At 68.7% G+C, this 57,671-nt stretch carries 49 protein-coding genes (1 of these 49 running past the window's edge); 29 read left to right on the forward strand and 20 right to left on the reverse strand.

The window, feature by feature from the left end; all coding sequences use genetic code 11:
* Together FFS72_RS20530 and FFS72_RS20535 are read left to right on the forward strand one after the other, a co-directional pair.
* Positions 1 to 783 (forward strand): Ig-like domain-containing protein (locus FFS72_RS20530; protein ID WP_171018765.1); only part of this gene is annotated, 783 nt, incomplete at its 5' end.
* A 35-nt stretch (positions 784 to 818) separates the two neighbouring features.
* Entirely contained in the window at positions 819 to 2,237 is a 1,419-nt protein-coding gene (locus FFS72_RS20535; RefSeq protein WP_137875670.1) for an Ig-like domain-containing protein, read from the forward strand.
* 68 nt (positions 2,238 to 2,305) lie between these two features.
* Here the strand turns inward: FFS72_RS20535 and FFS72_RS20540 are convergent, their stop codons facing one another.
* Positions 2,306 to 4,057 (reverse strand): AMP-dependent synthetase/ligase, encoded by a 1,752-nt coding sequence (locus FFS72_RS20540; RefSeq protein ID WP_137875671.1) that lies wholly within the window; start codon positions 4,055 to 4,057, stop codon positions 2,306 to 2,308.
* Positions 4,058 to 4,205: 148 nt separating this feature from the next.
* Between FFS72_RS20540 and FFS72_RS26555 the strand changes: the two genes are divergently transcribed.
* The 3 genes from FFS72_RS26555 to FFS72_RS20550 all read left to right on the forward strand — a co-directional run bounded on the left by FFS72_RS26555 (position 4,206) and on the right by FFS72_RS20550 (position 6,918).
* A complete protein-coding gene (locus tag FFS72_RS26555) occupies positions 4,206 to 4,349 on the forward strand; it encodes a hypothetical protein (RefSeq protein WP_171018763.1) in 144 nt (47 codons plus the stop codon).
* 99 nt (positions 4,350 to 4,448) lie between these two features.
* Positions 4,449 to 5,318: an SDR family oxidoreductase gene (locus tag FFS72_RS20545; protein ID WP_249353430.1), complete on the forward strand. Its 870-nt coding sequence runs from the start codon at positions 4,449 to 4,451 to the stop codon at positions 5,316 to 5,318.
* A 193-nt stretch (positions 5,319 to 5,511) separates the two neighbouring features.
* The gene (locus FFS72_RS20550; protein WP_171018766.1) at positions 5,512 to 6,918 is read left to right on the forward strand and encodes an Ig-like domain-containing protein; all 1,407 of its coding nucleotides are present in this window, start codon (positions 5,512 to 5,514) and stop codon (positions 6,916 to 6,918) included.
* A 60-nt stretch (positions 6,919 to 6,978) separates the two neighbouring features.
* Here FFS72_RS20550 and FFS72_RS20555 read toward each other — a convergent pair whose 3' ends face one another.
* Positions 6,979 to 7,671 carry an ABC transporter ATP-binding protein gene (locus FFS72_RS20555; RefSeq protein ID WP_137875673.1) on the reverse strand — a complete coding sequence of 231 codons (693 nt, stop codon included), beginning with the start codon at positions 7,669 to 7,671 and terminating at the stop codon, positions 6,979 to 6,981.
* Positions 7,672 to 7,707: 36 nt separating this feature from the next.
* A complete protein-coding gene (locus FFS72_RS20560; protein WP_137875674.1) occupies positions 7,708 to 8,775 on the reverse strand; it encodes an ABC transporter permease in 1,068 nt (355 codons plus the stop codon).
* Between the two features lie 126 nt (positions 8,776 to 8,901).
* Here FFS72_RS20560 and FFS72_RS20565 point away from each other — a divergent pair, with 126 nt between their 5' ends.
* The 3 genes from FFS72_RS20565 to FFS72_RS20575 all read left to right on the forward strand — a co-directional run bounded on the left by FFS72_RS20565 (position 8,902) and on the right by FFS72_RS20575 (position 11,993).
* Positions 8,902 to 10,077, forward strand: a complete 1,176-nt coding sequence (locus FFS72_RS20565; protein WP_137875675.1) for a sensor histidine kinase — start codon at positions 8,902 to 8,904, stop codon at positions 10,075 to 10,077.
* A 23-nt stretch (positions 10,078 to 10,100) separates the two neighbouring features.
* The gene (locus FFS72_RS20570) at positions 10,101 to 10,718 is read left to right on the forward strand and encodes a response regulator (RefSeq protein ID WP_137875714.1); all 618 of its coding nucleotides are present in this window, start codon (positions 10,101 to 10,103) and stop codon (positions 10,716 to 10,718) included.
* A 66-nt stretch (positions 10,719 to 10,784) separates the two neighbouring features.
* Positions 10,785 to 11,993, forward strand: coding sequence for an arginine deiminase (locus FFS72_RS20575; RefSeq protein ID WP_137875676.1), 1,209 nt, complete (start codon positions 10,785 to 10,787; stop codon positions 11,991 to 11,993).
* Between the two features lie 67 nt (positions 11,994 to 12,060).
* Here the strand turns inward: FFS72_RS20575 and arsC are convergent, their stop codons facing one another.
* Entirely contained in the window at positions 12,061 to 12,423 is a 363-nt protein-coding gene (arsC, locus tag FFS72_RS20580; protein WP_502704137.1) for an arsenate reductase (glutaredoxin), read from the reverse strand.
* A 67-nt stretch (positions 12,424 to 12,490) separates the two neighbouring features.
* Here arsC and FFS72_RS20585 point away from each other — a divergent pair, with 67 nt between their 5' ends.
* The 5 genes from FFS72_RS20585 (at position 12,491) to FFS72_RS20605 (ending at position 16,061) form a co-directional block, all read left to right on the forward strand.
* Positions 12,491 to 12,931, forward strand: a complete 441-nt coding sequence (locus FFS72_RS20585) for a nuclear transport factor 2 family protein (RefSeq protein ID WP_050062860.1) — start codon at positions 12,491 to 12,493, stop codon at positions 12,929 to 12,931.
* Between the two features lie 50 nt (positions 12,932 to 12,981).
* The gene (locus FFS72_RS20590) at positions 12,982 to 13,341 is read left to right on the forward strand and encodes a GntR family transcriptional regulator (protein ID WP_137875678.1); all 360 of its coding nucleotides are present in this window, start codon (positions 12,982 to 12,984) and stop codon (positions 13,339 to 13,341) included.
* Between the two features lie 63 nt (positions 13,342 to 13,404).
* Complete coding sequence (locus FFS72_RS20595; RefSeq protein ID WP_137875715.1) at positions 13,405 to 13,782, forward strand: DUF2784 domain-containing protein; 378 nt, start codon at positions 13,405 to 13,407, stop codon at positions 13,780 to 13,782.
* A gap of 75 nt (positions 13,783 to 13,857) precedes the next feature.
* A complete protein-coding gene (locus FFS72_RS20600) occupies positions 13,858 to 14,286 on the forward strand; it encodes a DoxX family protein (protein WP_137875679.1) in 429 nt (142 codons plus the stop codon).
* A gap of 107 nt (positions 14,287 to 14,393) precedes the next feature.
* The gene (locus FFS72_RS20605; RefSeq protein ID WP_249353429.1) at positions 14,394 to 16,061 is read left to right on the forward strand and encodes a BCCT family transporter; all 1,668 of its coding nucleotides are present in this window, start codon (positions 14,394 to 14,396) and stop codon (positions 16,059 to 16,061) included.
* Between the two features lie 11 nt (positions 16,062 to 16,072).
* Here the strand turns inward: FFS72_RS20605 and FFS72_RS20610 are convergent, their stop codons facing one another.
* Positions 16,073 to 17,650, reverse strand: a complete 1,578-nt coding sequence (locus FFS72_RS20610; protein ID WP_502704138.1) for a dolichyl-phosphate-mannose--protein mannosyltransferase — start codon at positions 17,648 to 17,650, stop codon at positions 16,073 to 16,075.
* Between the two features lie 23 nt (positions 17,651 to 17,673).
* Here FFS72_RS20610 and rsmI point away from each other — a divergent pair, with 23 nt between their 5' ends.
* Positions 17,674 to 18,504, forward strand: a complete 831-nt coding sequence (gene rsmI / locus FFS72_RS20615) for a 16S rRNA (cytidine(1402)-2'-O)-methyltransferase (RefSeq protein WP_137875680.1) — start codon at positions 17,674 to 17,676, stop codon at positions 18,502 to 18,504.
* A 382-nt stretch (positions 18,505 to 18,886) separates the two neighbouring features.
* Complete coding sequence (locus FFS72_RS20620; RefSeq protein ID WP_137875681.1) at positions 18,887 to 22,951, forward strand: nSTAND1 domain-containing NTPase; 4,065 nt, start codon at positions 18,887 to 18,889, stop codon at positions 22,949 to 22,951.
* Positions 22,952 to 22,979: 28 nt separating this feature from the next.
* On the opposite strand, the gene FFS72_RS20625 is transcribed toward FFS72_RS20620, so the two are convergent.
* The 3 genes from FFS72_RS20625 to metG form a co-directional block, all read right to left on the reverse strand.
* Positions 22,980 to 24,242 (reverse strand): aminodeoxychorismate synthase component I, encoded by a 1,263-nt coding sequence (locus FFS72_RS20625; RefSeq protein WP_137875682.1) that lies wholly within the window; start codon positions 24,240 to 24,242, stop codon positions 22,980 to 22,982.
* A 77-nt stretch (positions 24,243 to 24,319) separates the two neighbouring features.
* Positions 24,320 to 25,393 (reverse strand): DUF2786 domain-containing protein, encoded by a 1,074-nt coding sequence (locus tag FFS72_RS20630; protein ID WP_137875683.1) that lies wholly within the window; start codon positions 25,391 to 25,393, stop codon positions 24,320 to 24,322.
* Positions 25,394 to 25,467: 74 nt separating this feature from the next.
* Positions 25,468 to 27,024, reverse strand: coding sequence for a methionine--tRNA ligase (gene metG / locus FFS72_RS20635; protein ID WP_137875684.1), 1,557 nt, complete (start codon positions 27,022 to 27,024; stop codon positions 25,468 to 25,470).
* Between the two features lie 20 nt (positions 27,025 to 27,044).
* On the opposite strand from metG, the gene FFS72_RS20640 reads away from it, so the two are divergent.
* Positions 27,045 to 27,872, forward strand: coding sequence for a TatD family hydrolase (locus FFS72_RS20640; RefSeq protein WP_137875685.1), 828 nt, complete (start codon positions 27,045 to 27,047; stop codon positions 27,870 to 27,872).
* An 86-nt stretch (positions 27,873 to 27,958) separates the two neighbouring features.
* A complete protein-coding gene (locus tag FFS72_RS20645; protein WP_137875686.1) occupies positions 27,959 to 28,423 on the forward strand; it encodes a DUF6578 domain-containing protein in 465 nt (154 codons plus the stop codon).
* A 3-nt stretch (positions 28,424 to 28,426) separates the two neighbouring features.
* On the opposite strand, the gene FFS72_RS20650 is transcribed toward FFS72_RS20645, so the two are convergent.
* Together FFS72_RS20650 and FFS72_RS20655 are read right to left on the reverse strand one after the other, a co-directional pair.
* A complete protein-coding gene (locus FFS72_RS20650) occupies positions 28,427 to 29,173 on the reverse strand; it encodes an amino acid ABC transporter ATP-binding protein (protein WP_137875687.1) in 747 nt (248 codons plus the stop codon).
* Positions 29,170 to 30,645, reverse strand: coding sequence for an amino acid ABC transporter substrate-binding protein/permease (locus FFS72_RS20655; protein ID WP_502704139.1), 1,476 nt, complete (start codon positions 30,643 to 30,645; stop codon positions 29,170 to 29,172). Before FFS72_RS20655 ends, FFS72_RS20650 begins: the two co-directional genes overlap by 4 nt.
* A 179-nt stretch (positions 30,646 to 30,824) precedes the next feature.
* Here FFS72_RS20655 and FFS72_RS20660 point away from each other — a divergent pair, with 179 nt between their 5' ends.
* The 4 genes from FFS72_RS20660 (at position 30,825) to FFS72_RS20675 (ending at position 34,280) form a co-directional block, all read left to right on the forward strand.
* Positions 30,825 to 31,952, forward strand: a complete 1,128-nt coding sequence (locus FFS72_RS20660) for a resuscitation-promoting factor (protein ID WP_137875688.1) — start codon at positions 30,825 to 30,827, stop codon at positions 31,950 to 31,952.
* Positions 31,953 to 31,975: 23 nt separating this feature from the next.
* Positions 31,976 to 32,884 (forward strand): 16S rRNA (adenine(1518)-N(6)/adenine(1519)-N(6))-dimethyltransferase RsmA, encoded by a 909-nt coding sequence (gene rsmA, locus FFS72_RS20665; protein WP_137875689.1) that lies wholly within the window; start codon positions 31,976 to 31,978, stop codon positions 32,882 to 32,884.
* Between the two features lie 265 nt (positions 32,885 to 33,149).
* Entirely contained in the window at positions 33,150 to 33,839 is a 690-nt protein-coding gene (locus tag FFS72_RS20670; RefSeq protein ID WP_137875690.1) for an NUDIX hydrolase, read from the forward strand.
* Positions 33,840 to 34,013: 174 nt separating this feature from the next.
* The gene (locus FFS72_RS20675) at positions 34,014 to 34,280 is read left to right on the forward strand and encodes a hypothetical protein (RefSeq protein WP_137875691.1); all 267 of its coding nucleotides are present in this window, start codon (positions 34,014 to 34,016) and stop codon (positions 34,278 to 34,280) included.
* A gap of 67 nt (positions 34,281 to 34,347) precedes the next feature.
* Here the strand turns inward: FFS72_RS20675 and FFS72_RS20680 are convergent, their stop codons facing one another.
* Genes FFS72_RS20680 through FFS72_RS20690 form a run of 3 tightly spaced genes read right to left on the reverse strand, consistent with a single transcriptional unit; the run spans position 34,348 to position 37,729 of the window.
* Positions 34,348 to 36,588 (reverse strand): heavy metal translocating P-type ATPase, encoded by a 2,241-nt coding sequence (locus FFS72_RS20680; RefSeq protein WP_137875692.1) that lies wholly within the window; start codon positions 36,586 to 36,588, stop codon positions 34,348 to 34,350.
* Positions 36,589 to 36,611: 23 nt separating this feature from the next.
* On the reverse strand, positions 36,612 to 37,520 hold the full coding sequence (locus FFS72_RS20685; protein WP_137875693.1) for a DUF8832 domain-containing protein: 909 nt from the start codon (positions 37,518 to 37,520) through the stop codon (positions 36,612 to 36,614).
* Complete coding sequence (locus tag FFS72_RS20690) at positions 37,517 to 37,729, reverse strand: heavy-metal-associated domain-containing protein (protein WP_137875694.1); 213 nt, start codon at positions 37,727 to 37,729, stop codon at positions 37,517 to 37,519. Before FFS72_RS20690 ends, FFS72_RS20685 begins: the two co-directional genes overlap by 4 nt.
* A 295-nt stretch (positions 37,730 to 38,024) precedes the next feature.
* On the opposite strand from FFS72_RS20690, the gene FFS72_RS20695 reads away from it, so the two are divergent.
* Entirely contained in the window at positions 38,025 to 38,333 is a 309-nt protein-coding gene (locus tag FFS72_RS20695; protein WP_137875695.1) for a hypothetical protein, read from the forward strand.
* Between the two features lie 77 nt (positions 38,334 to 38,410).
* Here the strand turns inward: FFS72_RS20695 and FFS72_RS20700 are convergent, their stop codons facing one another.
* Positions 38,411 to 43,912: an ATP-binding protein gene (locus FFS72_RS20700; RefSeq protein ID WP_137875696.1), complete on the reverse strand. Its 5,502-nt coding sequence runs from the start codon at positions 43,910 to 43,912 to the stop codon at positions 38,411 to 38,413.
* A gap of 704 nt (positions 43,913 to 44,616) precedes the next feature.
* Here FFS72_RS20700 and FFS72_RS20705 point away from each other — a divergent pair.
* The 6 genes from FFS72_RS20705 (at position 44,617) to FFS72_RS20730 (ending at position 50,554) form a co-directional block, all read left to right on the forward strand.
* The gene (locus tag FFS72_RS20705) at positions 44,617 to 45,993 is read left to right on the forward strand and encodes a WS/DGAT/MGAT family O-acyltransferase (protein WP_137875719.1); all 1,377 of its coding nucleotides are present in this window, start codon (positions 44,617 to 44,619) and stop codon (positions 45,991 to 45,993) included.
* A complete protein-coding gene (locus tag FFS72_RS20710) occupies positions 45,990 to 46,187 on the forward strand; it encodes a hypothetical protein (RefSeq protein ID WP_137875697.1) in 198 nt (65 codons plus the stop codon). The genes FFS72_RS20705 and FFS72_RS20710 overlap by 4 nt, the downstream gene beginning before the upstream one ends.
* 101 nt (positions 46,188 to 46,288) lie before the next feature.
* Positions 46,289 to 47,233, forward strand: coding sequence for a 4-(cytidine 5'-diphospho)-2-C-methyl-D-erythritol kinase (locus tag FFS72_RS20715; RefSeq protein ID WP_137875698.1), 945 nt, complete (start codon positions 46,289 to 46,291; stop codon positions 47,231 to 47,233).
* Positions 47,233 to 49,026, forward strand: coding sequence for an ABC-F family ATP-binding cassette domain-containing protein (locus tag FFS72_RS20720; RefSeq protein ID WP_137875699.1), 1,794 nt, complete (start codon positions 47,233 to 47,235; stop codon positions 49,024 to 49,026). Before FFS72_RS20715 ends, FFS72_RS20720 begins: the two co-directional genes overlap by 1 nt.
* A 126-nt stretch (positions 49,027 to 49,152) precedes the next feature.
* Complete coding sequence (locus tag FFS72_RS20725; protein ID WP_137875700.1) at positions 49,153 to 49,647, forward strand: nuclear transport factor 2 family protein; 495 nt, start codon at positions 49,153 to 49,155, stop codon at positions 49,645 to 49,647.
* A gap of 70 nt (positions 49,648 to 49,717) precedes the next feature.
* Positions 49,718 to 50,554, forward strand: a complete 837-nt coding sequence (locus tag FFS72_RS20730; protein WP_137875701.1) for an SDR family oxidoreductase — start codon at positions 49,718 to 49,720, stop codon at positions 50,552 to 50,554.
* Position 50,555: 1 nt separating this feature from the next.
* Here FFS72_RS20730 and FFS72_RS20735 read toward each other — a convergent pair whose 3' ends face one another.
* From FFS72_RS20735 to FFS72_RS20750, 5 genes are all read right to left on the reverse strand, one after another.
* Complete coding sequence (locus FFS72_RS20735; RefSeq protein ID WP_137875702.1) at positions 50,556 to 51,857, reverse strand: HAMP domain-containing sensor histidine kinase; 1,302 nt, start codon at positions 51,855 to 51,857, stop codon at positions 50,556 to 50,558.
* Complete coding sequence (locus FFS72_RS20740) at positions 51,854 to 52,543, reverse strand: response regulator transcription factor (protein ID WP_137875703.1); 690 nt, start codon at positions 52,541 to 52,543, stop codon at positions 51,854 to 51,856. Before FFS72_RS20740 ends, FFS72_RS20735 begins: the two co-directional genes overlap by 4 nt.
* Before the next feature lie 25 nt (positions 52,544 to 52,568).
* A complete protein-coding gene (locus tag FFS72_RS26560; protein ID WP_171018764.1) occupies positions 52,569 to 53,021 on the reverse strand; it encodes a hypothetical protein in 453 nt (150 codons plus the stop codon).
* 84 nt (positions 53,022 to 53,105) lie between these two features.
* Positions 53,106 to 53,780 carry a nicotinamide riboside transporter PnuC gene (pnuC, locus tag FFS72_RS20745; protein WP_137875704.1) on the reverse strand — a complete coding sequence of 225 codons (675 nt, stop codon included), beginning with the start codon at positions 53,778 to 53,780 and terminating at the stop codon, positions 53,106 to 53,108.
* Between the two features lie 4 nt (positions 53,781 to 53,784).
* Positions 53,785 to 55,500, reverse strand: coding sequence for a peptide chain release factor 3 (locus FFS72_RS20750; protein ID WP_137875705.1), 1,716 nt, complete (start codon positions 55,498 to 55,500; stop codon positions 53,785 to 53,787).
* Between the two features lie 214 nt (positions 55,501 to 55,714).
* Between FFS72_RS20750 and FFS72_RS20755 the strand changes: the two genes are divergently transcribed.
* Positions 55,715 to 57,352 (forward strand): fatty acyl-AMP ligase, encoded by a 1,638-nt coding sequence (locus FFS72_RS20755; RefSeq protein WP_137875706.1) that lies wholly within the window; start codon positions 55,715 to 55,717, stop codon positions 57,350 to 57,352.
* Positions 57,353 to 57,366: 14 nt separating this feature from the next.
* Here FFS72_RS20755 and FFS72_RS20760 read toward each other — a convergent pair whose 3' ends face one another.
* A protein-coding gene (locus FFS72_RS20760) for a hypothetical protein (RefSeq protein ID WP_137875707.1) crosses the window boundary here: on the reverse strand, positions 57,367 to 57,671 show its 3' portion. It continues 130 nt past the right edge of the window; only the last 305 of its 435 coding nucleotides appear in the window; its start codon lies beyond the right edge, outside the window; it ends in the stop codon at positions 57,367 to 57,369.

Here is a 57,671-nt window from a genome sequence, read left to right on the forward strand (position 1 = left end):
GTGACGAACGGTTCGGCGTCGATCAATCGGACGCTGGCGGTGGGTGCGCACGAGCTGACCGCGGTGTACTCGGGTGCTCCCGGGTTCGTGGCGTCGGTGTCGGAGGCTCGGACGCTGACGGTGTCGACCGTTGTTGCCCCTGACAAGGCGACCACCACGACGCTGACCGTCCCGGCGGCCGCACGGACCGGCGAGGCCGTCCACCTGTTCGCGTCCGTCGCCGGACCGGACCTCGCGTCGATCGGTTCCGTCGGAACTGTGGAGTTCACGGTCGACGGTCAGGTGCTCGCGCCCGTCAACGTCGTCGACGGTGTCGCCGACCTCACGCACACGTTCGCATCCGCAGGTACCGCGTCGGTCGAGGCTCGGTTCTCGGGCGGCACCGGGTTCTCGTCCTCGGCCGCGCAGTCCGCGTCGGTGAGCGTCACCGATCCTGATCCGACCGACGTCGCGACCACGACGGCACTCGACGCGCCTGCGGGCGCTGTGCGGGGCGCCTCCGTGACCCTCACCGCGACCGTCTCTCCGACGCCCGCCGGTGGCACGGTGCAGTTCTTCGACGGCGCCAACCGCATCGGTCTTCCCGTCGCGGTGACCGGTGGCACGGCCACCCGGTCGTGGGTCGTGGCCGTGTCCGGCAGTCGGGAGATCACCGCGGTCTACAGCGGTGCCCCCGGCCACCTCGGCTCGACGTCCACGGTGTCGACGGTGCTGGTCACGGATCCCCCCGTCAACCCGGGTGAGGGCAGCACCGGGTCGCTGGACAACATTTTCGGTTCCTGATCACGAACACGCACGTTTCAGTGGAGAGGAAATCAATGGCAGACAACAACATTCGCCGGATGGTCGGCGGAGTGAGCGCCTTCGCGGTGGCGGCGGGTTTCGCCGTCGTGGCCGGCGCAGGAGTTGCGGGTGCGGCGCCCGCGTCGGTCGACTGGTGGGACGGGAGCAGTCACTTCACCCGGACAGTGAGCAACACGACGCCGGCCGAGGGTGACGTGATCACGGTCTCGACGAAGTTCGAGCGCAAGGAATGGACCGTGCTCGAGATTCTCTACGGCGTCAAGGACGTGCATGCGCCCTGCCTGACGTACGTCGAGGGGTCCGCGAAGGTCGACGGCTCGCCGCGTGGTCTGGACAGCCAGGGGGCGGACTTCGCGAAGGTCGCCGGCAGCTGGACGGTGTACCCGAACATCGACCCGAAGTCCCACACGTTCGAGTTCTCCTACAAGGTCGGGCCGGATTGCGCTCGGGACACTGCGCTGCAGTCGGGCATGCACTACAGCGGCTCGCTCGGCTCGGGAACCTACGACAACAAGGGACCCGCGATCACGGTCGGCAAGAACGCCTCGACCACCACCCTCGCCTCGGTGACGGGTGCTCAGGTCGGGCAGGCCGTGACCCTGTCGGCCACCGTCACCGGCGGCGCCAACGGTGACACCGTCGACTTCTACGACGGTGGCACCAAGATCGGTTCGGGCACGCTGAACAACGGTGTCGCGACCTACTCGTGGACCCCGGGCAACCGCGGCTCGCACACTCTCGTCGCGAAGTTCCCCGCCACGCCGAAGGCGAACGCCTCCGAGTCGGGTGTGCAGACCGTGCAGATCACCGACGCGGACGCCAACTCGTCCACCGTGCTCGCACCGGTCGGCAATGCGCAGGTCGGACGGCCCTCGGTGCTGAAGGCGACGGTCTCCCCGGCCGGTGCCGGCGGCACGGTCACGTTCAAGGACGGTGCCGCGGTGCTCGCCGAGGTTCCGGTCCCTGCGAACGGTGAGGCCACCTACACCTGGGTGCCGTCCACGTCGGGCGCCCACGCGATCAGCGCGGCCTTCTCCGGCCGGGCCGGTGTGACCGCTTCGACGGCGAACGCGACCATCACGGTGGCCGAGGCGGCGGCCGGCAACGTCTCGTCGACCACGGCGCTCGCCATCGGTGGCAACCCGACGGTCGGCGCATCGAACATGCTCTCGGCTCAGGTTTCGCCCGGAAACGCGGGTGGCTCGGTCACGTTCAAGGACGGTGACACGGTCATCGGTACCGCCCAGGTGGATGCCAACGGCAATGCCGGCCTCGCGTGGACTCCGGCGACTGCCGGTCAGCGCGTCATCAAGGCCGAGTACTCGGGCGCGGGCAACGTGAACGCGTCCGCCGACTCGGAGTCCGTCCAGGTCATGGCCGCCCCCGGCGGCGGTGACGGCGGCAACGGCAGCTCGCTGTTCGGCTCCAGCTAGACCCTGTCAACGGATCCCCGTCACCGCATGCGGTGACGGGGATCCGTCGTTTCCGGAAGTGGGTGTCGTCAGCCCGCGTACAGGTCCTCGATCTGCCGTGCGTACTTGTCCGCGATCGGCTTGCGGCGCAGTTTCAACGTCGGCGTGAACTCCTCGCCGCCGGGTTCCCAGACGTCGGGGAGCAGCGCGAACTTCTTGACCTGTTCGACGTGTGACAGCTGGCTGTTCGCGGCGGCGACGGCGCGATCGATCTCCGCTCGCACCTCGGGGCTGTCCGCGAGTTCACTCGGGGAGCGGCCGGATCCCGCGAAGGCTGCCGCGACGTCCGGATCGAGGGTGAGGAGCGCCGTCACGTAGGGGCGGGCGTCTCCGATCGCGACGGCACCCGCGATCAGCGGGCTCGCCGCGTGCAGTGCGTCCTCGATGGCCGCCGGCGAGATGTTCTTGCCGCCCGTGGTGACGATCAGTTCCTTCTTGCGGTCGACGATCGTCACGTAGCCGTCGGCGTCGATGGTCGCGACGTCGCCGGTGTGCAGCCAGCCGTCGGCGTCGAGCGCCTCGGCGGTCTTCTCCGGTTCGCCGCGGTATCCCCGCATGACGCCGGGACCGGAGACCAGGAGTTCCCCGTCGTCGGCGAGTTTCAGTGTCACGCCGGTCACCGGCTCACCCACGGTGCCGATTCGGATCGCCCCCGGCCGGTTCATCGTGGTCAGGGCCGTGGTCTCGGAGAGTCCCCACGCTTCGCAACAGGGTATGCCCAGGCCCAGGATGAAGGTCAGTACATCGGGCGACATCGGGGCGGCGGCGGTGGCCGCGAGACGGACCTCGTCCATCCCGAGTTTGCGGCGGATCGAGGAGAGTACGAGCCGATCCGCGGCCGCGTGTTGCAGTTCCAGCCGATGGGGGACGGGGACGCCCGCCGAGCGCATTCGTGCGACGCGCATGCCGACGTCGACGGCCCACTGCGCGAGCTTCTTCTTGGCTCCGGTCTCGGCGTCGATGGCCGCTTCGACTCCGGCCTTGACCTTGTACCAGACCTGCGGGACCGCGAAGAACACCGTTGGACGAACCTGCGGTAGCACGGTCGTGGCTTGCTTCATGTCGGCGAGCGTGGTGAGTTCTGTGGCGAAGAGGATCGAATTGTAATGGCAGACACAGCGGTTCGCGATGTGCGCGTCGGGTAGGTAAGACACGATCCGGTCGTCGGGGCTCGGGTGGGTGATGTCGGCGACCGCATCACGGAACGAAGCGATGTTCGCATGGGTCAGTTCGACACCCTTCGACGGTCCCGTGGTCCCGGATGTGTAGATGATGGTGATCAGGTCGTCGGGACGGACAGCTCTCCAGCTCGCATCGAAGTCGAATTCCGGGTCGGGATTCGATTCGACATCGGCGAGGCCGATGGTTCCGTCGGCTGCGCCGTCGACGCAGACGATGTGCTCGACCGCGGTCCCGGGAACCGCCTGCTCGATCACCGGGAGATATTGGCTTTCGCACACCATGACCCGGTTGCCGGCGTTGTTCAGTACGTGGCGAAGTTGTTCGGCAGCGAGGGTGTTGTACACCGAGAACGGGGTGGCCCCCGCGTGCAGCGTCGCGGTGTCGACGAGGTGGAACTCGGGTCGATTGGTGAGCATCAGCCCGACCGTGTCGCCCTGACGCACACCCAGCCCCACGAGGCCGGCGGCGATGGCACGGACCCGTTGCGAGTACTCCCGCCAGGTGATCTCGACGCTGTCGTCGGGGGTGCGCAGCGCGATCTTGTCGGGATGGCGGGCGACGGTGTCCTGGAATGCGGCGCAGAGGGTGTCGAGGCTCATCGTGGATCCTCCTTGACTGGCGGGCCGGGGCCACCCAGGGCAGCGATGTGACCCACGTCACCTACCAGGATAGCCCCGCGGCGTCCGGCATTCTGGGCGGTTGGCCGTGCGCCAGAAACGGAGCACACTGAGTGATATGGATCACAGAATGTCGGATGACGAGTTGCGCAGGGCGATCCGGAAGTTGCGGGAGCGCGCCGACTACGCCCGTGGCCACGAGGATGCGGCCGCGGCCGAGGAGATCGAGCGAACCATCCGCGGCTACCAGGACGAGATGGCCACGCGACTGTAGGTCGCGCGCGACCGAGGCGACGGCGATCTGGATCGGCTCGCCGTGCGCTGGTGGGCGGTCGCGTCACCGCCGCCGCCGTAGACTCCCGCCGTGAATCGAGTGCGCACCCGCGTACGGACGGCAGGGGGTCTCGTGAGGAATCTCGGCGGCAAGAAGTGTCTGATCACCGGTGCCGGAAGTGGAATCGGCCGCGCGACCGCGCTGGCGTGCGCGGCCGAGGGCGCGCAACTGTTTCTCACCGACATCAACGAAGTGGGCCTTGCCGAGACCGTCGCGACGATCACCGCGCGCGGCGGTGACATTGCGGAATCTCGTGCCCTCGACATCGCCGACTACGACGCCGTCACCGAGTGGGCGGTGCAGGTCCACGGCGAGCACGGTTCACTCGACGTCGTGATGAACGTCGCCGGGATCTCCGCGTGGGGGACTGTCGAGAATCTCGAGCACCGGCACTGGAAGTCGATGGTCGACGTCAACCTGATGGGTCCGATCCACGTCATCGAGAACTTCGTACCGCCCATGGTTCGCGCGGGCCGGGGTGGGCACCTGGTGAATGTGTCCTCGGCCGCCGGATTGTTGGCACTGCCGTGGCACGCGGCGTACAGCGCGAGCAAGTTCGGGCTGCGCGGTGTGTCGGAGGTGCTGCGGTTCGACCTGGAGCAGCACGGGATCGGCGTCTCCCTCGTGGTTCCCGGTGCGGTCCAGACTCCGTTGGTCGGGACGGTCGAGATCGCCGGTGTCGACCGGAACGATCCGAAGGTCCAGAAGGCCGTTCACCTGTTCGAGCGGCGTGCCGTGACCCCGGAGAAGGTCGCGCAGTGCATCGTGCGGGGAATCGAGAAGAAGCGGTTCCTCGTCTACACCTCGCCGGACATCCGGTTCGGATACTGGTGGGCGCGGAAGTTCGCGTGGCCCTACGAGTTCGTGATGCGTCAGGCCAACCGCCAGTTCTCGAAATTTCTGCGCTGACACGGTCCCGCGCCGACCGTTCCCGGCCGTCTGGACGAACGTTCGACCAGTTCGCCGAAACCGCCTCTACAAGTGATCGAACCGTGATCTACTGCACCCCGATCTCAATCCGATCCGCCTCTATCGGCGGTTCGAGACCACACCACTGGGGCCTGTCGTGGGGGCCGCATTCGGAAGGAATTGCATGTCGGGGATGTCTGGACGCAGGGCGGTCGCCCTTGCGAGCGCGGTCGGGGTTGCCGCGGGGTTCGTGGCGGTGGTGTCCACCGGCGTCGCGTCGGCCGCACCGGGAACCATCTCGTGGGCCAACGGTGGCGACGCGCTCACCCGCACGGTGAGCAACGTGACGCCCAACGAGGGCGAGGTCCTCACCGCCACCACCACGATCACCGGTGCAGGCAGCACCGTCAGCTGGGTCGAGGACGTCCGACCCACCTGCCTGACGTACCTGCAGAACACCGCAAAGGTGAACGGCCTGCCCGTCCCGGTGTCCAGCATCGGCGCGGGTCTCGTCCGTGTGGCGGGTTCCTGGGACGCCACTGCCACCCAGACCTTCGAGTTCCAGTACTCCGTCGGAGCCAACTGCGTCCGTGAGGCCGCCCAGAACACCGGTGTTGCCTACGGCGGCACCACCTCTGGCGAATTCCGCGGACAGGGCCCCGCCCTCAATATCGCGAAGAACGTCACCACCACCGAACTCAAGCCCGTCGGCGCACTCAAGGGCGGCATCAAGTCCACGCTGACCGCGAACGTTCTCGGCGGTCGCGCCGGTGACCTGGTCAAGTTCTACCGCGGCGTGGACGAGGTCGGCACCGGAACGCTGAACGCCACCGGCGCGGCGACCTTCGACTGGACCCCGTCGAACGTCGACGCAGGCACGTTCGACATCACCGCGAAGTTCCTCGGCACCGGGTATGCGCTGGAGTCCGTCTCGGCTGCGCAGACCGTGACCATCGAAGCGGGCAACCAGAGCACGCAGACGACGCTCATTGTTCCGGCGACCTCGCTGATCAACACGGACGTCGTTCTCGAAGCCCAGGTCGAGCCCTCTCCGGGCGCCGGAACCGTCACCTTCAAGAACGGTGCGACGGTCCTCGGCACCGCCGATGTCGACCCCGCCACGGGCAAGGCCAGCGTGGTGCAGAACTTCAACGTCATCGGTGACAAGGTGGTCACCGCCGTGTTCAACGGCGCGCCCGGGTTCAACGCATCGACGTCCGCGGCGCAGACGATCAAGGTCAGCGAGCCGGGCGCGACCGACGTGGCGACCGCGCTGACGCTGAACATCCCGACCCTGGCGCAGAAGGGTGTCTACGTGTTCCTGCGCGCGACGGTGGCGCCCGCGGCCACTGCCGGAACGGTGCAGTTCTTCAGCGGCGCCGAGCCCCTCGGTAACCCCGTGAACGTCAAGAACGGTTTGGCGCAGCAGAGCTACGTCTTCAACGCCAGCGGAATCTTCGACGTCCGCGCCGTCTACAGCGGTGGACCCGGCTTCCTCGGTTCCGAGTCCACGACGACGGTCACCGTCACCGACGAGCCGGTGCCCAACCCCGGTGGTGGCGGCGGAAGCGTCGACCTGGGCAGCCTGTTCGGCCAGTAGTCGCGAACGTTTCGCGTCACGGCGCCCCGTCCCGGTTTCGGGACGGGGCGCCGTTTTCGTTCACTCGGATGCGTTGACGCGGGATCCGGAAGTGACTCGGCCGCTGTGCATCTCGCGGACCTCGTCGACGAGGTCGAGCTGGCCGAGGTCGTGGGTGACCATCACGACCGCGACGTCGCGGTCGTGGGCCAGGTCGGCGAGCAGTGCCACGACCTGCCTGCTCCTGTCCTCGTCGAGCGCGGACGTCGGTTCGTCGACCAGCAATACCGACGGTTCGTTCATCAGGCCGCGGGCGATCGCGACCCGCTGCCGCTGCCCGCCGGAGAGTTGGTGCGGACGCCGGTCGAGGTGTGTGCCGAGACCGAGTTCGGTCAGCAGACCGCGCGCCCGGTCCCGGTCGGTGCGGATTCGACCTCCGCGCAGATGGGTGATGGCGAGCAGTTGTTCCGTCGCGGTCAGTGACGGCAGCAGGTTCGACTGCTGGAACACGAATCCGATTCGTTCCCGGCGCAGCGCCGTCCGCTGGGCGCGGGTCGAGCCGGTGAGGTCGGTGCCGTCCAGCACGACACGGCCGGAGTCGGGTGTGGTGAGCAGTCCCGCGACGGCGAGCAGGCTGGACTTTCCCGAACCGGACGGCCCGGTCACTGCGGTCAGGCGTCCGCGTTCGGCGGCGAAGTCGACGTCGTCGAGTGCTCGGATCCGGTCGTCGCCGTCGGGATACGTCAATACGACGTCACGAAGGGTGATTCCCATGGTTGTTCTCCTGGTTCTCCGAGTGAGGCGCGGGTGTCAGCGGGCCGCGCTGAGCGCGGTGAGTGGATCGACGGTGACGATCCGGGTGAGGGCGGCAGCGGCGCCGACCATGCCGAGTGCGATCAGGGCGACGAAGGGGAGCGCGACGCCGGCCACCGTCAGGCTGAATGGAACGGACTGGGCGGCAAGGGATCCCAAACCGACGGCGGCGGCCGTGCCGAGGGCGGTGCCCAGAGTGAGGACCGCGAGTGCCTGCCCGAGCGCGTCCCGGATCAGGTAGCCGGTGGACGCGCCGATCGCCTTGAGGACCGCGAGGTCCTGCCCGCGTTGAATCGTCCACACGGTGAAGAACATGCCCACCACCAGAGAGCCGACCGCCACCAGCATGGCCTGGATCAGCAGCAGTGATCCGCGTTCGGAGCTGTAGCCACCGATCGCGCCGAATGCGCCGGACTCGTCGGTGATCGAGGTGCCGGACGCGGTCGCTGCCGTGCCCGCGTCGAAGCCCGTCGACGTCTTCAGCGCCAGGACGGTGCCGTCGCTGCCCGCCGCGGTCGGGAGTGCCTGCCAGTCACCGAGATCGAGCCAGACCACGGGCTGATGACTGTGTGACGAGTCGTCGACGAGGGCGGTCACCGTGACGGTGTGACCCCCGATGTCGACCTGCTCGCCCGAGGTCACCCCGTTGTCCTCGGCGAAGGTGCGGTTCATCGCGACCTGGCCGGGCGACAACGGGACCGGTGCCGCGAAGGACGTACCGTCGACGCCGAACGCGCTGACAGCGGCTTCGTAGCCGCCGACCGCGACCCGGGCCGGGGCGACCCCGACGACGGCGACCTCGTCGACACCGGGCTGCGCGGCGAGTTCGTCGTGCTGCGTTTCGGTGACCCGGGAGTCGGAGAACGACAGCGGCCGATCCTGCCCGGAGTCCTCGAACGCATAGTGGTCGGCGCCGATGCTCTGGACCGCGGAGATCGACTCGTGGCCGAGTCCGGCGGTCAGGCCCGACAGCAGGACCACCATCAACGAGACGAGAAATCCGGCGGCGACGGTCAGTGCGAAGCGGCCTTTGGCGAATCGGAGGTCACGCAGTGCGAGGAACATGACTCCAGCCTCTTCTGTGGCGAGGAGGTTGGCATCGCGCAACGGGTGGGTTCGGCGATCAATCGAAAGTTGGAATCCGCAGGTCGGAGGCGGATCGGGGTGCACCCGAGTGTTAGCGTGGACGAAATGCAGCCCACGTCCGCTCCCATGCTGCGCGTCATGACGGTAGGCGCGCATGCACTGTTCGTCCTGCTGCTCGGTCTCGGCGTCGCCCGGGTCGTGGCGGACGGTTCGTCACCGGTCGTGACGACTGCGGTGGCCGTCGCGCTGCTCGGGTGGTACGGCTCGGGAATGTGGTTCGCCAGGAAGGCGGACCCTACCCGAGATTCGTCGTGGGGTCGGTTCTGGCTCGCGGTCCTCGTGGCCGGCTGGCTGCTCCTGGTCGTGCTCGACCCGTCGTTCGTGTGGGTGGCGTTCCCCCTCTACTTCCTGTGTTTCCACCTGCTGTCCACCCGGGCCGCTCTGGCCGCGACGGTGGGGATCACGGCGGCCGCGATCGGCGGCTCCCTGTGGCACGGCGCGTCGAATCCGGTCGCCTCGGTTCTCGGCCCGATCTTCGGTGCGGCGGCGTCGGCGGGGATGGCGCTGGTCTACCAGCAGTTGCTCGAGAACGCGCGGCAGCGCGGCAAGCTCTACGAGGAACTGTCGATCGCGCACAACGAACTGCTCAGTGCCCAGGACGAACTCGCGGCGCTTCAGCGTGAGGCCGGCGCCGCCGAGGAGCGGGCGCGGCTGGCCAGGGACATCCACGACACCCTCGCGCAGGGGTTCTCGTCGATCGTGCTGCTCGCTCGCGCCGGGCAGCGCGGTGACCCGGTTGCGGTCCTCGGCCAGATCGAGGAGACGGCCAGTGGTGGCCTCGACGAGGCCAGAAGGGTCGTCGGGGCGTTGACGCCCGCCGTCATGGACGGCGCGTCTCTGGTGTCCGCACTCGACCGGGTGACCGCGCAACTGCGCGACCACACCGGCATCGACGCCACCGTCGTCGTCGACGGAGCACCTGTTGCGGTGCCGATGGAGTACGACGTCGCGCTGCTGCGGGTGGCGCAGGGCGCACTGGCGAACGTCCGACTGCACTCCGCGGCGGAACGCGTCCGGGTCACGTTGAGCTACGCCGAGGACGAGGTGCGCCTCGATGTCGTCGACGACGGTGTCGGCTTCGACCCCGACGCGCCGCGAGGGCGGTCGTTCGGGATCCGGTCGATGCGCGAGCGCCTCGACTCGTTGGGCGGGTCGCTGGTGGTCGAATCCGCGCCGGGCGACGGGACCGCTCTGGCCGCGACCCTGCCGGTGCCGTCGTGACGGCACCCGGCGCGGGCGGGGCTCTGCGGATCGTCCTGGTGGACGACCATCCCGTCGTGCGTGCCGGGATGCGGGCCCTGCTGTCGTCGGTCGACGGTCTGGAGGTCGTCGGTGAGGCGTCGTCGGGGGAGGAGGCGCTGGACGTGGTCCGCACCCAGCACCCCGACGTCGTCCTGATGGACCTGCGCCTGGGTTCGGGAATGGACGGTGCGGAGGCGACGGGCGCGATCATCGCGGGGGAGCGGCCACCGAAAGTCGTCGTTCTCACCACCTACGACACCGACGCCGACATTCTCCGTGCCGTCGAGGCGGGGGCGTCGGGGTACCTGCTCAAGGACAGCGATCCGGAAAAGCTGATCGACGCGATCCGGGCCGCGGCCCGGGGTGAGACCGTGCTCGATCCCGGTGTGGCGCAGCGGCTCTATCGCCGCATCCGGGCACCGCACGAGGACCTCAGCGCCCGCGAGATCGAGATCGTCACACTCGTCGCCCGTGGAATGTCGAACCGGGCGATCGCGCGGGAACTGTTCGTCACCGAGGCGACCGTGAAATCACACCTGGTTCACGTGTTCTCGAAACTGTCCGTCGACAGCCGCACCGCCGCGGTCGCGGTGGCCCGCGACCGGGGGCTGATTCGCTGACGAATCCCGCGCGCCACGTGTAGTCGACGAGTCGCCGACGCCGGCGGTGCGCACTACCGTCTACTCATGACGAGCGAGAAACCGGCTCCCAGGGTCGATTCCGAAGTGGGGCGTCTGCGGACGGTGCTGCTGCACCGGCCGGGAGACGAGCTCAAGCGTCTGACGCCACGCAACAACGACCAACTGCTCTTCGACGGACTGCCCTGGGTCGATCGAGCGCAGGACGAGCACGACGCGTTCGCGGACCTGCTGCGGTCGCGTGGTGTGGAGGTGCTCCTGCTGTCGGACGTGTTGACGGAGGCGCTGACGGTCAGCGGAGCGGCCCGCATCCAGGGCATCGCGGCGGCCGTCGACCCGCGTCGACTCGGGCATCCGTTGGCGCAGGAACTCGCGGCGCACCTGCGCACCGTCGACCCGGCGACACTGTCCACGGTGTTGACCGCCGGGATGACGTTCGACGAACTGCCGATCGGACCCAGCGGGTCGTCGTTGGTGCGGCGGATGCACCACGGCGGAGACTTCGTCATCGAGCCGCTCCCGAATCTCCTGTTCACCCGTGACTCGTCGTTCTGGATCGCCGACCGGGTCGCGATCACCGCGCTTGCCCTGCCGGCCCGGGTCCGGGAGGCGTCGTTGACGGATCTGATCTACGCGCACCATCCACGATTCCTCGGTGTGCGACGCGCGTACGAGTCGCACACCGCGCCGGTCGAAGGGGGTGATGTGCTGCTGCTCGCGCCGGGCGTGATCGCGGTCGGGGTGGGGGAGCGGACCACACCCGCGGGGGCAGAAGCATTGGCGCGAAGCGTGTTCGAGGACGGACTCGCGCACACGGTACTCGTCGTCCCCATCGAGCAACGTCGGGCCTCGATGCACCTGGACACCGTGTGCACGATGGTCGACGTCGACGCGATCGTCATGTATCCGGCTGTGGCGGACACGCTTTCGGCCTTCACGCTGCGGTTCGAGGGCGATGGGGTCACGATCCGCGGCGCCGAGCCCTTTCTCGATGCGGCGGCGGCGGCGATGGGTATCGACAAGCTCCGAGTCATCGACACCGGGCTCGACCATGTCACCGCCGAACGTGAGCAGTGGGACGACGGCAACAACACCCTCGCGCTCGCGCCCGGTGTCGTCGTCGCCTACGAACGCAACGTCGAAACCAACGCCCGGCTGGAGGCATCGGGCATCGAGGTCCTGCGCATTGCGGGCTCCGAACTCGGTTCCGGTCGAGGTGGCCCGCGCTGCATGTCCTGCCCGATCTGGCGGGAGTAGGCGGCTCACCGCTCGTGCGCCGCTTCGGTAGGTGGAGCTACCCAAGAGACGCGCACGCGCGAAGCGTCTAGAGGATCGAGGTGACCTTCTCGACGGGGCGGGCGAGGACGGTGCCGCGGTCGGTGACGACCAGTGGGCGCTCGATGAGGATCGGATTCTCGACCATCGCGTCGATCAGTTCGTCCTCGCTCGCGCCTGCGAGGCCGAGCTCCTTGTACACGGCTTCCTTGGTGCGGATCGCCTGGCTCGGTTCGAGCCCCGCGTCGTCGAGGAGCTTGCGCAGTCCGTCCCGCGACGGCGGGGTGTCGAGGTACTTGACGATCGTCGGGACGATGCCCGCCTCCTCGATCAACGCGAGCACCTTGCGGGACGTCGAGCAGCGCTGGTTGTGGTAGATCGTCGCCCTGGTCGCGGGGGAAGTGGTTGCCATGACGGACATTCTGCCCCGGCCGCCGGATTCCGGGACAACGGCGACGTCGGTGCGGTTTCATGTCGTGATGGACCTTCGGACGATCGCCGACCGCATCGAGATCACGGACCTGCTGACGCGCTACGCGCACGCTGTCGACACCAAGGACTGGGTGTTGTACCGAACGGTGTTCACTCCCGACGCGGCGATCGACTACTCGACCACGGGCGGGCCCGCCGGGTCTCTCGAGGAGGTCGTCACCCAACTCACCCCGATGCTCGACCTCTTCGCTCGCACACAGCACTTCGTCTCCAACATCTCGGTCGACCTGGCAGGGGACGAGGCGAGCGTCCGGGCGATGTTCTTCAACCCGATGATTCTCGCCGAGGCGCAGGACGGTGCTCCGGCGAAGCAGTTCTTCTGCGGCGGCTGGTACAACCACGAACTGGTTCGAACCGAGGACGGCTGGCGTAGTCGCAAGCTGTACGAGGAGTCGGCGTGGTTCGACGGGTTGGACCGATTGTCCTGACGAGTGCGGGTCGGCGTGCCGTCGGCGCTCCGCAGGGCTAGCCTCGCGACATGCGCATCGACATCGATCCGGAGTCGTCGACGGCACCGTTCGAGCAGGTGAAGCTGCAGATCCTCGACCAAGTGCGGGACGGTCGGTTGATCGCGGGCACGAAGCTGCCGACCGTGCGGGCGCTCGCCGAACAGCTGGGGTTGGCGGCGAACACGGTCGCGAAATCGTACCGGGAACTCGAGGCGCTCGGCGCGATCGAGACCCGTGGCAGGCTCGGATCCTTCGTCGCCTCCACGGGTGACGCGTCGGCCGGTGTCGCGGCGCGTGCGGCCACGGACTACGTCGCGACGGTGCGAGGCCTCGGTCTGTCCGACGACGTGGCCCGGTCGCTGGTCGAGGCGGCGATCCGGGGAGCGTAGGGGGCTACGCTCGAACTCGGGGTGGGAACGTCGCGGAGCAGTGCGCGCGTGACGGAGGTGGTGATGATCTACCGCGTCGTCGAGGTGCTCGCGGTCGCGTTGCATTTCGCGTTCATCGGCTACCTGGTGTTCGGTGGCTTCCTGGCGTGGCGCTGGCCGCGCACTCTCCCGCTGCACGTGATCACCGTCGTGTGGGGTGTCGGGTCGGTGCTGGTGGGGTACGAGTGCCCGCTGACGTGGCTCGAGAACTGGGCGAGGCTGTCGGGAGGCCGGTCGGCGTTGCCTTCCACGGGTTTCATCGCCCATTACCTGGAGGGTGTCGTCTATCCGGTCGAGGCGGTGAATCTGGTTCGACTGCTGGTGATCGCTGTCGTCGTCGGGTCGTGGGTGGGGTACGCCAGGCGGTCGCGTCGCACCCGCTTAGTTGACGCTTCAACTTAAATCGTGCGACAGTGGGAGTGTTCCGCAATCGGAACGCCGACCCCGCGCCCCGAATCGCAAAGGACGACAACACCCATGAAATCCAGCGCTTTCCGCGACCTGGCCCTCCTGATCGCCCGCATCGGCATCGGCATCATCTTCGTCGCCCACGGCTGGCAGAAGTTCTTCACCAACGGCATCGACGCGACGCAGAAGGCGTTCGACGGAATGGGCGCCCCACTGCCCGACCTGTCCGCGATCGCCGCCGCGACCATCGAACTCGTCGGCGGATTCGCGCTCATCGCCGGTGTCGCGACCCCGATTTTCGGCATCCTGCTCTTCCTCGACATGCTCGGGGCGTTCTTCATCGTGCACATCGACAAGGGCATCTTCGTCTCCGAAGGCGGCTACGAACTCGTCCTCGCGCTGGGCGTCACCTCGCTGCTGCTCGCGGCGACCGGAGCAGGGCGCTTCAGCGTCGACGGACTCCTGGGCGGACGGTCCCGATCCAGCGCAACCACATAGCGTCGCCCTGCCGCGCGGTTCCACCGGCCCACCGCGCGGCAGGTTGCATTTGCCGTCGCAGCCGAGCAACGTAGGTCATCATGGTTGCGAAAACCGATTCTCCGGGAATGGATTCCGGTCAGAGCGATCCCGGCGACGCGGGCATCGGCACCGCTGCAGCGGCCGACGCAGGCCGCGCCGCGCCGGGAGGGGTCGGTGTTGACAGCGACGACACCACCTCCAGCGGCCCGCCGGTACGCACCGACCGCGTCGTGTTCACGGTCACCGCGACGATCGTCGGCGTCATCCTGGTCTGGGGGCTGATCTCCCCGGACAGTCTCCAGTCGGTGACCGGGCACGTGCTCGACTGGATCGTGACCAACGTCGGCTGGCTGTTCATCCTCGCAGCCAGCGGTTTCGTGCTTTTCTCCCTGTGGCTGGCCTTCAGCCGCTTCGGGCGGATCCCGCTCGGCAAGGACGGTGAGAAGCCGGAGTTCAAGACCGTCAGCTGGATCGCGATGATGTTCAGCGCCGGTATGGGTATCGGCCTGATGTTCTACGGTGTCGCCGAACCGCTCGCCCACTACGTGACGCCGCCCCCGGGCACCGACGGCGGCATCGGCACCGCCATGGCCACCACAATGTTCCACTGGAGCCTGCATCCCTGGTCCATCTACGCCGTCGTCGGCCTCGCGCTCGCGTACGGCACCTACCGGCGGGGCCGCAAACAGCTGTTCAGCTCGGCATTCGTGTCCCTGCTCGGGCGGCGCGCCGAAGGCCCGATCGGCAGGGTCATCGACATCCTCGCGATCTTCGCCACCATGTTCGGAACCGCCGCGTCGCTCGGTCTCGGCGCGCTGCAGATCGGGTCCGGAATCGAGGTCGCGGGCTGGGTCGAGGAAGCCGGGATCCTGCTCCTCGTTGCGGTCATCGCCGTGCTGACCCTCGCCTTCATCGCATCGGCGGTGTCCGGAGTCGCGAAGGGCATCCAGTGGCTGTCGAACATCAACATGGTGCTCGCGCTCCTACTCGCCGTGTTCGTCTTCGTGCTCGGTCCGACGGTGCTCATCCTCAACCTGATTCCGACCACGATCGGCGCATACTTCGGCGAGCTGTTCGAGATGTCCGCGCGCACCGCGGCGTCCGCGAATCCCGAGGTCGGGGAGTGGCTGTCCACGTGGACGATCTTCTACTGGGCGTGGTGGATCTCGTGGACCCCGTTCGTCGGGATGTTCCTCGCGCGGATCAGCCGGGGACGCACCATCCGCGAGTTCGTCGCCGGAGTCATCCTCGTGCCCAGCGTCGTGAGCCTGCTGTGGTTCGCAGTGTTCGGCGGGGCGGCCATCGCCCAGCAGCGCGACGGTATCGACCTCGCCGGGCGGGACTCCTCAGAGGCACAGCTGTTCGGAATGCTCGACAACCTGCCGCTCGCCGGCATCTCCACCGTGCTCGTGATGCTGCTCGTCGCCATCTTCTTCGTATCCGGGGCGGATGCGGCGTCGATGGTGATGGGGACGCTGTCACAGCGCGGATCGCTCTCACCCAAGCGGTGGAACGTGGTGTTCTGGGGTGCGCTCACCGGCGGCGTCGCCGCCCTGATGCTGTGGACGGGCGGGGCGAACGCGCTCGACGGCCTGCAGACGATGACCATCATCGCCGCGGCGCCGTTCGTCGTGGTCATGATCGGACTGTGCATCTCGCTGTACCGCGACCTCTGCCACGACCCGATGATCCTGCGACCGAGGGAACGCCGCCGACTGCCGCTACCGCTGCGCCGTCATCGCGTCCCCGAGTGACGGCCTGAGGATCACCGCCAGCTCGGCAGCCACAGCTGCTGCTGCCACATCTCCGGAGTGATCGGCAGCGCCGTCAGGATCGGCCACAGCCAGACGAAGTTCGCGACAACCAAACCCAGGTACAGGGCGACGGCCAGCAGCCCGGTTCCGCGACGTTCGTCGGTCGCCGCGCGCGACGCACCCAACCGCCCCCGAGCCGAGCCGATCACCTCGCCACACACCAACGCCAGACCCATCACCAGGAACGGCGCGAGGGCGACCGCGTAGAAGTAGTACATCTGCCGATCCATCGTGACGAACCACGGCAGCCAGGCGGCCGCGTAGCCGACGAGGACCGCCGCGTACCGCCAGTCGCGTCCGACAACCGACCGCCACAGCGCCCACGCCAACATCGGCAACGCCAGCCACCACATCGCAGGCGTACCGATCAGCATGATCGCCTTCACACAGCTCTGCGCGCCGCAACCCGACACCTGGTCGCCCTCGGCGAAGTAGTACAGCATCGGCCGCAGACCCATCGGCCACGTCCACGGCTTCGACTCCCACGGGTGATGGTTGCCCGCCGAATTGGTCAGTCCGGAGTGGAACTCGAGAACGTTGCCGCTGTAGTACCAGAGCGAACGCAGCGCGTCCGGCACGAACGAGAAGCTGCCGCCGAACCCCAGCTCGTCGCCGACCGCGTGCCGGTTCACCCCGGTCTCCGAGGCAAACCATGCCCAGTAACTCGCGAGGTAGACGCCGAGCGGGACCAGGACGAGCGCATACAGCCCCGGACCGATGTCGCGCAGCGCAGTGCCGACCCACGGTCGGCGCACCCCGTGGTACCGGCGCGCCGCGACGTCGAAGGCGACACACATCAGCCCGAAGAACGCGATGAAGTACATGCCCGACCACTTCGTGCCGCACGCGAGCCCGAGCATGACGCCTGCACCGAAACGCCACCACCGCACCCCGAGCCGAGGTCCGTACTCGGAGACTCCGATCCGACCCTCCGCGAATGCCACCGCCATCCGCGCCCGCACCTGGTCGCGGTCGACGACGAGACAGCCGAACGCGGCGACCACGAACAAGGCCATGAAGATGTCGAGCATCCCGATCCGCGACGAGACGAACATGACACCGTCCGCGATCATCAGGATGCCCGCGATCGCCCCGACGAGCGTCGATCGCGTCATTCTCCGCACGATGCGGATCACCAGCAGCACGAGGATCGTGCCCGCCACTGCCGCCGCGAACCGCCAGCCCCAGCCGTTGTATCCGAACACCGCCTCGCCGAGCGCGATCAGCTGCTTGCCGACCGGCGGATGGACGACCAATCCGTATCCCGGGTTGTCCTCGACGCCGCCTCCGGTGAGCACCTGCCAGCCCTGCGGCGCGTAGTGCTTCTCGTCGAAGACGGGCGTACCCGCATCGGTCGGGTAGCCGAGCATCGTGAACCGGGTGATCGCGGCGACCGCGGTGAGGAACAGCGTGACCACCCAGCCGCGAAGCCGGTCGGCGGGCGGCGGATCCGGTACCGGCGCGGCGGGCCCCGGGCTGATCAGCACCCGGTCGTCCGCCGCCCAGCGCTCGTCGGTCAACTGGGTCACCGAACGATCGTAGGCTGTCGGACATGAACGGTTGTCTCGTCCTGGCTGCGACCCCGATGGGTGATGTCGGCGACGCCTCGGAACGGTTGCGGATCGCACTCGGGACGGCGGACGTCGTCGCTGCCGAGGACACCCGCCGCACCCGGCACCTGGCGTCGGCGCTCGGCGTCACCATCACGGGCCGTGTCGTCAGCTTCTACGACCAGGTCGAGACGACCCGGCTGCCCGCGCTCGTCGAGGACGTGGCCGAGGGGCGAACCGTGCTGCTGGTGACCGACGCCGGCATGCCGTCGGTGAGCGATCCCGGATACCGGCTCGTCGCGGCCTGCGTCGAGCGGGACCTGCCGGTGACCTGTCTGCCCGGCCCATCCGCGGTGACGACGGCATTGGCGCTGTCCGGTGTCCCGGTCGAGCGGTTCTGTTTCGACGGATTTCCGCCCCGCAAGCAGGGCCCGCGTCGGGCATGGCTGGAGACACTGCGCGCCGAGTCGAGGGCCTGTGTGTTCTTCGAGGCGCCGCACCGTTTGGCGGACTGCCTCGCGGATGCGGTGGATGTCCTGGGTGGAGAACGCCGGGGGGCCGTGTGCCGGGAGCTGACGAAGACCTACGAAGAGGTCCGACGGGGAACGCTCGCCGAGTTGGCGGAGTGGGCCGCCGACGGCGTACGGGGTGAGATCACGGTCGTCCTCGAGGGTGCCCGTCCGGTGGCCGCCCGGCCCGAGGATCTGGTTGCCGTCGTCGAACAGTTGGTGGCCGATGGCGCGAGGCTCAAGGATGCGTGCGCCGATGTGGCGACTGCGGGCGTGTCGAAGCGCGAGGTGTACGAAGCAGTGCTCGCGGCGCGCAGATCCTGACAAACCGAGTGCAGCAGGGTCAGGTGGGCATGCCCGCGAGGATGACGATCAGCGCGACGGACGCCGCGATGACGAGTGCGGCGGACAGGGTCGGCGGAACACTCCGAACGATCCTGATGGCGATTCGACTCACCGTCGACTCCTCACGTCACGACCATGGATGTGCGCTGCCCGGCGGGAACTACCCCTCGAACTCTTAGTCCCCGCCGGTGCTGCGACGTACGCAGAGCGTTGCCTGCGGTGCTCACAACTGTGCCGCCCCGATCCAACCTGACCAATAGGTCTGTGCCACCAATCCGGTATTCTCCCAGTTCACATGTGGTGAGGAACTATTCCGCAGCGGATTTTCCGCGGCTGGGAACAGGTGGAGACGGGCAGCACGATGACCGACGAGCACGACGCGAGGTTGCACTTCGCCGACCAGTTGCGCCTGTTGTTCGCAACAGCGGGCGGGCCTCCTCTGAAGACGGTGGTGTCGGAGGCAGCCGCCCTCGGTCGCGCGATCGGCGCGGAGAAGCCGGTGTCGATCCAGCGCCTCAGTGACTGGCGCTCCGGAAAGCGGGTGCCCGCGAGCTTCGACTCCCTGCGACCCGTACTCGTTTCCCTCATCCGCACGGCCCAGTCGCTACACGGAAGCCAGCCGCCCTCGCCGGGGTTGTATTCGCTCAAGCAGTGGCACACGTGGTGGGAGAGCGCCCGCGACGGCGGTGGCGCCGCCCGCGGCAGCGTCGAGTCCGACAAGCCCGCCGCCGCCCCGATGTCCGGGGTCCGGCCCTATCGCGGTCTCGAGCCGTATCGGGCCGAGGACGCGCGCCTGTTCTTCGGGCGCACGGAAACCCTGCAGCGTCTCGTCGACGTGGTGACCGCCGCCCAGGGACACGGCATCGCCATCGTCACCGGCGCATCCGGAGTCGGGAAGTCGTCGCTCGTTCAGGCCGGCCTCGTCCCCGAACTCCTCGGTACCGGGCAGTTGCGATCCGATCCGGCGTCCGACACCGCGACCGTGACCGCGATCGTCGTGACCCCGGGGCCCGACCCGGTTCGAGCGCTCGCCGCGGCGATTCCCGAGTTCGGTGACCTACCCGTCGGCTTCGGACGAGAGGGCGTCCGGCGCGCGGTCCGGGCGGCGACGATCCGCCTCGGCGTCTCCCAGCTCGTCGTGATCGTCGATCAGATCGAGGAACTGTTCACCCAGTGCGACGACGCGGACGCCCGCGACCGATTCCTCGAACTGCTGGACGACGCCGCATCGGCGTTGGCGGCCGACGAGACGCCCGATGCGGCCCCGGTCGTCGTCGCGACCATGCGGTCGGACTTCTACGCGCAGGCGTTGGCTCATCCGGTTCTCGCCGACGCCCTCGAGCGACGCAGCCGCGCGGTGTCGCCGCTGACACGAGCCGACATGGTCGAGGTCATCACCCGGCCCGCACAGATGATCGGACTCAAACTCGAGTCCGGACTGGTCGATCTGATCCTGCACGACCTGGGGGTTCTCACCGCAGACGACGGTGGCAGCACCGTACTGCCCCTGCTGTCGCACCTACTCGACACGATGTGGGAGCGCCGCCGCGGCGGCCAGTTGACGGTGGCGGGCTATCGGGCGACCGGTGGTGTCCGCGGATCGGTGACCGCGACCGCGGAGCGCACCTGGGAGGGCCTCGACGAGCGGGGCCAGGCGTTGGCCCGGGCGATCATGGTGCACCTGGTGTACGTGACGCAGACCGGAGCCGACGTCAAGATGCGGCGCACCCGGCCGGAACTGCTCGCGCTGACCGACCAGCCCACCGAGGTCCAGCAGGTGGTCGATCGTTTCATTGCAGCGCGTGTCCTCGTCGCCGACGCCGACAGCGTCGAGTTGATCCACGATGCCGTGATCGAGGCCTGGCCGCGTTTGAAGGCCTGGATCCAGGAGAACCGGTCATATTCGGCGCTGCGGCAGCAGATCGAGGAGGACGCGGCGCGGTGGGAAGACTCCGGTCGCGACTCCAGCCTGCTGTACCAGCGGGGCCGCCTCGACATCGTGAACGAGGCATCGCAGTTCGCCGCCGACGGATACGCCGGGGTCGGGTACAGCGCGGCGAGGGGCGGTGGTTCCGGTCTGGTCGCGACGTCGCTGACGCCGTCGGCGTCGCAGTTCCTCGCGGCGTCGACGCGTCATGCACGCCGGAGCACCTGGGTCGCGCGCACGGTGATGGCGGCTCTCGTGCTGTCGACGGTGGTCGCGATGGTGGCGGTGTCGACGGCGTGGTCGGCGAAGAACCGCGCCGAGTCCGAGAGCACTGCCGCCCAGTTCCGGCAGGTCATCGCGCTCGCTGATTCCCTGCGGACGACCGACCCCACGACGGCGGCGCGGCTTTCCCTGGCAGCGTGGCAGATGCGACCGGATTCCGAGGACGCCTACTCGAGATTGATCGCGACCGAGGCGACGCCGATCGGCCGAGCCCTGGAAGGTCACACCGGACCGGTGTACGGGGTGGCCGTCAACGGCAGTGGCACGTTGATGGCTTCGGCCAGTGACGACCGCACGGTACGGCTGTGGCAGCTCGGTGGCGGTGCGGAGCCGACGCCGATCGGACCCCCGCTCATCGGGTCGGAGAAGTACATGGCGTCGGTGTCGTTCTCCCCGTCGGGGGCGGTGCTGGCCGCGGGGGCCGGTGACGGCACCGTGCACATGTGGGATGTCACGAACCCGGCAGCGCCGCGACTGCTCCTCGACGATGCCAGGGTGGGTACCGAGGCGGTGCACAACATTCGCTTCAGCCCCGACGGTAGGACTCTCGCCGTGCCGAACGACGACGGCACCGTCACCCTGTTCGACACGTCGAGTGCACTGGCGGCCACCCCCGCACCCGGCCCGTATCCGTCGACCGTCCTGAACGCGCATCCTGCGGGTGTCCGGACCGTCTCGTTCCGCGGCGATTCGGCCGTGATGGCGACATCGAGCGACGATCGCAGTGTCCGGTTGTGGGACGTGTCGAACCGCGGTGCGCCCGTACCGCTGCCGCCCGTTCCCGCCGAGTTCGGTGACGTCGTGCATTCCGTGGCGTTCGCACCGGACGGACGCAGGTTGGCGGCGAGCAGCGACGACGGCATCCTCCGGTTGTTCGACACCACGGACGTGCGCGCGGTGCGGGAGGTCGGCGCCCCCGTGCAGGCGCACACCGGCGCGATCTGGACGATCGCATTCGCACCCGACGGCGCCACCCTCGTCAGTGCGTCCTGGGACGGGTCGGTCAAACGGTGGTCGGTGGCTGCGGGACGCGGCACCATGCGGCAGCTGCAGCCGCCGATGACCGGAAATGGTGGAGGTGTGCCCGCGTTGGCGTTGTCGCCGGACGGGGCGACAGTCTTCACCGGTGGTCAGGATTCGCGCGTGCGGGCGTGGACGCTGCCGCACACTGCGGTTGCGGCGTCGGACGCCGCGCTCACCCTCCCGTCGATCAGCCGCGACGGAAAGCTGATGGCGACAGGCGGATACGACTCGGTGATCCGGCTCTGGCGAGTGGACTCCACCGGGCACACCGAGCCGTCGGGATCGGTGGAGTTGCCCCGCCCCTTCGGCGGTGCACACGTGGTCGAGTTGGCGCCGGACGGAACGTTGATGGCGACCGCGCCCACGACGGGTGGGCAGGTGCAGATCTGGGACGTCCGGAACCCGGAACGTCCCGTCGCCCTGGGTCCGCCGATCCTGACCGACACCCGATTCACCTGGGAGCTGGCGTTCGGTCCGGACAGTCGCACGCTCGCCGCGGGCGACGACGACTCCAGCGTGCGGCTGTGGAACCTGGCCGATCCGGCGAACCCTGTGCCGTGGGGCGGGCGCCTCGACGGGCCGACCAACCTCGTGCGGTCGGCCGTGTTCAGCCCCGACGGCTCGTCGTTGGTCGCCGTGGACGCGGACGGCGGACTGTTCGCGTGGCGGGTCACCGATCCGTCCGAGCCGGAGGTGTTGACGGTCGGCGCAGGTGGCAGTTCCGGCATCAACTCCCTGTCGTTCTCTCCGGACGGCCGGACGCTCGCGACCGGGACGGACGATCAGACGGTCGTGCTGTGGGACCGGGCGGAGGACGGATCGATGACGGTGCGCGAGCCGGAGTTGCGTGGCCACAGCGGCACCGTCTACTCGGTCTCCTTCGACTCGAAGGGCCGGTACGTGGTGTCGGGGAGCGACGACGGGACGGTCCGGCTGTGGGACGTCGCCGACCCCGCGGACATGCGTGAGGTCGGCGGCCCGATCCTCGTCGACGGGTCGGGACGGCAGCAGGTCGAGTTCCTGCCGAACACGGACACCGTGGTGGCCGCGGACGGTGACGGAGTGTTGCGGGCGTCGCGTCTCGACGTCGACTCGATCATCGACCGGATCTGTTCGTCGTCGTCGCCGCTCAGCGCCCAGCAGGAAGCCGATTACGAGCTGACCGGGTCGGCTCGGGGGGAGTGTTCGGAGTAGTCGGTGCCCGGTTCGCCGAGCAGGGACGTCAGTGCCTCGGTGCGCTCCGCAACGCCAGGATGCTCGACGCCTTGTCGAGGCACTCCTGCCATTCGGCGTCGGGATCGGAGTCGATGGTGATCCCGCCGCCGACACCGAGCGTCACGTTGCCCCTCGGGTCGAACTCGACGGTGCGGATCGCGACGTTCAGTTCGGTGCCGGCCAGAGGCGAGGCGAATCCGACGGTTCCGCAGTACACCCCGCGCGGGTTGGGCTCCCACAGCGAAAGGAGTTGTCGGGCCCGATGTTTCGGGCATCCTGTGACCGATGCAGGCGGGAAGCTGGCATCGAAGAGTGCGGGTGTCCCGGTTTCCGGTGGCACGGTCGCGGTGACCGTGGACACGAGGTGCCACACGCCGGGGGCGGGGTGCACGCCGAGCAGATCGGTGACCGTCACCGTCCCCGGTACGGCGAGATGGCCGAGGTCGTTGCGGACCAGGTCGACGATCATCACGTTCTCGGCGACGTCCTTGACGGAGGCGCGGAGTTCGTTCGGGTCGGCGTCGATCGACAGCGTGCCCTTGATCGGGCTGGACGTCACCTGGTTTCCGTGTCGAGCGAGATACAACTCGGGTGACAGAGACGCGACCGCACCCCACTCGCCGTGAACGAACGCGGCGCGCGCCGGCTGCGTTGCGTCCGCCGCGTCGGCGAAGAAGTGCAGTGGGTCGCCGTCGAAGGCGCCGGTGAACTGTCCGCACACGCATGCCTGGTACACCTCGCCCGCCGCGATCGCGTCGAGGCACTGCCGGACTCCTGCGCGGTGCGCCGCGCGGTCCGGCGGTGTCCATTCGACGTGCCACGGCGCGCGGTCCGCTTCGGGTTCGGTTACCGCCGTCAACCAGTGCTCGGGGCACGACGTGTCGGTGAGCGACTCGTACCACCAACAGTTGTCGGCGTCGAGGCGCAGGACGGAGTCGGTCCAGCCGCCCGCAGACTCCGGTAGCGCCGGCGTCCGGCCGTCCGCGGGCAGGTCGGGGTAGCTACGGAAGCCGATCCATCCGCCCCCGACGACCGGTGCGGTGGCATCTGCGTTGTCGATGGCGTCGCTGGTTGCCCACGGCGTGATGTCGAAGGCGGCACCAGGCGTGACCGGACCCGTCGTGACGCTGGGCGCGATCACGGCACGCGACCCGAACCAGTCGCCGATCAGTGCGGCGGGCAGTGGGACGCCCCGATCGGCGCTGACACGTGCCAGGGCGCGAAGCACCGCCGCCGGGGTTCCGCCCCCGCCCAACCGTTCGACTCGCACCGGGAAAGGGTTTCACGACGGGGCGCGAGTACGAAAACGGCAGGTGCGAGCGTGCCAAGCAGCATGTCCACGGCCCGTTATCCGGCCACGGCCCGTCGGTCGGGCGCGAGATGTGCGGCGTCGGCGGCGCTTCGTCCGGCCGCGATCCCGGCGCGATCGCTGACCGTGAACCCCCACGAGCGCAGCGCCGGCCCGAACAGTCGGTCGACCTCGGTCTGCACCGCGTCGGATCGGCGGGCGAGCAGGGGGAGCAGGTCCCCGAACGTGACACCCGCTTCGATCACCGCCTCGGCGGTGGCGGACTTCTCGGCCTCGGTGAGGCGTTGGCCGATGCGCACCGCGAAGCCGTAGAGGAAGGCGCGCCGGAACGCGGCCGAACTCGCTCCGCTCGAGCCTGCGGTATGCATCGCGCGGGTGGCCTGGACCAGCAGCGAGGTGAACAGGAGATCGACCTGTTCGAGATCGGCCGGGGTCCCGACCACGGTCGCGATCGCGTCCACCGGATTGAACAGCGTGCGGACGTGATTGGCGTCGCCCACCGTGGTGAGCAGTAGGCCCTTCTGCTTGCTGTAGGGCCGGTCGAGGTGAACTCGTCTGGCGTGCACCGAGACCGTGCGCCCGGGCGCGGAGGCGTCGAGCAGTGCCGTCGTCACGGAGTGACGGGTCATCAGTTCCTGGGCCTTGGCCGTGAGGGTTTCGGCCTCTTCGGTGAACTCGGTGCTCTCGGCCTTGGCGAGCAGTCCGCGGATCCGTCCCAGTACCTTCGCGTCCGTGCCTGCGACCGCGTCGTCGGAGCGCACGTCGGGCCACTGCGACGGTGGTGGGCACAGCCGGCGCAGCGGTGCCAGCTGGCCGAGCAGTCGGGCTGCCGTCGGCGCGAGGTGTGGCTCGTCGCGTCGCCGCGGATAGGTGTCCGCGATCGCCTTGAGTTGATCGACCCAGTGCAGCGGCGCCCGCGCCCAGGCGCCGCTGCGGTGGGCCTCCCGCTGGATCAGCAGGGCGATCGATGCCAGCTCGACCGCGGCGAGGCCACGCCGGGCGACGTGCAGGACGTCGCCCGGTTGCCAGCCGATCTCGTAGGCGTGACGCAGCAGGGACACGTCGTCGTCGCCGGAGCGTTCATCTCGAATGTCTGTTCGATTTCTCCCCATGTGGGCAGTGTGCCCCAGGGGTACGACAGGTTCTTTCGGCCCAGGTGGGGCCGGTCTTCAGGGGTAGTCGACCGTCAGGCTTCTTCCGGCTCGACGTACCGCGGGAACACCGGCGCCGGCGCGGGGAGGGCCGTGCCCGCCACGATCCGCGTCGCGATGTCGGCGAACTGCCGCGACTCGGGCCGCTGGCCGAGGATCGAGAGGATCTTGTCCGCGGCGTCCGGCATCACGGGCTGTACGAGGATGCCGACGATCCGCACGACCTCGAGCGTCACGTAGAGCACCGTCTCCATGCGCGCGGTGTCGGTCTTGCGCAGCACCCACGGCTCCTGGGCGCTGAAGTAGCGGTTCGTCTCCGCGAGGACGTGCCAGATCGCCTCGAGTCCGAGGTGGACGGCCTGGACGTCGAACTCGGCGCGCACCTTCTCGAGCAGGGTGTCGGCCTGTGTGAGCAGCGCGATGTCGGCGTCGGTGAACTCGCCGGGAGTCGGCACCGCACCGTCGCAGTTCTTCGCGACCATCGACAGCGACCGCTGGGCCAGGTTGCCGAGTTCGTTCGACAGGTCCGCGTTCATCCGGGCGACGATGGCCTCGTGGCTGTAGCTGCCGTCCTGGCCGAAGGAGATCTCTCGGAGCAGGAAGTAGCGGACGGCGTCGAGGCCGTACTCCTCGACCATCTCGAGCGGGTCGACGACGTTGCCGACCGACTTCGACATCTTCTCGCCCTTGTTGTAGAGGAAGCCGTGGACGAACACCCGCTTCGGCAACTCCAGGCCCGCAGACATCAGGAACGCGGGCCAGTACACGGTGTGGAAGCGGCTGATGTCCTTGCCGATGATGTGCAGGTTCGCCGGCCAGAACTTGCCATACGCCTCGGAGTCGGTGTCGGGGAACCCGACGCCGGTGAGGTAGTTCGTGAGCGCGTCCACCCAGACGTACATCACGTGCGAGGGATCGCCCGGAACGGGCACGCCCCAGTCGAAGGTGGTGCGTGACACGGACAGGTCCTTGAGACCGCCGGAGACGAAGCTGACGATCTCGTTGCGGCGAGTCGCGGGCGCGATGAACTCGGGGTGCTCCTCGTACAGGGCGAGCAACTTGTCCTGGTACTCGGACAGCTTGAAGAAGTAGGTGGACTCCTCGGTCCACTCCACCGGGGTGCCGGTGTCGGTCGAGATGCGGCTGCCATCCTCCTGCAGCGTCGTCTCGGCCTCGGTGTAGTAGGCCTCGTCGCGGACGGAGTACCAGCCCGCGTAGGTGTCGAGGTAGATGTCCCCGGACGCGACCATGCGCTCCCAGATCGCCTTGCACGCCACTTCGTGGTCGGCGTCGGTCGTCCGGATGAACCGGTCGTAGGAGATGTTCAGCACCTTGTCCATGGCCTGGAACACGTCCGAGTTCCTGGCCGCGAGTTCGCGGACGTCGATGCCTTCCTTCGCCGCGGTCTGCTGCATCTTCAGGCCGTGCTCGTCCGTCCCCGTCATGAAGAACACGTCGAACCCGTCCAGCCGCTTGAAGCGCGCGAGGGCGTCCGAGGCGATGTACTCATAGGCGTGCCCGATGTGCGGGGCGCCGTTGGGGTACGCGATCGCGGTGGTCATGAAGAACGGGGGCCGGCTGGGTGCAGTCATGGTGGGCCTATCGTATCGGTGTGCCCAAGGATCGTCCGGCCCCGGACCTGCCCGAGCCCCTCTCTCCGCTCGTGGACGCTCACACGCACCTCGATTCGTGCGGTGCGCACGACGCGACCTCGGTCGCTGCGATAATCGATCGCGCGGAGAAGGCCGGTGTCGGGCGCGTCGTGACGGTCGCCGACGACCTCGCCGCGGCTCGTTTCGCCGTCGACGCCGCGCACTGGGACCCGCGGGTGTACGCCGCCGTCGCGATCCACCCCACGCGCGCGAACGTCCTCGACGACACGACGAAGGCAGAGATCGAACGCCTCGCTGCCGACCCACGCACCGTCGCGGTGGGGGAGACCGGCCTCGACTACTACTGGCCCGGCAAGCTCGAGGGCTGTGCGTCCGTCGAGGATCAGGTCGAGGGTTTCCGCTGGCACATCGACCTCGCGAAGCGGCTGCGCAAGCCGCTGATGATCCACAACCGCGAGGCCGACCACGACCTGTTGACGGTGCTGCTCGACGAGGGCGCTCCGGAGACGGTGATCTTCCACTGTTTCTCGTCGGACGCGACGATGGCGCTGGCCTGCGTCGAGGCCGGGTACGTACTCAGTTTCTCGGGAACCGTCAGCTTCCGCAACGCGCGTGAGCTGCACGAGGCGGCGAAGCTGGTCCCGGACGACCAGCTGTTGGTCGAGACGGACGCGCCCTATCTGACGCCGCACCCGTTCCGCGGCGCCCCCAACGAGCCGTACTGCCTGCCGTACACGGTCCGGTCCCTCGCCGAGACCCGCGGCCAGGACCCGTTCGAGCTCGCCGCCGCCTCGACCGCCAACGCCGAACGCGTCTACCGCCTCTGAGCAACTGGCGTAGGCTGCCCGGCACAGGTACGTCCGCGCCCGGGGCCGTCGCGCCTCGGACCCTTCCGAGTGCGCGGGCGCGACACATGCGTCACCGGTTCACCGAACCCACCCCGGTCGACTCGACCGTCGAGATCGTCACCGTCTTCATCCCGTGCTGGGAGATCGAATGCTGCGCGCCGCCCCCGCGGGTGGGTGAGTGTTCCACGTGGCAACTGCTCGACCACGAGACCGTCGACGGTCACACCGTGGGTACCGCGCACGGTGGGCGACGCATCACCGCGACGGTCACCGGCACGGTTCTGAGCGTCCGGCTCGTCACCCACGACTACCGCGAGGACGAGGACGGGGTGTGGAAGCCCGTGCCCGGCAGCGCTTCACTGACGCGGATGTTCCGCAGCCCGAGATGGTTCCGGGGCGCCGAGGCGTTCGTTCACGGTCGTGCCTCTCGCGCGCAGTCGGGTGTCCTCGTCGAGCTGGCCGTGTCGGCGGACGGAGTGGTGCCGGACGTGGAAGACGCGGCCGAGTTCGTGTTCCTGGCCGACCTGTGACCGTCAGAGCACCTTCCGCAGGAAGTCCTGGGTGCGGGGCTGCTGCGGGCTGCCGAACACCTCCTCGGGGGTGCCCTCCTCGACGATGTAGCCGTCCGCCATGAAGATGACGCGGTCGGACACCTCGCGGGCGAAGCCCATCTCGTGGGTGACGACGACCATCGTCATCCCCTGGGCGGCGAGGTCACGCAGCACCTGCAGCACCTCACCGACCATCTCGGGGTCGAGGGCGCTGGTGGCCTCGTCGAACAGCATGACGTCGGGGTTCATCGCCAGGGCGCGGGCGATCGCGACGCGTTGCTTCTGACCACCGGACAGGCTGGCGGGTTTGGCGTCCTTCTTCTCCGCGAGCCCGACCTGCCCGAGCAACCGGGTGCCGTTCTCCCGTGCCTCCTCCTTGGTGGCCCGCTTCGTCTGCACCGGCGCGAGCATGACGTTCTCGAGCGCAGTCATGTGCGGGAACAGGTTGAAGTGCTGGAACACCATCCCGATGTGCTGGCGCACCTTGTCGATGTCGACCTTCTTCTCGGTGAGGTCGACGCCGTCGACGACGACGGATCCGCCGGTGATGTCCTCGAGCCGGTTGAGGCAGCGCAGGAAGGTGCTCTTGCCGGAGCCGGACGGCCCGATCACGCAGACGACCTCGCCCGCCGCGATGTCGATGTCGATGCCCTTGAGCACCTCGTTGTCCCCGTACGACTTCTTCAGCCCGGCGACCCGGATCTTGGGTGCGGTGACGGTGTCGCTCACTGATTGATCCTCTTCTCGAGCCGGTCGGACAGTTTGGTCAGCGCCATGATGATGACGAAGTAGAAGATGCCGACGATCAGCCACATGTTGAAGGACTCGAAGTTCCTGGCGATGATGATCTTGCCTGTCTGGGTGAGTTCGGCGATGCCGATCACGGACAGGATCGACGTGTCCTTCAATGTGATGACGGTCTGGTTGACGAAGGACGGCATCATCGTCCGGAAAGCCTGCGGCAGGACGACTTTGCGCATGGCGGGCAGGTATCCCATGCCAAGGCTGCGCGCCGCTTCCATCTGGCCCTTGTCGACGGACAGGATGCCGCCCCGGATGATCTCGGTGATGTACGCGCCCGCGTTCAGGCTCAGGGTGATGATGCCCGCGGTAATGGCGGGCATCTTGAAGTCCAGGGCCGCGGGGATGCCGAAGTAGATGAAGAACGCCTGCACGATCAGCGGGGTGCCGCGGAAGATGTCGACATAGGTGACGCCGATGCCGCGCAGGATGCGACTGGTCGAGACCCGGAAGAACCCGAAGATCAACCCGAGGACCACAGCGATCGCCAACGACACCACGGTCAGGACGATGGTGAGCCAGAGACCTTCCATGAGGAGCGGGAAGCTGTCGCGCAGCAGGGAGAAGAACGTGTTGTCGCCCTGTGCTGTCTGGGCGCCTTCGCCGAGGTAGGTGTCGATGATCTGGTCGTACTGGCCGCTGGCCTTCACGTTCGCGAGGCCGGCGTTGAACATGCTCAGCAACTCGGCGTTCTGGCCTTTCGACACGGCGAAGCCGTACGAGGCGCCTGCCTCTTTCTCCGTGACGGTCTTCAGGCCGTTGCCCTGAGCGATGCCGTACAGCAGGACGGGGTAGTCGTCGAAGACGGCGACGGAGTTCCCGGTCTTGACGTCGTCGTACATGCTGGCGGAGTCGTCGAAGGTGACGGTGGTGAAGCCGTACTGGTTCTTGATCGAGTCCGCGAACGCCGCACCCTCGGTGCCGGTCTTGACCGCGACCCGCTGACCCCGCAGATCCTCGTAGGAGGTGATGTCGTCGTTGTCCTTCGACACCGCCATCTGGACACCGGACTCGAAGTACGGGTCTGAGAAGTCGAAGACGAGTTTGCGTTCGTCGGTGATCGACATGCCCGCGATGACGCCGTCGACCTGCCGTGACTGCAGTGCCTGCACGGCGGCGTTGAAGCCGAGCGGTTTGACCTCGTAGTCGAAACCCTGGTCCTCGGCGATGGCGGCGAGCAGGTCCATGTCGATTCCGACGAAGTCGCCCTGCTCGTTCTGGAACTCGAACGGGGCGAACGTGACGTCGGTGGCGATGACGTACGTGCGATCGGACTGCGCCGCGGCGGAGCCCGTGCCGACCAAGGCGCCGAGCAGTGCGAGTACCCCGGTCAGGGTGATGACGACGGCTGATCGTGTGCGGCCGTGCCTGCCGCGCCGACTGATCCTCGGCATGCTCATGCAACCCAGCTTTCGTGCTCGTCGTACCCGGTCGTGACGCTTGACGACGTTAGTGAGCCTCGTCCCATTTCTGCTGGTCACGCCCCGTGTGGTTGCCGGAGCTCTGCCTATTCGTTACCGTACCGTGATCGCTCAAGTCCGGGATCACATCCCGGTAACCCATAGCTCAGGACTTTCTAGTGTCACCTCTCACTCGAATCAACAACGCCCGTTCACCCCTGCTGCGACTCGTGGTCGGCGCACTGCTGCTGACCCTGATCGCGGGCGGAGCAATGGCGGTGAGCAGGCACAAGACCGTTCTCGTCGACGTCGACGGCGAGACCGTTGCGCTCAACACGATGTCCACCGACGTCGATGCCGTCCTCGAGGACGCGGGTTACTCGATCGGTGAGCACGACGTCGTCGCCCCTGCCGGCGGCAGCGCGGTGTCCGATGGCGACACGGTTGTGTTGCGCCGGGCGCGTGAGTTGACGCTGACCGTCGACGGAACGCCCCGGACCCTGTGGACCACGGCACTGACCGTCAACGAGGCGCTCTCGCAGGAACGGCTCGCGGGCGACGTACACGTCTCGGCCTCCCGCTCGGAGCGTTTGCCGCTCGAGGGCGCTGACCTCGAGGTCATCAATCCCAAGGTGGTTCGCCTGTCCGACGGTGGCGGCGCCGCCGTGGACGTGCGGCTCGCTGCCCCGACCGTCGGTGAACTGCTCGCGGCCAAGGGGGCACCGCTCGAGGAGCAGGACACGGTCGAGCCCGCCGCCGACACCCCGGTTACCGAGGGGCTGGACGTGAGGGTCACCCGGGTTCGCACGGAGAACAAGGTCGAGACGCTTCCGGTCGCACCGCCCGAGGAGCGGATCGAGGATCCGACCATGAACATGAGCCGCACCATCGAGGAGCACCCGGGCACACCGGGCGTGCGGGACGTGACGTTCGCGGTGACCACCGTCAACGGCGTCGAGACCGGCCGCGCCGAACTCTCCGAGACGGTGACCACGCCTGCGAAGCCGAAGACCGTGCGCGTCGGCGCGAAGCCCGGCACCGAGGTGCCGCCGGTGACCAACGGTGCGACCTGGGATGCGCTCGCGCAGTGCGAGGCAACCGGCAACTGGAACATCAATTCCGGCAACGGCTACTACGGCGGCGTGCAGTTCGATCAGAGCACCTGGGAACGCCAGGGTGGACTCAAGTACGCGCCCCGCGCGGACCTCGCGACCCGCGAGGAGCAGATCGCGATCGCGTCGAAGACCCAGCAGACGCAGGGCTGGGGTGCGTGGCCGTCCTGCACGAGCCGACTGGGCATGCGCTGACCGCGCTGCGCTAGATTCACCAGGTGTCCGACGAATCCGCCGCCCCTTCCGACCTGCCCGAATCCGCTCCGCGGGGGCAGGCGGCTCTGCTCGGTCCCGCCGAGGTGCGGGCGCTGGCGGCCGAGTTCGACATCAGGCCGACCAAGCAACTCGGCCAGAACTTCGTCCACGACGGCAACACCGTCCGCAAGATCGTGGCGGTGTCCGGTGTCACCCGCGACGACGTCGTTCTCGAGGTGGGCCCCGGTCTCGGCTCGCTGACGTTGGCGCTCCTCGACGTGGTCGAGAAGGTCGTCGCCGTCGAGATCGACCCGAAGTTGGCGGCCCGGCTGCCCACGACTGTCGCCGAACGTGCCCCGGAGCTGTCGAGCAGGCTGGACGTGGTCCTCGAGGACGCCATGCGGGTGATGCCGCCGCAGGTGCCCGCCGAGCCGACGGCACTGGTCGCGAACCTGCCGTACAACGTCGCGGTGCCGGTGCTGCTGCACCTGTTCGCCGAGTTCCCGTCGCTCCGCACCGCGTTGGTGATGGTGCAGGCGGAGGTCGCGGACCGGCTCGCCGCGCAGCCCGGCAACAAGATCTACGGCGTACCCAGCGTGAAGGCGTGCTTCTTCGGACGGGTGCGGCGCGCGGGTTCCGTTGGGCGGCAGGTGTTCTGGCCCGAGCCGAAGATCGAGTCCGGTCTGGTGCGCATCGATCGGTACGAGGACGCGCCGTGGTCGCTGGACGCCGAGCACCGCAAGCGCGTGTTCGCGGTCGTCGACGCCGCATTCGCGCAGCGCCGCAAGACCCTGCGCGCCGCATTGGCGACCTGGGCGGGTTCGCCCGTCGAGGCGGAGCGCCGGTTGGTCGCCGCCGGTATCGAACCCTCCGCCCGCGGCGAGGTCCTCGACGCGGCCGCGTTCGTGCGCCTGGCGAACGTCCAGTCGTAGCTGCAAGGAATACGATTCGTCCTGAAGTCGACCAGCGTCGACCGGTGTCGCGAGTTGTTGTGCAGAACGAATTCTCAGTTGCGGCAGCAACATTCGAATCGTGATGTCCGGTGGATCGGCGGGGGCACGGCCGCCTCGGGTTTCCTGCTCGGCACCGGAGGTAGGTGCCTACGGGTTCACGGGGGACCGTTTGGCTCTCGGTGCAAGAGGGGCGGGCATCGAGGCGTTGTGCCGAATTAGATCGGCATCGAGTTAACATGCGGATGTGCCCTTACGCGCAGATTCTTCGCCTGGCAACACGTTCGCCGACTACGACCGCCCGTCGGTCGCGGTGGACGTCGCTGTTCTGACCTACCGGGACGGTGCGCTCCAGGTCCTGGTCGTCGAGCACGCGACGCTCGGGGGCCGGGCCCTACCGGGAACGTTTCTGCATTCGGGGGAGCGACTCGCCGATGCCGCCGAGCGTGCGTTGCGCGACAAGGCCGGGCTCGCCGGTGCCGCTTTCCGGCAGTTGGCGATGTTCGACGATCCGCAGCGCGACGACCGCGGATGGGTGATCTCGATGGCGCACACCGCTGTGCTGCCGGAGTCGGCCCTGCCCGTCGACGCCGCACTGGTTCCGGTGTCGGACGGTTACGCCACCGAGGGCCTGCTCTTCGATCACGCGGACATGGTGCGGCTCGCCGTCGAGGACCTGCGGGACCGCTACGCGGAGCGAGTGGATCCGGATCGTCTTCTGGGGGAGCAGTTCACGGTGCTCCAGCTCAACGAGCTCTATCGTGTGGTCTTCGGATTGAAAAGACTGCAGAAGGATTCTTTCCGGCGACACGTGATCGCCGCGCTGGAGCCGACCGACGAACTGGTCACCACCGGCGCGGGTCGGCCTGCCGAACTGTTCCGTCGCAGGGGTGAGGCTCACCTCTCGCCCAAGGCCGCGGCGCTGTTCTCGAAATGACTGCGGCGCGCATGGCAATTCTGCTCGGTTGACGCGACCGATCACGGTGCGGTGAAGGCTGTTTGAACCCGCCACGCCGGGTGCACGCTGCGGGTAGGGTCCGGCGAGCGCCGACACGGCGCGGCCGACGACCGCATCCGTGCGGGGTCGGTTCCTTCGGTGATTGGGGATGGTATGGCTCGATCCATCAGGCGTCGTATCGCGTCGACAGCGGCTGCGGCGGCGCTGTTGACCGGTGCTCTCGCTGCCGGCGCGGGCACCGCGTCGGCGCAAGATCCGATCGAGACCGGGAGCGCGGTCCTCGGGAACCTGCTATACGCCCCGGTCGGCTCGGTGGATGTGGGGAGTGACCTCGCCGAAATCGTGATCGACAATCCGCTCCAGACGATCATGGTGATCCTGGTGGGCGGGTCGACGGCGATCGACAATCTCGGAAGTTAGGGCGTAAACGCTTGTGCGCCTTTCCGGTAGCTGGACTACCGGAAAGGCGCACAAGCGGCGTAGCCGCCTACCTGAATCGGCGGAGCCGAAGGCTGTTGCTGACCACGAAGACGGATGAGAACGCCATCGCGGCGCCGGCGAGCATCGGGTTGAGCAGGCCGGCTGCGGCCAGCGGCAGGGCGGCGACGTTGTAGGCGAACGCCCAGAACAGATTTCCCTTGATGGTGCGCAGGGTCTTCCGCGACAGGCGAATCGCATCCGCCGCGGCCCGCAGATCTCCGCGCACCAATGTCAGGTCGCTGGCCTCGATGGCCACGTCGGTTCCGGTGCCCATCGACAGGCCGAGGTCCGCCTGCGCCAGCGCTGCCGCGTCGTTGACGCCGTCCCCGACCATCGCGACCACCCTGCCCTCTGCCTGCAGTCGCTCGACGACCGCGACCTTGTCCTGCGGCAGCACCTCGGCGATCACCTCGTCGATGCCGACCTCATCGGCCACCGTGCGGGCGGCGGCCGCGTTGTCGCCGGTCAGCATGATCGGCGTCAGACCGAGTGCCTTCAGCTGGGTGATGGCCTCCGCGGAGGTGGGCTTGACGGCATCCGCCACGACGAGCACGCCCCGTGCCCGGCCGTCCCAGCCGACCGCGACCGCGGTCCTGCCCTCGGATTCGGCCACACGCATGGCGTTGTCGAGTTCGGGGGTCAGTGGCTGCGCCCAGTCGGCCAGCAGGCGTGCCCGCCCGACGATCACCGCGCGTCCGTCGACGATTCCCTGGACACCGAGGCCCTCGATGTTGGCGAACTCCTCGACGGCGGGCAGGGACCCGACCCCGGATGCTGCCGTCGCGATCGCCTTCGCGATCGGATGCTCGGAGGAGTCCTCGAGTGCGCCCGCGAGCCGGAGCACCTCGTCGACCGACTCACCCTGCGCCGCATGGACGCCCAGCAGGGTCATGGTGCCCGTGGTGACGGTGCCGGTCTTGTCGAGGACGATGGTGTCGATGCGGCGGGTCGATTCGAGGACCTCGGGGCCCTTGATGAGGATGCCGAGCTGGGCGCCGCGGCCGGTGCCGACCATCAGGGCCGTGGGCGTCGCGAGGCCGAGGGCGCAGGGGCAGGCGATGATCAGGACCGCGACGGCCGCGGTGAATGCCGCGGCCACGGAACCCCCGGTGCCGATCCAGTAGCCGAGCGTCGCCACCGCCAGCGCGATCACGATGGGGACGAAGATCCCGGAGATCCGGTCGGCGAGACGCTGCGCCTTGGCCTTACCGGTCTGCGCGTCCTCGACGAGTCGCGCCATCTGGGCGAGTTGGGTGTCCGATCCGATCCGGCTGGCGCGCACCACGATCCGGCCGCCCACGTTCACGGTGGCGCCGACGACAGCGTCGCCCGGTCCGATCTCGACGGGCACCGACTCGCCGGTGAGCATCGACGCGTCGACGGCAGACGAGCCGTCGGTGACGACACCGTCGGTCGCGATCTTCTCTCCGGGACGAACGATGAACTCGTCTCCGACGGCGAGTTGGTCGACGGGGATGCGCTGTTCGACGCCGCCGCGCAGCACCGACACCTCCTTGGCGCCCATTTCGAGCAGTGCGCGCAGCGCGGCCCCGGAGCGGCGCTTGGCGCGGGCCTCGAAATAGCGGCCGGCGAGGATGAAGGTTGTGACCCCGGCGGCGGCTTCGAGGTAGATGTTGCCCGCGCCGTCGGAGCGAGAGATGGTCAGCTCGAAGGGGTGCGTCATCCCGGCGACCCCCGCGGTGCCCCAGAACAGGGCGTACAGGGACCAGCCGAGGGCGGCGAGGGTGCCGATGGACACCAGCGTGTCCATCGTGGCGGTGCCGTGCCGCAGGTTGGTCCACGCGGCCTTGTGGAACGGCAGCGCGCCCCACACCACGACCGGTGCGGCCAGGGTGAGCGAGAGCCACTGCCAGTTGGTGAACTGCAGCGCCGGCACCATCGCCATCGCGATCACCGGCACGCTGAGGACGAGCGAGACGAGCAGTCGACGGCGCAGCGCGGCGGTCGGGTCGTCCTCGGCCGGGGCGTCGGCCGCCGGCGACGAGGCCGCGGGTGTGGGAAGCGTCGCCGTGTAGCCGGCCTGCTCGACGGCGTCGACGAGGTCGTCGGCGGTGACATCGCCGGTGTAGTCGACCCGAGCCTTCTCGGTGGCGTAGTTGACGGTGGCGGTGACCCCGTCAAGCTTGTTGAGCTTGCGCTCGATGCGGTTTGCGCACGACGCGCACGTCATGCCACCGATCAGCAGTTCGACCTGTCCCGTGGTCGGCGCCTGTGCGACGGGGTTCATCGTGACTCCTCTCGTGTGATCTGTCAGTGCCCGTGGCCGGCAGGCTCGACGGGTGCGGTGGTGGTGGGGGCGGCTTCGTCGGCGGCGAGGGTGAATTCTGCTGTGCGGACCGTGTTCTCGTGCCGGAAGTCGAGGAACAGTCGGTAGGTCCCCGAACTCGGAGCCTGTGCGTGGAACACGATGTCGGGGCCGGGTGCGGTGACGCCGTCGCCGGGTTCGCCCTGCGGGTGCACGTGCAGGTAGGCGAGGTCACCGGTGCGCAGCGCGACCAGGTGCCCGTAGGCGCCGAGGTAGGGCTGCAGGTCGGTCACCGGCTGTCCGTCGCGGCTCACCGTGAGGGTGAGGGGACCGCCGGACGTGGACAGGTCCCCGGCCAACTCGACGCGGTACCCGTCGACCTCGGCGACCCGCGACGGCGACGGAGTCGGGACGGGGGAGTAGTCGCCCGCGACGTCGACGTTGCGTCCCAGCGTGAGGGCGGGTCCGCCGGACGGCTGGAAGTCCGCGAACACCCGGTAGGTGCCACCGGTCGGCCAGGACCAGTCGATCGACCAGGTCCCGTCGGGGAACATCGTCGGGTGGACGTGCCGGAACTCGGTGGTGTCGGCACGGACGACGATGAGGTGCAGCGCCTTGTCGTGCTGCTCGGTGAACTCGGTGACCGCAGCGCCGGACGGTTCGGTGATCCGGAAGTCGAGCGTGCCGGGTGTGTCCGCGGCTGCAGGGGCGGTGATCTCCGTCAGGGTGTAGCCCTGGTCGGAGAGCTGTAGGCCCGCGGGTGTCTCGGATTCCGGCGACGTTGCGGCGTGGGTCTCGTGCGTGGTGGTGGGCATGTCGATCGGGCTCCCGACGGCTGCCCCGACACCGAGGGCCGCCGCGAAGATCGCGGCGAGCCCCCCGGTGTAGGCGGCCAACTTTGTGGCGGTGTTCATGACTGGACGGTGTAGCCGGCCTCGTCGACGGCGGATCGGACCGCGCCTTCGTCGACGGGGGCGGTGCTCGTGATCGTCACGAGGCCGGTGGGGACGTCGACCGCGATGTCGGTGACCCCGTCGAGCTTGCCGACCTCTTCGCGGACCGAGGTCGCGCAGTGGCCGCAGGTCATCCCGGTGACGGTGTAGGTGGCGGTGGTGGTGGTCATTGCGGACTCCTTATGCATATACGGGGTAGGGGTATCAACACGGATGAACATACCCCCGGGGGGTACCTTTCGCAAGGCGTGAACCGAAGGAATTTCGCGATCGCGATCCCGTGGTGGGCTCGCCGGTGCGGGAAGGGAACAGCGTTAAACGAATAGTGTTGCTGGACAGGATGTTCGAAGTCGCGGTCGGACTCGGTGGCGGCTGCGTAGCATGCCGTCGGGGCGGTGTTGTCTGGTTGTGCCGGTCGATGGTCGATCGGTGCTGCACCGTCGCTGTCGATCACGGGGGTTCTTCATGTCATCACGTTCAGCCCGTCGCGCGCTGTCGACGGTCGTCGTTGCCACTGTGCTGGGAGGCGCGCTGGTGGGCGGTGGTGGTTCGGCCATGGCAGGTTCGCTCGACTGGACCGAGACCCCCAGCGCGGGGTCCGAGGCGGGGTCGGTGCTCCTGGAAGGGGCCGATCCGGTGAAAGCACTCAGCACGATCGTGGCCCCGGTCGTCGATGCGGTCGGTCCGGTGCTCAGCTCCGTCTGCGCTGCCGTGCGGTATCTCCAGTCGGGCGAGAACTACTGCATCTTTCCGCCCGGAGGCCCGATTGGGTGACGTCGTGCCGGTGTCCTGACGACAGTGGGCGCCGCCGGAACCATGTCCGGCGGCGCCCACTGCTGTGTGGTCGGTGACTACTGGGTGTTCAGGACCTTGCCCATGCCCCGCTCGACGGCGGAGACGAGACGGGGGCGCAGGTCTGCGGCCGGCACGATGTCGTGCACGGATCCGACTTCCTTGGCGCGTTCGATGTTGTGGATCGCCTCGAATTCCGCGGCCACCTCACCGAGCTTGGCGTTGCGGACCGCGGTCTTCGTGGTGGCGAGCTCGACGCGCAGTTCGGCGCGCTTGGCGTCGTCGTCGGTGGCGGCGAGCTTGGCCTCGAGTTCCTTGACCTCGGGGTCCGCAGCGGTGCGGGCGTTGACGTCCCTGGTGAAGACGACGGCCGCGGCGGGCGCGCCACCAAGGACGGACGCGAACGATCCCTCGACCGCCAGCACCTCCATGTTCTCGTTCAGCGCTCCGGAGAACACGACGAACGCGCCGCCGTGGTAGCGGGAGATGACGACGAACACGATCGGGCCGTCGAAGTTGACGATGGCCCGGCCGATCTCGGCGCCGTACTCGAGCTGCAGGTTCCGCAGCGACTCCGGGGAGCCGTCGAAGCCGGACAGGTTCGCCAGCACCACGACCGGACGGTTGCCGGACGCCGCGTTGATCGCGCGGGCCGTCTTCTTCGACGAGCGCGGGAACAGGGTGCCCGACGTCCACTGGTCGGGGCCGTCGGTCGGGAACCAGCCCTTGCGGGCGATGGCGCGGGACTCGATGCCGACGACGGTGACGGCATTGCCGCCGAGGTGCGCGTCGAACACCACCGAGGTGTCGGCGTCCGCCATGTCCGCCCAGCGTTCGAGGACGGCGTGGTCCTGGTCGACGACGGCGTGCATCACGGTGCGAATGTCGAACGGCTTCTTGCGGTCCGGGTTGGTCTCCGCGGAGAAGATCTCGCCGACTGTGGTGAACTCGCTGGACGGATGAACGTGCGGGAAGCAGCGCACGTCGCGGTCGATGGGGTCGGTCGACTCGGCCTTGCGCGGGAAGCGTTCCCCGGCCGCGAGGTACGAGTGCTCGTAGTGCGCGAACAGGACGCCGATCGCTGCCGTCAGGTCGGGTGCCCAGTACTGGGCCTGACCGTTGGGACCCATGACACGGTCGTAGCCGCCGATGCCGAAGTTGTCCTCGGCGGAGACGCCGCCGGAGTAGTCGAGCGACTGCTTTCCGGTGAGCACCATCGCCGATTCCGGGGTCATCACGAGAATGCCCTTGGTGTGCATGAGCATGGTCGCCTCGGCGTTCCAGTACGGCTGCGCGCCGACGTTGATACCCGCGACGATCACGTTGATCTCGCCGCCGTTCTGGGTGAACGTGATGATGCGGCGGAGGCCGCGGGACACCCAGTCCATGTTCTCGGTGCCGGACTCCATGGAGATGGTGGCACCGGAGGAGAGGGCGAACCATTCGACCGGCACACCGAGGGATTCGGCGAGGTCGATGGCGGCGACGATGCGGGAGCATTCGGCCTCGGCGACGGTGCCGAGCGCCCGCGTCGGGTCGCCGAACAGTGCCACGCGCGTCATGCCCTCGGGATGGCGCTCGGTCGCGGTGTTGACGACGCCGACGATGATGCCCGCCTTGTTGCGCCCGTACGGCCGGTCGACGGGCAGCAGGGCTCCGGTGTCGTCGAGGTCGTACTCGACGAAGCTGCCGCCCGCGCTGAGCGCCGGGATCAGCTCGTAGGGGTAGACGGTCCCGCGGGCCTTCGAGCGCTGCACCTTCTGCGTGTACTCGTCGAGCGGCTTGAGGGGCTGCGTCGGCGGCTCGGTGACCGCGACCTGCAGACCCGCGCCGGACCGGTACGAGAACCGGATCGCGACCTGGCGCGGGGTTGCGTTGGGCGCCTCCTGGATTCGGCAGATCAGGGTGATCTGCTCGATGCCCGCACCCACGGTCAACGGTGCTACGTGGCCCGCGATCGACGCGATCCGGTCCACGGCGATGTCGAGGCGCGGCCACACGTAGAGCACGACGCGGTTGTTGTCGAGACGCTTGCGTCCGCGCGCGGCCTGGGCGTTGCGAATGCCGGCGAGGCAGGACGCGACGGCCCGTTCGATGGCGGGTGCCGCTTCGATCTCGCCCGCCTCGTCGAACTGCAGGGTGAGGTCGCGAACCTGGGCCATCGCGATCAGTCGCTCGTCGGACGGGTTGTCCTTGGCCGCGAGGTGATACACGTAGGTGTCGGCGGGCGCCGGGAGCCGGGTGCCGTCGAAGTTCTTCAGGCGCCACATGTCGAGGCGCTGTGCGGTCAGCGGGTGCATGCCGCGGATGATGCGGTCCTCGGTGAGGCCGCCGTCCGCCGCGGGACGGAACGTGACCTGACGCTGGGTGGTCATCGCACCCGGCACGGTGACGGTCACCGTGACCCGTCGCCACTGAGCGGATCCGTTGTGCGCCAGTAGTTCCGAGCGCAGCGTGTCGGCGAGTACGTCGTCGTCCGCGGGCGCATCCGGCCAGGTCAGGTACAGATCTGCGACGAGGTTGACCGGCGCGGGTCCGGCCACCGAATCCGCCACGGCGAGTGCATCGGACAGGCGTGACTTCTCGGCCACCACCGACACCAGGTTCAGGTGTTCGCCGGAGAGCTCGAAAATGCCTGTGACGCAGGGCAGTCCGTGTCCGTCAACGGACTTGACGTCCGACAGGCCGCGGATCTTGTAGTACTGCCGCGTGACGACCTCGAGAAGGTCGGCCGGAGCGGACCAGGGCTCCGCGAGAAGTCCGACGAGCGGTTCGGGGGTGTCGACCATGGCATCGATCCGTGCGGCACGATCGGTGGCACCGGGCTGCTCGGTCAGGTACTGCAGGCTGCCCCGGACGCCGTCGTAGATCTGCTCGCGGGCACGTCGCACGACGGGCTCGTCGAAGATCCGGAAGTGCAGGCCGCGGGCCATGTCGCCGATCAGCGGGTAGCGCAGCTGGGTGGCGACGACCAGACGGTCGAGCACCTCGCCCACCTCGGCGGACAGCGCGTCCCCGATCGGGAACTCGCGCAGCCAGTGCGACAGGAGTCCGGCGACGACCGGCACCTGGTGCTCGAGGCGCTGCAACGCGACGAACAGCCGGAACACGGCTTCCTCGAGCTCCGGGGTGCGGTCGAGCTCGACGATGTCGTAGTGCAGGAGCGAGCGGGACAGCCGCGCGCGGAACGACTCCGGGAGTCCTTCGAGTTCGACGTCGAGCGAGCGGAGGAACGAGTGGAAGTGCTCGCGCGGGGAGTGCACCCGATCCTCGCTGTCGACACCGGCCGGACGGTTCCGGGACAGTTCGCACAGGTCCGCGAACGTGGTCAGCAGCGCCAGTTCGGCCCGCACCAGGGTGGGGTCGGACTCGGGCAGGCGGTCGCGCAGCGACTCGTACTCGGCGAGCAGCGCCACCGCACGGGTGTCGTCGACGTCGAAGCCGGTGATCATCGCGGTGAGCGAATCGAGCCGTGCGAGTGCCTCGGTGAGGTCGTCACTGTCGTGGGTCTCGGGCATCGCGAACTCGACGCGCGGAGCCGTCGAGGTCACCGTCTCCTCGGAGACCTGATCGACGCGCAGCAGCGGCGCACCCGCGTCGACCTGGCCGTTGACGATCGCCAGGACCTCACGGACAGTGCCCGCGTAGGGCGCGCGGATGGCGGTTTCCATCTTCATCGCCTCGAGGACGACAAGGGGGTCACCCGCCTCGACCTCGTCACCGACGGCGACGGGCAGCGCGACGACAACGGCGGGCGACGGAGCACGGACGACGCCTGCTTCGTCCTGGCTGATCTGGTGGCTGACACCGTCGACCTCGACCAGGTGGTGCGCGGGACCGGTCACGGAGACGACGTGAGAGCGGCGGCCGCCGACGGTGAGCCTGCGCTCGAACTCGCCGAGCCGATCGACGTCGACCTCGACCTCACCGCTGTCACCGTCGACGAGGTAGCGGTGCGGGCCGACCTGGCCGACCTCGAACTGGTACGCCTGGCCCTGGTAGCTGAGCTCCACGCTGCGGCCGAGTGCCTTCTTGGTGCGGGGGCGTCCACCGCGCGCGGAGGTGAGGAACGCGGACCGCTCGCGGGCCTCCTCGGCGTCGTAGACGCCGATGGCCGTGGCGAGCAGCGCGATCGCGGCCGCGGGGGTCGGGCCGTTGTCGGTGCCCGCGCCCGTGCGGTCGAGCCATCCGGTGTCGGCGGACGCGCTGACGACCTCGTCGCGGTCGAGCAGATCGAGGAGGAAGGACTTGGTGGTGGTGCCGCCGTCGAGAACGACCGTGGTTTCCCGGAGTGCGGTGCGCAGTCGTGCGAAGGCCTCGGACCGGTCTCGGCCCCACGCGATCACCTTCGCGACCATCGAGTCGTAGTCGGGCGGGATGACGTCGCCCTGGGCGATGCCGGTGTCGACGCGGAGGCCGGAACCGAGCGGGAACTTGAGGAGCTGCACGGTGCCGGGTGCCGGGGCGAAGCCGTTGTCGGCGTCCTCGGCGTTCAGACGGGCCTCGACGGCGTGGCCGAACTCCGTCGGGCAGTCACCGACGAGGGGGTTGCCGCCAGCGACGTGGATCTGCAGCTTGACCAGGTCGAGGCCGGTGGTGAACTCGGTGATCGGGTGCTCGACCTGGAGGCGGGTGTTGACCTCGAGGAACGTGAACACCTGCTGTGACGGCTGGTACAGGTACTCGACGGTCGCGGCGCCGCAGTAGCCGGCGGCCTTGACGAGTTCCGCGGACACCTTCCGAAGCTCGGCGGACTGATCGGCCGTGAGCAGCGGGGACGCGGACTCCTCGATGACCTTCTGGTTCTTGCGCTGGATCGAGCAGTCACGGACGCCGGGTGCCCACACGTTGCCGTGTGCGTCGGCGATGACCTGCACCTCGACGTGGCGGGCCTCGGTGACGAGGCGCTCGATGAACACGACGGGGTCGCCGAAGGAGCGCTCGGCCTCGCCCTGGGTGCGCTCGAGGGCGAGTTCGAGCTCGTCCTCGGAGTACACCTTGCGGATGCCGCGGCCTCCGCCGCCGGAGCGGGCCTTGATGATCAGCGGGTAGCCGATGGCCTGGGCGTGGCGCCGGGCGTCGGCACGGGTCGTGACGGGGCCGCCGGACCACGGTGCGACGGGGACACCGACCTTCTCGGCGAGCAGCTTGGCCTCGACCTTGTCGCCGAGAAGACGCATGGCGTCCGCGGACGGGCCGATGAAGGTGATGCCGAGTCGGGCGCAGACGTCGGCGAAGCCGGGGTCCTCGGCGACGAAGCCCCAGCCGACCCACACGGCGTCGGCGCGGGCCTCGAGGAGTGCGCGCTCGAGTTCGACGTGGTCGAGGTAGGGGGTTGCGGCGGTGGTGGACGGGCGCAGCGTGACGCCTTCGTCGGCCTGTCTGACGAACATGGCGCGTCGTTCGGCCTCGGTGTGCAAGGCGATGACGGTGATGTCCTGGTTGGAAGCAGAGTTGCCCGACGCTTCGCCCGAGGAGTTCTCGGCGTTGAGTTCCCGGACGGCGCGGATCAGGCGCACTGCCGCCTCGCCCCGGTTGACGACTGCGATTCGTCTGAACATCTGGTTGGCCACCATTCCCTCGTGCATCGATTTCTCACTTGTGTTGTCCGCCCCGTGCGCCGAGGGCACTCGGTGCGGACAGGCGGCAGCCGCGTCGAACATGTGCGAGCCGGGGGCCCTCGACTGCCTGCGACCTCCACTGCCCCGGGTGTCGGGGATGGTCGCCGGATGCCGGGCGCCGTGCGGACGGAGGGGTCGACGATGACCGTTTCGGCCGGGATTTCCCGGCCGACCTCCGGCGCGTGATCGGCGCTACCGGAATGCCAGCATGCATTATTTCGGCGGTGGTGTCATGTCGTTACAAGGTCGCTCAACATCGTTTTGCTGCAACGAAATTGGACCGCAGTTCGTGACATTCCATCCGGTTCCGATGGCTACTTTCGAGTAGCTTTTCGCGTACTCGCGAGTAGGTAATTTCCCGAGATGAATTTCTCCCGCACGGCTTCCTGTGACGCGTGGTACCGACCGAGGTGAGATGCGTCGAGTCGGTGCAGGTGGGCGCGGTGTGTGGGCCGCCGGGTGGGTCATGGCGTAGCCGGGGTGGGGCTTTCGTTACCGGATAGTGACGCTATCTGGACGTTTGCCCATGTGGTGCTGGGTGTCCAAATGCGGTACAAAACCTACGTCACAACAAAATCGTGACCACTATCACATTTACTTGTGATCTTTGGTGACATACATCACCCGAGATGGGACGCCTGAACATGCTCCTACCGATGTCGCCGACCGACTCGATGTTCCTGATCGGTGAGTCGCGCGAGTGCCCGATGCATGTGGGCGGACTCGTACTGTTCGAGCCGCCGGAGGGCGGCGACGCGAGCGACATCCGCGACATGCTCGACACCGCGCTCGCGCGCGACTGGGTCGCACCCCAGCTGCGTCGCCGGGCGCGGCGATCGCTGGGCACGCTCGGGCAGTGGGGGTGGGAGACCGTCACCGACGTGGACCTGGCCCATCACGTCCAGCACGACGCACTGCCTCAGCCCGGCGGCATGCGCGAGCTGATGGCGCTGGTTTCCCGCCTGCACGCGGGTCTGCTCGACCGGAGTCGGCCGCTGTGGGAGATGCACCTCATCGAGGGACTCGCCGACGGGCGTTTCGCGGTGTACATGAAGGTCCATCACGCGCTCGCGGACGGAATCTCGGTGATGCGGATGCTGCGGCGGGCGCTCAGCACGGACCCGGACGCCCGCAACCTGCGCGCTCCGTGGGAACCGGGCGCGCCCCGGCTGGAGGTTGTCTCTCCGGTGACGGGCACCGTGGACTTCGCCGAGGCGGCGGTCCGTGTCGTCCGGGAATCGGTCGGTGAGGTCGCCGGGCTGGTGCCCGCGCTGGTCGACACCGTCGACCGCGCGCTGCACGGCCGCGGCGGCGCGCTGACCCTGGCCGCGCCCTCGTCGCTGCTGAACGTGCCGATCGGTGGCGCGCGACGGTTCGCGGCCGGGTCGTGGTCCCTCGAGCGGCTGCGGCTGGTCGCCAAATGCGCGGACGCGACCGTCAACGACGTGGTGCTCGCGATGTCGTCGGGGGCGCTGCGCACCTTCCTGGCGGGGGCCGACGCACTGCCGGGGGACCCGCTGCTGGCGCTGGTGCCGGTGTCGCTCCGGAGCGAGGGTCGAACCGAGGGCGGAAACGAAATCGGTGTTCTCACTTGCAATCTCGGAACCCATCACGCCGAGGCCGCAGATCGCCTCGCCGCCGTCAGGTCGTCGATGCGTGAGGGAAAGGAGACCATGCGCACCCGCAGCGCCACCCAGATCAGGGCGATGAGCGCGCTCGGGGTCGCGCCGCTCGCACTGGGAATGCTGCTCGGCCGGAGCCTCCCGATCCGGCCGGCGAACGTGATGATTTCGAATGTGCCGGGACCGGATGTCCCCCTCTACTGGAACGGAGCTCGCATGACCGCCCTGTATCCACTGTCCATCCCCGTCGACGGACAGGCACTCAACATCACCTGCACCAGCACCGACGAGGAGATCTCGTTCGGGCTCACCGCTTGCCGGAGCCTTCCCGACCTCGCTCCCATGGTCACCCATCTCGACGACGAACTCGCCCTGCTCGAACGGGCGGTGGGACTGTGACCGCCCACCACGGTCGGCACCGACTGCCCGAGAACGCCGACGCGCTACGGGTGCGGTCCGCCACTGCCATCGCGTTGACGTCCGCGGTCGCGGCGGCGATGCCCACGGTGGTCGTCAGTGGTTCGGTTCCGCTTGCCCTGCTCATCGCCCTCGGAACGGTCCTTGCCGTGGCTGTCGCGGGCTTCCTGATCTGAGCAGGCGAGAAGGACTGTGTTGCAGACGGACTCGATGACCCTCATCTGAGGTCGGGTACGAGGGGGCGGGCGGCGCGACGGCTCCACTAGGCTGTCTCGATGTGCTGTCAGTCGTTCCTCGCCCGGTGATCGTCCGGGCACCGTCCAAGGTGAACCTCCACCTGGGTGTCGGCGACCTGCGCGAGGACGGCTATCACGAGCTGACCTCGGTTTTCCAGGCGCTCTCCCTCAGCGACGACGTGCACCTGACCGAATCCGACACGCTGTCCGTGCGCGTGCGGGGAGTAGACGCCGAGTCGGTGCCGACGGACCGGTCGAACCTGGTGTGGCGGGCCACGGAGCTGCTGGCCGCGCGGGCGGGCCGGTCTCCCGACGTCGCCATCACCATCGTCAAGGGCGTCCCGGTTGCGGGCGGTATGGCAGGCGGCAGCGCCGATGCCGCCGCCACGTTGGTCGGGTTGAACGAACTGTGGCACCTCGGGTTGGGGCGGACCGAACTGTTCGAGCTCGGTGCCGAGCTGGGTAGCGACGTGCCGTTCACCCTGCACGGCCTGACGGCATTGGGAACCGGCCGCGGCGAGAAGCTGCTTCCGGTCCTGTCCCGCAACAGTTTTCATTGGGTCCTCGCCCTCGCGAAGGGTGGATTGAGCACCCCGGCGGTGTTCCGTGAACTCGACCGGTTGCGGGCCGAGGGCAGCCCGCCCCGCATCGGCGGACCGGACGACCTGATGCAGGCGCTCGCGTCCGGCGACGCCGCCGCCCTGGCACCCTTGCTCGGGAACGATCTGCAGCCCGCGGCGTTGTCCCTCAAACCCGAACTGCGACGCACGCTGCGCGCGGGTGTCACCGCGGGAGCTCTCGCAGGCATCGTCTCCGGATCGGGACCCACCTGTGCCTTCCTCTGCGCCGACGAGGGCACGGCCGTCGAGGTCGGCGCCGAACTTGCCGGTGCAGGCGTGTGCCGCACCATCCGCGTCGCGCAGGGACCGGTCCCGGGCGCCCGCGTCATCGGCGACGACAACGAACACCCCGGAACGGAATTCTGATGGCCAATCTGATCAACCTGGAGCAGGTCTCGAAGTCGTACGGCGTCAAGCCGCTGCTCGACTCCGTGTCCCTCGGCGTGCAGGAGGGCGAGCGCATCGGTGTCGTCGGCCTCAACGGCGGCGGCAAGACCACGATGCTCGAGGTGCTGGCCGGTGTCGAGGAGCCCGATTCCGGCCGGGTCAGCCGGGTCGGCGGACTGCGGATGGCCGTCGTCACCCAGCGCGGTGTGCTGCCCGAGGGGGCGAGCGTCGCGGACGTCGTCCTCGCACCTCTCGGACTCGCGGAGCACGAATGGGCAGGTGACGCCCGGATCCGGTCGATCCTGGCCGGGATCGGCATCGATTCGCTCGGTCTCGACCGGTCCGTGGAGGGGCTCTCCGGCGGCGAGCGACGCCGGGTCGCGTTGGCCGCGGCCCTCGTGCGAGACCTCGACCTGCTGGTGCTCGACGAGCCCACAAACCACCTCGACGTCGAGGGCGTGCAGTGGCTCGCCGAACACCTGTTGACGCGTCGCAGCGCGCTCGTCGTCGTCACCCACGACCGCTGGTTCCTCGACACCGTCGCGTCGCAGACCTGGGAGGTCGTCGGCGGCAAGGTCGAGGCCTATGAGGGCGGCTACAACGACTGGATCTTCGCGCGCGCCGAGCGGGCCCGGCAGGCCGACGCCGCCGAGGAACGTCGCCGGAACCTGGCCAGGAAGGAACTGGCGTGGCTGCGGCGCGGACCGCAGGCCCGCACCTCGAAGCCCAAGTATCGCGTCGAGGCAGCGGAGGCGCTGATCGCGAACGTTCCGCCCCCGCGGGACGCCGTCGCGCTGGCGTCGTTCGCCAAGAGCAGGCTCGGCCGCGTCGTCATCGAACTCGAGGACGCGACGCTGGCAACTCCGGACGGCCGCGAACTGGTCCACGACCTGACGTGGCGACTCGCGCCGGGAGAGCGTGTCGGTCTTGTCGGCGTCAACGGTTCCGGCAAGACGACGCTGCTGCGCACGCTCGCAGGCGAACTGCAGCTGGCGTCGGGCAAGCGGATCCAGGGCCAGACCGTCAAGATCGGGTGGCTGCGTCAGGAACTCGACGATCTGCCCGTCGACATGCGGGTGCTCGAGGCCGTCAAGGACGTTGCCGAGCGAATCATGTTGGGTGACAAGGAGATTTCCGCGGGACAGCTGGCCGAGCGGCTCGGGTTCACGCCTGCACGTCAGCGGACGCCCGTCGGCGACCTCTCCGGTGGCGAGCGGCGACGGCTGCAGCTGACGCGTGTCCTGATGAGCGAGCCGAACGTGCTGCTGCTCGACGAGCCGACCAACGATCTCGACATCGACACGTTGCAGCAACTCGAGGACATTCTCGACGGCTGGGCAGGCACGATGGTGGTCATCTCCCACGACCGTTACCTGATCGAACGCATCTGTGACAGCACCTGGGCGCTGTTCGGGGACGGCAAGCTGACGAACCTCCCCGGCGGAATCGAGGAGTACCTTCGGCGCCGCGCGGCAGTGGCCACCGCCGCCGCACCCGGCCCCGCGCCGGTGCGGGTCGCGTCACCGTCGACCGAGGGTCCGGCGGTGGTCCGCGACGGTGCCGCCGAGCGCGCCGCGCGGAAGGAGCTGAGCCGCATCGAACGTCAGGTGGCGAAGCTGTCCGAGCGGGAGAACACACTGCACGAGGCGTTGGCTGCCGCGTCGACCGACGTCGCGGAACTGCAGAAGCTCGACACCGAACTGCGGGCGGTCGTGGCGGAGAAGGAGTCCGCAGAAGAGCGGTGGATGGAGCTCGCCGCGGAACTCGACTGAACGACTCGGGCGGCGGCGTCGTTCGGGCACGCCCGAGTGTTCACCCCCCGAGTACGCCGCAAGGCGACTAGGCTTCGGCTCAAGTCGTTCTTGTCGTTCATGGTCCCGTCATGAAAGGCGTGCGTCATGGATCTGGAGGCTCTAGCCGAGATCACCAGGCTCAAGCACCGCTATTCGCGAGCCCTGGACACGAAGGACTGGGCGCTGTTCCGGGAGACCTTGCTGCCGGACGCCACCGCCACCTACGGCGAGCACCTGCGGTTCGAGGATCGTGATGCGCTGGTCTCGTTCATGGAGATCACGCTCGGGCCACACGTGTTGTCCGAGCACCTGTGCACGCAGCCCGAGATCGACGTCACCGGGGACGTCGCCACCGGGACATGGCTCCTGCAGGACGTCGTGATCATCCCCGAGGACGGAATGATGTTGCGCGGCGCGGCTTTCTATCACGATCGATATGCCCGCAACGAGGCCGGGGAATGGCGGATCGCGCACACCGGCTACGAGCGGACGTTCGAGTTGGTGATCGCGTTGTCCGACCTGCCGAGCCTGCAGTTGACCTCGAACCGGTGGGCGATGGCGATGAATTCGGTGCCGCCGCGGCAGGCGGTCACCGAGTGAGCGCCTCGCCGAGCGTGTTCATCTCGTCGAGGTTCATGTGGAACCGCGCCGGCAGGGGCACACTCGTCGCATGATCGGTGCATTGCTCAACCCTCTGCCGTCCGTTCGTTCGCTGACGGCCCGTGTGCGTCCCGGCCCCGACCGCATCGCCGGGCGGACGATCCTCGTCACCGGCGCCTCGTCCGGCGTCGGCGAAGCGGCTGCGACCGCGTTCGCGGAGCGGGGCGCGGCCGTGATCCTGGTGGCGCGCGGAGCCGACGACCTGGCCGCGGTGCGGGACCGGATCACGGCGGCAGGCGGCGTCGCGCACAGCGTGCCCTGCGACCTGACGAACCAGGACGACGTCGAGGCGCTGGCGGCGCGGGTGAACTCCGATCTCGGACCCCTCGATGTGCTGGTCAACAATGCCGGTCGGTCGATCCGCCGCACCGTCACCGAATCGCTCGACCGGTTCCACGATTACGAGCGGACGATGGCGCTCAACTACTTCGGTCCCGTGCGGCTGACGTTGGCGCTGCTGCCCGGGATGCTCGACCGCGGACACGGCCATGTCGTCAACGTCGCGACCTGGGGCGTTCCGGGTGGAGTGATGCCGCGGTTCGGGGCTTACCACGCGTCGAAGGCGGCGATCAGCGCATTCGGTCGTGACCTCGGCGCGGAGGTCGAGGGCACCGGTGTCGCGGTGACGACCGTCCACTTTCCGTTGATCCGCACGCCGATGATCGCGCCGACGCAGGACTACGACCGGATGCCCGCGTTGACGGCGGAGCAGGCGGCGGGCTGGCTGGTGGACGCGGTGCGGACGCGCCCGGTCGAGATCGCGCCCGCCTACGCCGAACTGCTGCGCTACGTCGGGGCGGTGTCCCCGACCCTCGCGAACTCGTTGGTCAGTCGCGCCGGTATCTGACTCATCCGCTCACAGCGGGCTGCCGAAGGCCGGGCAGTCGCAGTGTCAGGCGGGCGCCGCCGAGGGGGCCGTCCGTCAGAGTCGCGCTGCCCCCGTGCAGGTCGGCCTGCTGTGCGACCACCGCGAGCCCGAGCCCGGATCCCTCGGCCAGAGATCCGGAGCCGCGGACGAAGCGTTCGAAGACCGATGTCCGCTCCGACTCGGGGACCCCGTTGCCGTCGTCGTCCACCGTGATCGTGACGGCGCCGGCATCGGTGGCGACGGTGACGAGTACCTTTTCGGCTCGCCCGTGCCGGACCGCATTGGTCACTGCATTGTCCAGGACCAACCGCAACCCGGTCGGGATACCCCGAACGACAAGGCTTTCCGGGGCGTCGACAGCGACGTCGACTCCGGGGTGGGTGCGGGCGTACTCCTGGACGCAGCGGTCGACCAGCTCGGCGAGGTCGATGAGCTCGTGATCGGCGGGATCGGCCAGTTCGCCCGTGGCGAGCCGCTCGAGGTCGGTCAGCGTGGTCTCCACCAGACGCTGAGTCGCGAGCAGGTCACGCAGGATTTCCTCGCGCTCCGGGCGGCTCAGGCGCATCGTGGACAGCACCTCGAGATCGGTGCGCATCGACGTCAGCGGGGTACGCAGTTCGTGCGCGGACACCGCGGCGAAATCGCGGGCAGACCCCAGGGCGTCCTCGGTGCGCTCCTGCGCCGCGGCGAGCCGGTCCAACATCTGGCTCATCGCGTCGGCCAGGTCCTCGGACTCCCTCGCCCCACGCGCATCCGGGCGGTGCGTGCCGGGGCTGTCGCCAACGGTGCGCATCCCTGACGCGAGTCGCTGGAGCGGTCGTACCGCGCGCCCGGCGAACAGCCACCCGAGTCCGGCCGCGGCGGCGATGGCGGCGACCGCGGCCGCCGCGACCCACACCTGCTGGTCACGGATCGCGTCGATCAGCGGGTCTTCCGGAACCGCGACCGACACGAGCGCGCCCGGTGTGCCGGTGACGGTCACGTCGCGGGCCCGGACGACCTCGCCCGCGACCGATTCGATGCGGATGGGGTCGGTGGTCGACGCCGCGGGCAGGCCCGGTTCCGCCGGGTCGATCGCCAGGGCCGGCAGTGCCGGGGCCGTGCTCGACGCCAGGTCCAGGGGCGAGGCCAGGACCACGGAGTCGAGCGTCCGGTCCAACTGCGCGGAGCCGTTCACCCGGAGGAACACCGCGAACGCCACCGCGATCGCACCGATGACGATGGTCGCGCTCAGCGCCGACGCGATCGCGACCCTCGCCTGCAACGACAGGGACCGCCTCACGGCTCGGCCCTCAGCACGAAGCCGACGCCTCGGACGGTGTGCAGGACTCGCGGCACCGAGTTCGCCTCCAACTTCCTTCGCAGGTACGTGACGAAGACGTCGACCACGTTGGTGTCGGCGTCGAAGTCGTATCCCCACACCAGCCGCAGCAGTTGTGGCCGGCTGAGCACGATCCCCGCGTTCTCGGCGAGCACACCGAGGAGGTCGAACTCGCGTTTGGTGAGATCGAGTCGTCGGCCGGCGATGTGCGCCCGACGACCGGGCAGGTCGACCTCGAGCGGGCCGATCGTGATGTCGCCGGCAGTGGGTCGCTGCGGGGCCCGGCGCAGCAGCGCCCGCAGTCGTGCGACCAGTTCGCCGAGCTCGAACGGCTTGGTGAGGTAGTCGTCCGCGCCCGCCTCCAGACCTGCGATGCGGTCGCCGACCGAACTGCGTGCACTGAGTACGCAGATCGGCACCTCGTTGCCGATCGCGCGAAGCGCGGTGACGACGCTGACCCCGTCGAGGCCCGGCATGTTGACGTCGAGGACGACGGCGTCCGGTGTCGATCGGGACACCGACGCGAGCGCAGAGGCCCCGTCCGTCGCGGTCTCCACCACGAAGTCGGACAGCCGGAGCCCCCGCTCGAGTGAGGTCAGGATCTTCGCGTCGTCGTCGACGACCAGGATTCGGGCAGTGGTGCTCACCCGACCATCTTGCCCGCGGCCCCGATCAGCAGGGCTGGGCCTGACCGATGATCACGGTCCCCGGTGCGGCGTCGGCGGGCAGGGCGGGCAGGGCCGGCACGGTCGGCAGGGCCGGCACGCCGAGGCCGTCGAGCCGCTCGATCAGAATCGTGGCGGCCGCCACGAGCTCGCCCGGCGCGCCGTCGATGCGCTGGATCAGCTCCGCCTTCTCGGCGGGGGTGGCGCGGACGACTGTGCCCTCGTCGATCAGCCGCTGCAGTTCGGCGTCGTCGAAGGCCACGGCGCCGCCGCAGACCTCGGTCGTCCGGGCCTGCTCGACGACCAGGGCCTGCTCGACGACCTGTGCCGGCTCGCCGCCCGACGACCCGGCGTCGGCGGCGGACGCCACCGCGGGAGCCGCGAGTGCCAGCCCAGCGATACCGGCGGTCGCGAGCCCGAGGCGGCGGAGGGTGGTTCGGCTGGTGAGGGGCTGGCGCATGTCGCTCTCCTTCGGTTCGGGGCCGGGGGTGGCCCTGCACGAACGAAGGTATGGACGGAAAACTCGGCGTCGGTTAGCGGAGTATTAGGGTTCCGTTAGAGCCTGCACGGCCGGTGATCCGTTGCCGCGGCGCTGGATCCGCAGCCACACCGCGAAGCCCCACACCACGAACCCCGCGTACACCAGGTACAGGATCGCCGACGGGTAGTACCCGGCCTTCAGCAGCAGTGGCACCCCGATGACATCGACGCCGATCCAGATCAGCCAGAACTCGGTCCAGCCGCGCGCCATGCCGTAGGTGGCCAGCATCGAGCCCATGAAGATCCACGCCTCGGCCCACGGTCCGTACGACCCGAGACGTCCGAAGATCTGTGCGAACGCCACGGTGCCGACGGCCATCGCGAGGAGCAGCAGTAGGCGGTCCCGCGGGGGCGCCCACCGCGGCAGCACAGCGTTGCCCGACGCGCGCCGCGACCGCAGCCATTGAGTCCAGCCGTACACGCTCACGGTGATGAACATCAGCTGGCGGCCGGCCTGGCCGTACAGGTTCAGCTCCTGCGGCGTGTGGAACAGCGCGCCCATGAACACGGTGAACAGCAGGGCGTTGCCGGCGATGCCGACCGGCCACGCCCACACCACGCGCTTCATCCCACCGATCGCCGACGCGATACCGAATGTGTTGCCGAGGATCTCGCGCCACAGGATCGTGGCCCCGCCGATGTGCAGCTCCGCATCGAACAGGGTGAGCAGCGGGTTCACGGAGTCAGTCGGCGGTCGCGACGAGCGGCTCGAGCGTGAGCTCGGGGAGTTCCTTCTGGATGTACTGCAGGCGCCACTTGTCGCTGACGAGGGCGAGGAGGACGCCGTCGGAGCGGGTGAAGACCTCGACGCCGCGCTGACGGCCGAGCTCGACGGCGGACTCGGCGTCGGTGCGCCGCGCCAGCTGGTAGGGCAGGCCCTCCATTCGCGCCTCGACGTTGAACTCCGCCTTCATGCGGGCCGCGACGACCTCGAACTGCATGGGGCCGACGGCCGCCATCACCGGGGACGCGTCGCCGCGGATGTCGTTGCGCAGGATCTGGACGACGCCCTCGGAATCGAGCTGGTCGACGGCGCGACGGAACTGCTTGTACTTGCCCGCGCTCTCGGCGCGCAGCGTCGAGAAGTGTTCCGGCGCGAACGACGGGATCGGCGGGAACTCGACCTTCTTCTCGGTGAACAGGGTGTGCCCGGGCGCGAGCGCGGTCGCGTTGACGAGACCGACGACGTCGCCCGGGTAGGCGCTGTCGACGGTGGAACGCTCGCGGCCGAACACCGTCTGTGCGTACTTGGTCGCGAACGGCTTGCCGGTCTGCGCGTGGGTGACGACCATGCCGCGCTCGAACACCCCGGAGACGACGCGCATGAACGCGAGCCGGTCACGGTGCGCGGTGTCCATGCCTGCCTGCACCTTGAACACGACCGCACTGAACGGGTCGGTGACCTCCCGCTCCTTGCCCGCGAGGTCGGCGCGGGGGCCCGGAGCGGGGGCCAGTTCGACGAGGGTGTCGAGGATCTGCCGGACACCGAAGTTGAGCATCGCGGACGCGAAGATCACCGGCGACGTCTGTCCGGCGATGAACAGTTCCTGATCGTGGTCCTGGCCGGACGCCGACAGCAGCTCGCTCTCCTCGACGGCGGTGTCCCACTCGCTGCCGTCCCGAGTCGCGGCGGCGTCGGCGTCGAGGATCTCCTCGGGGGCGATTTTCGCGCCGCCCGCGGTGCGGGTGAATCGGATGTACTCGCGGGGAGCGCCCTCTTCGCCGCGGCGCAGCAGCCCGCGGAAGTCGCCCGCGATACCGACGGGCCAGTACAGCGGCGTCGGCGTCAGGCCGATCCGCTCCTGGATCTCGTCGAGCAATTCGAGAGGGGACTGGCCGGGGCGGTCCCACTTGTTGATGACGGTGACGACGGGGATGCCGCGGTGCCGGCACACCTGGAACAGCTTCAGTGTCTGCGGTTCGAGACCCTTGGCGGCGTCGATCAGCATGACGGCGGCGTCGACGGCCGTGAGCACCCGGTAGGTGTCCTCGGAGAAGTCGGAGTGGCCGGGGGTGTCGACGAGGTTGACGACGTTCGGTTCCTCGTCGGGGCTCGACTCGGGGGACTTGTAGTTGAACTGCAGCGCGGTGGAGCTGACCGAGATGCCGCGGGCCTTCTCCATCTCCATCCAGTCGGAGACGGTCGACTTGCGGCCGGCCTTGCCGTGGACGGCGCCCGCCTCGGCGATCATCTTCGCGTGCAGGGCGAGGGCCTCGGTGAGCGTCGACTTGCCCGCGTCGGGGTGCGAGATGACGGCGAAGGTGCGGCGGCGACCCGCCTCGGCGGACAGTGCACGCGCGGACCGGTCGATCGTGCCGGTGGCAGTCGTCGCGGCCTCGGATCCGGCGACGGCCTCGGACTCGGGTGCAGGTGTCGTCGACGCGGGCTCGGTGGTCACCGGGGAGTTTCCTTTGCTTGACGGAGTCGGGTCGCGCACGGGCGTGCCGTGGCGAACGGCCGGTAGTCCAGGTTACCCGCCCTGTGGTGGCCCGATTCGCCACGTCGGTCGTGGGCGTGCGGGACAGCATGAACCCACACCGGGAATGTGACGTGTAACACAACGGTGGTGTCGAGGGGAAATACCTTGTAGCGACCCGGTGAGGAGTCACGCCATGAGCAGATTCACCGACGAGATGTACGAGACCGCCGCGACCAGCAGCGCAGGCCTCGTCATCGGCGAGCCGGACAGCCCTGCGCGTCAGACCTGGGGGCAGATCCACGCCGTCGCGCGGCACATCGCCGGCGGGCTCGGTGCGGCGGGCGTGGGGGCGGGTGATTCGGTCGCGGTGCTCGCCGGCCAGTCCGTCGACATCGCGCCGACCTGTCAGGCGGTCTGGATGCGCCGTGCTGCGGTGACCATGCTGCATCAGCCGACCCTGCGTACCGACCTCGAGGTGTGGGCCCACGACACCGAGGTCGTCGTGCGGATGATCGGCGCCCACGTCGTCGTCCTCGGATCGCCCTTCGAAGCGGCGGAGCCGGTGCTCGCCGCGCACGGCATTCCCGTCGTCACGGTCGACGGCCTCCGCGGCGCCCACCCCGTCGATCCGCTGGACGCGGCGGAATCCGATATCGCGTTGCAGCAGTTGACGTCCGGGTCGACCGGATCACCGAAGGCGGTACGGATCACGCACGCGAACTTCTACACGAACGCGAACGCGATGCTGGACCGGATCAAGTTCGACGCGCAGAGCGACGTGATGATCAGTTGGCTGCCGCTGTTCCACGACATGGGCATGGTCGGTTTCCTGACGCTCCCGATGCAGTTCGGTGCCGAGATCGTCAGCGTCACTCCGCTCGACTTCCTCCGTGCGCCACTGCTGTGGGCAGACCTGATGAGCAAGTATCGCGGAACGATCAGTGCCGCACCGAATTTCGCTTACTCGATGCTGGCACGCCGACTCGCTCAGGCGCCGGACGGCGCAGTCGACCTGTCGTCGGTACGCTGCCTGCTCAACGGGGCGGAACCCGTCGACGCCGACACCGTGCTCGCGCTGGCCGCCGCGGGCGAACGGTTCGGCCTCGACCCGGCGGCGCTCGCGCCCACGTACGGGATGGCGGAGGTGACGCTCGCGGTGTCGCTGCCGTCGCCGGGACAGGGCATGGTGCTCGACCTGGTGGACCCGGACCTGCTCGGCGCGATGCACCACGCGGTGCCGTCGACGCGCAGCAATGCCCGCAGGATGGTCACCCTCGGCAAGCTCGTCTCCGACCTCGAGGGGCGGGTCGTCGACGAGGACCGCCACGAGCTGCCCGCCCGCTGCGTCGGCGTGCTCGAGGTCCGCGGACCGTCCGTCACTCCCGGCTACCTCACTACGGAGGGGCCGAGGGCCGCGCAGGACGCGGACGGCTGGCTCGACACCGGCGACGTCGGCTACTTCACGGAGGACGGGCTCGTGGTGGTCTGTGGACGCGTCAAGGACGTCATCATCATGGGTGGCCGCAATGTGTACCCGACCGACATCGAGCGGGCCGCCCTGACGGTGCGGGGCGTGCGCCCGGGCAACGCGGTCGCGGTGCGCCTGGACGCGGGCCAGAAACGGGAATCGTTCGCCGTCGCCGTCGAGACCAACGCGATCGACGACCCCGACGAGGTGCGGCGAATAGAGCACGACGTGGTGCACGCGGTGGTCTCCGAGGTCGGGGTCCGGCCTCGCACCGTCGCCGTCCTCGGGCCGGGCAGCATCCCGAAGACCTCGTCGGGCAAGCTCCGGCGCACTCACTCGGCGATCCTCGTGGGCGGCGAGTGAGTGCGGCCCGGTCGCTACGCGGTGGAGCAGGCGTCGCTGACGGGAACCTCCGCAGACCATCGATTGGACCCGACGTCGCGTGCTCGGACGGAGGCGTCGGCTGTGCCGTCGCAGTCTCCGGGTTCCGGAGACTCGTAACTGAACGCGCCCGCGACGAATCCCGGTAGGGTCCGAGCCGTCGTGGTGAAGGTGGAGATCGTGCCGTCCGACCGCCTGACCGTGAGATCGACGGGGCTGCCGACGGTGAAATGGTCCCCGTTGATCCTCACCCGGGCGACACCGTCGCCCACGGGGGCGCAGACGCCGCCGTCGCAGACGA

Origin of the sequence: Rhodococcus sp. Q, from assembly GCF_005503035.1 — a bacterium.
Classification (GTDB): domain Bacteria; phylum Actinomycetota; class Actinomycetes; order Mycobacteriales; family Mycobacteriaceae; genus Rhodococcus_G.

Excerpts from the sequence above, each read along its gene's own strand:
- FFS72_RS20535 (WP_137875670.1), top strand. The coding sequence starts at position 819 with ATGGCAGACAACAACATTCGCCGGATGGTCGGCGGAGTGAGCGCCTTC.
- FFS72_RS20540 (WP_137875671.1), bottom strand. The coding sequence starts at position 4,057 with ATGAGCCTCGACACCCTCTGCGCCGCATTCCAGGACACCGTCGCCCGC.
- FFS72_RS26555 (WP_171018763.1), top strand. The coding sequence starts at position 4,206 with ATGTCGGATGACGAGTTGCGCAGGGCGATCCGGAAGTTGCGGGAGCGC.
- FFS72_RS20550 (WP_171018766.1), top strand. The coding sequence starts at position 5,512 with ATGTCTGGACGCAGGGCGGTCGCCCTTGCGAGCGCGGTCGGGGTTGCC.
- FFS72_RS20555 (WP_137875673.1), bottom strand. The coding sequence starts at position 7,671 with ATGGGAATCACCCTTCGTGACGTCGTATTGACGTATCCCGACGGCGAC.
- FFS72_RS20560 (WP_137875674.1), bottom strand. The coding sequence starts at position 8,775 with ATGTTCCTCGCACTGCGTGACCTCCGATTCGCCAAAGGCCGCTTCGCA.
- FFS72_RS20565 (WP_137875675.1), top strand. The coding sequence starts at position 8,902 with ATGCAGCCCACGTCCGCTCCCATGCTGCGCGTCATGACGGTAGGCGCG.
- FFS72_RS20575 (WP_137875676.1), top strand. The coding sequence starts at position 10,785 with ATGACGAGCGAGAAACCGGCTCCCAGGGTCGATTCCGAAGTGGGGCGT.
- arsC (WP_502704137.1), bottom strand. The coding sequence starts at position 12,423 with ATGGCAACCACTTCCCCCGCGACCAGGGCGACGATCTACCACAACCAG.
- FFS72_RS20585 (WP_050062860.1), top strand. The coding sequence starts at position 12,491 with ATGGACCTTCGGACGATCGCCGACCGCATCGAGATCACGGACCTGCTG.
- FFS72_RS20590 (WP_137875678.1), top strand. The coding sequence starts at position 12,982 with ATGCGCATCGACATCGATCCGGAGTCGTCGACGGCACCGTTCGAGCAG.
- FFS72_RS20595 (WP_137875715.1), top strand. The coding sequence starts at position 13,405 with ATGATCTACCGCGTCGTCGAGGTGCTCGCGGTCGCGTTGCATTTCGCG.
- FFS72_RS20600 (WP_137875679.1), top strand. The coding sequence starts at position 13,858 with ATGAAATCCAGCGCTTTCCGCGACCTGGCCCTCCTGATCGCCCGCATC.
- FFS72_RS20605 (WP_249353429.1), top strand. The coding sequence starts at position 14,394 with ATGGATTCCGGTCAGAGCGATCCCGGCGACGCGGGCATCGGCACCGCT.
- rsmI (WP_137875680.1), top strand. The coding sequence starts at position 17,674 with ATGAACGGTTGTCTCGTCCTGGCTGCGACCCCGATGGGTGATGTCGGC.
- FFS72_RS20620 (WP_137875681.1), top strand. The coding sequence starts at position 18,887 with ATGACCGACGAGCACGACGCGAGGTTGCACTTCGCCGACCAGTTGCGC.
- FFS72_RS20630 (WP_137875683.1), bottom strand. The coding sequence starts at position 25,393 with ATGGGGAGAAATCGAACAGACATTCGAGATGAACGCTCCGGCGACGAC.
- metG (WP_137875684.1), bottom strand. The coding sequence starts at position 27,024 with ATGACTGCACCCAGCCGGCCCCCGTTCTTCATGACCACCGCGATCGCG.
- FFS72_RS20645 (WP_137875686.1), top strand. The coding sequence starts at position 27,959 with ATGCGTCACCGGTTCACCGAACCCACCCCGGTCGACTCGACCGTCGAG.
- FFS72_RS20655 (WP_502704139.1), bottom strand. The coding sequence starts at position 30,645 with ATGAGCATGCCGAGGATCAGTCGGCGCGGCAGGCACGGCCGCACACGA.
- FFS72_RS20675 (WP_137875691.1), top strand. The coding sequence starts at position 34,014 with ATGGCTCGATCCATCAGGCGTCGTATCGCGTCGACAGCGGCTGCGGCG.
- FFS72_RS20680 (WP_137875692.1), bottom strand. The coding sequence starts at position 36,588 with ATGAACCCCGTCGCACAGGCGCCGACCACGGGACAGGTCGAACTGCTG.
- FFS72_RS20685 (WP_137875693.1), bottom strand. The coding sequence starts at position 37,520 with ATGAACACCGCCACAAAGTTGGCCGCCTACACCGGGGGGCTCGCCGCG.
- FFS72_RS20690 (WP_137875694.1), bottom strand. The coding sequence starts at position 37,729 with ATGACCACCACCACCGCCACCTACACCGTCACCGGGATGACCTGCGGC.
- FFS72_RS20695 (WP_137875695.1), top strand. The coding sequence starts at position 38,025 with ATGTCATCACGTTCAGCCCGTCGCGCGCTGTCGACGGTCGTCGTTGCC.
- FFS72_RS20700 (WP_137875696.1), bottom strand. The coding sequence starts at position 43,912 with ATGTTCAGACGAATCGCAGTCGTCAACCGGGGCGAGGCGGCAGTGCGC.
- FFS72_RS20705 (WP_137875719.1), top strand. The coding sequence starts at position 44,617 with ATGCTCCTACCGATGTCGCCGACCGACTCGATGTTCCTGATCGGTGAG.
- FFS72_RS20720 (WP_137875699.1), top strand. The coding sequence starts at position 47,233 with ATGGCCAATCTGATCAACCTGGAGCAGGTCTCGAAGTCGTACGGCGTC.
- FFS72_RS20725 (WP_137875700.1), top strand. The coding sequence starts at position 49,153 with ATGGATCTGGAGGCTCTAGCCGAGATCACCAGGCTCAAGCACCGCTAT.
- FFS72_RS20730 (WP_137875701.1), top strand. The coding sequence starts at position 49,718 with ATGATCGGTGCATTGCTCAACCCTCTGCCGTCCGTTCGTTCGCTGACG.
- FFS72_RS26560 (WP_171018764.1), bottom strand. The coding sequence starts at position 53,021 with ATGCGCCAGCCCCTCACCAGCCGAACCACCCTCCGCCGCCTCGGGCTC.
- FFS72_RS20755 (WP_137875706.1), top strand. The coding sequence starts at position 55,715 with ATGAGCAGATTCACCGACGAGATGTACGAGACCGCCGCGACCAGCAGC.